The sequence below is a fragment of the Prevotella dentalis DSM 3688 genome (assembly GCF_000242335.1).
In the GTDB taxonomy this organism is placed as follows: domain Bacteria; phylum Bacteroidota; class Bacteroidia; order Bacteroidales; family Bacteroidaceae; genus Prevotella; species Prevotella seregens.
The window spans coordinates 1-57,671 of record NC_019968.1 but is presented as its reverse complement, the minus strand read 5'-3'; the positions used below and the strand labels follow the sequence as shown (position 1 = coordinate 57,671).

Below are 57,671 nucleotides of genomic sequence, written 5' to 3'. Positions count from 1 at the left end.
AGACCTTTGAGATTCGATCAGGCGACGGGTCGGCCGACGTGTACCAGTATCTGGCCGCACTCTGCACGGCCTGCCGCCACGGATTCGAGATGGACAACGCCCTCGAGGTGGCCGAGCGAACCTTTGCCGACGGCGACATCCACGACAGCAGCCGTGCCGAACACGCCACCAATATGGCGCAATTGCCCGACAGTTGCGCCGAATCGGCCGACTGTTTAGCCCGTCAACGCAGCGTCTTTGAGGCGGAAAACATCTTCGATTGCGGCATGATCGACGGTATCATTGCCCAGCTGCGCAGCTACAACGACCGCACGCTGCGGCGCGACATCGAGGGCGACGTGCTCAAAGTGGCCCAACTCGTAAAATGCTATTACAACTGCGGGTGAACCGACACCGCCCCTACATTCGACACAAAGCCGCCGGCACGCCCACCCAGCATGCCGGCGGCTTTGTGTTAGCGTCTTTTAAAAAAAGGCATCGGAGCGGAACGTTTTCGATATTATTGCTTATCTTTGTGACATTAAACGAAAGAGACGTATGAAGAAAACCGTGTTCCTCCTTGCCTTGTTGCTGGTTTCGGCAGCCATCAATGCAGACAGTTTTACCTCGTTTTGGAAAAAAGTGGCAGATGCCCGGCAGCGGGATTTGCCCAAGACCGAAATGCAATGGCTTGCCAAAATCATTGACAAGGCCGAACGGGAACAGGCCTACGGCCAGCTGCTGAAAGCACAATTCATGCTGGCCGCCGCGCAGACACAGATTTCGCCCGACTCGATCGAGCCCGCGATTGCCCGGCTGGAGCGGAAACAGCAGCAGGTGAAAGACCCTGTGGCCCAGGCCATCTATGCTTCGGCGCTGGGCAGCCTGTACCGGCAAAAGGACGGCGCTGGGGACACAGCCAAGAGCAAGGCATGGTATGCCCGCTCCATGGCCTCGCCCCAACTGCTGGCGCAACACAAAAGCGCGGAATACGAACCGGCCCTCATCCAGGGAATGGACAGTAAGATGTTCTACGACGACCTGCTCCACGTCATCGGCTTTGAGGCCGAGGCGTATGGGACGCTGCACGACTACTATCGGAGCGTGGGCAACCGGGCGGCAGCCTGCATCTGCGCCTACTACCAGCTGGAGCAGGAGCGCGAGCAGGATACCCAGCTGGCCCGCAAGTCGAAATACCTGCAGCGCGTGGACTCGCTCATCGGCGAGTATGCCGACTTGCGCGAGGCCGGCGAACTGGCCATCGAGCACTACAACATTATTTCTCAAGCCACCGACGCCACCGCAGAGGACCGCGTGAACTACATCAACTACGCCTTGAGCCGATGGGGAGCATGGCCGCGGACCAACATTTTGCGCAACGCACTGAGCGACCTGCAACAGCCGATGTTCAACATCAACATCGGCGACTACATGATGTTGCCCAACGTGGAACGGAAAGTGCTCGTTAATTCCATCCGCAACATCAACGAACTCAACGTCAACATTTTCAGGCTGAACGTACACGGCAACACACAACTTGACCCGTCGGTCAAGGAAGACTATGCCAAATTGCAGAAGCTGCTCTTCCCCGGTGTGCTGCAAACCATTACCCGACGCTACATCGGCCAGCCGGCATGGAAAGAGAACACCGACTCGCTGGTGCTGGAAGGACTGCCCGTGGGCGTGTACCTCATGGAGGCCACGACCGACAACGGCAGCATTGAGCCCCAGCGGGCCCTGCTGCGTGTGAGCGACCTATACGTGATGCAGGAAACCCTGCCCGAAAAGCACGTGCGGTATGTGGTGGTGAACGCCACCACGGGCAAGCCTGTGCCGGGAGCTCACATCCGACTGACCACGGAGAGCCGCTACGACAACGAGAAAGCGCAGACCGTCACGCTCGTGACCGACAAGAACGGCGAGGCCGACCATGCCTATGACAAGAACAGTCCCGACCTGGTGTATCCCTATACCGACAACGACAAGGCTTGCGGCGAGTTCAGCCAGGACAACTATTACCGCCACTGGGACTACAAGAGCAGCGGACTAAGCATTCGGCTCTATACCGACCGTGCCCTCTACCGCCCCGGCCAGAGCGTACACGCGGCAGCCATCGTCTATCGGAAAGACGACACACTGCTGAAGGCAGAGGCCATGGAGGGCAAGCAGCTGACCTTCACCCTCTACGATGCCAACCACAAAAGTGTAGCTACCAAAACTGTCCGGACTGATGCCTACGGCACGGCATCGACCGACTTCTCCCTGCCCCAGTCCGGGCTGACCGGACGCTTCTCTGTCCGCGCCGAGACAGAAAACGTCAGGAGCTGGAATACCGGGTTCCAGGTGGAGCAGTACAAGCGTCCCACGTTCCAAGTGGAGTTCGACAAGTACCAGCAAACCTACCAGCCGGGCGACACCGTACGCGTGCGTGGCGTGGCCAAGACCTATGCCGGTGTGCCCGTGCAGCAGGCCAAGGTGCGCTACACGGTGGGCCGCCGCAGCCGATTCCTGTGGTGGAGGGGCGGCGGCAATGACACGCCGCAGTTATATACCGACTCTACCATGACAGCCGACGACGGCTCATTCATGGTGAAGATGCCGATGCTGTTCCCCGACAAGGCCGACACAAGCCATCCCGTCTACTATCAGGTGACGGCCAGCGCCCAGGTAACCGACCGCACGGGCGAGAGCCACGAGGCAGACTTCTCGCTGCCGCTGAGCAACCGCACCACCATGCTCGCCTGCGACCTGCCCGGCAAGGCGATACGCGACAGTCTGAAAACGCTCACCTTTACACGCCGGAACATCGCCGGCGAAACCATCAGCGGCACCGTGCGCTACCATTTCGGCAACGAGGATTGGAAGACCGCGCCGGCCAATCAGCCCATAGCTCTGGACGGGGCCCTGGCATCCGGCCGCCATCTGCTCACCGCCATCTGCGAGGGCGACACCGTCAGCCAGAGCATCATTGTCTTCTCCATGGCCGACAAAAAGCCCGTCGTCCAGACCCACGACTGGTACTACGTGTCGGCCAACCGCTTCCCCAATGACGGCAAGCCCGTCTATCTGCAGGTGGGATCGTCGGATGAAGACACACATATTTATTATACGGTGTTCGCCGGCAAAAAGATATTGGCCAAGGGGTCCAAGGTGCTCAGCAACGAGATTCACACCCAGAAGCTGACCTACAAGCCCGAATACGGCGACGGGCTCACCGTGAGCATGGCCTGGGTAAGGTGCGGCAAGCTCTACCACCACCAGACCACCATCAGCCGTCCCCTGCCCGACCAAAAGCTGAAACTGGCATGGAAGACTTTCCGCAACAAGCTCACCCCCGGCCAGAAAGAGGAGTGGACGCTGCAGATTCTCACGCCCGACGACAAGCCCGCCCAGGCACAACTGATGGCCACACTCTACGACAAGAGTCTGGATGCCATCAGCAAGCATGGCTGGAATTTCAGTCTGGACTATGCGCTTGCCAACGTATCGTCGCCTTGGCGGGGGGGCAGCAACTCGGCTATCGGCCTGTATGGGTTCCAAGACCACAAGTCGCTGGCCGAGCGTGAACTGGAACTTAGCCACTTTGACGACGAGATGTTCTACTTCGTCCACCCCGCCGCCATCAGTTATCTGGGGGCAGTGCCAATGATGGAGGAGAGCTCGAACTTGAGGATTCGCGGTACACGAGCCTTGAGTGAAAGCAAGGTCAATATGGCTGTCGGAGCGCTCGACGCGAAAGGTTCCGCAAGAAGTCGAAAGGTGGAGAACAAGGTGTTTGACAGTGTGGAACAGTTGCCTGCCGCCATGGCACGTGACGCGCGACCCACGAGGGACAAGGGCGACGCGCAACTGCGGGAGAACCTCAACGAGACGGCATTCTTCTACCCTGCACTGACGACCGACGGGCAAGGCCAGGTGGCCATCAGGTTCACCCTGCCCGAGAGTGTCACCACCTGGCGTTTCATGGGATTGGCCCACGACCGCACCATTCACTATGGCCAGATAGAAGCCGAAGCCGTAGCCCAGAAGACGGTGATGGTACAGCCCAACCTGCCACGCTTCATCCGCATGGGCGACAAGACACAGCTCTGTACCCGGCTTTCCAACACATCGGACAAGCGTGTAAGCGGAACGGTGCGGCTGCAATTCCTGAATCCCGAGAACGAGAACGTCATCTGCGAATGGAGCAAGCCTTTCTCCCTGGAGGCAGACAAGACCGGCAGCATTGGCTTTGACGTCAACGCTTCGCAGCTCTCCTCCTTGTCCAAGGGCAGCAACCTGTTCATCGTGCGCATCATGGCCGACGGCAAGGGATTCGGCGATGGCGAGCAGCACTACCTGCCTCTGCTACCCAATCAGGAGTATGTCACCACCACGGTGCCCTTCACCCAGAACGGGGCGGGCACCAAGCACATCGACCTTGCCCGGCTCTTCCCCGCAGGAAACAAGGATGGCAAACTGACCGTGGAATACACCAACAATCCGGCATGGCTGGCCATCCAAGCCCTGCCCACGGTCGCCACCCCCTACGACCGCAACGCTATCTCGCTGGCCTCGGCCATCTATGCCAACAGCATTGCCCGCCACATCATGAGCCACATGCCCGGCATGGCCAATACCATCCGGCTGTGGCAACAGGAAACGGGCGGCGAAACCTCGCTGATGAGCAGCCTGCAAAAGAATGAAGAGCTGAAGAATCTCGTCCTCTCCGAGACGCCTTGGGTGGGTGAAGCCGAGCGGGAAACCGACCAAAAGCAGCAACTTGCCACCTATCTCGACGAGTCTGCCATCGGCTACAGACTGTCCACTTTCACCAACAAACTCCAGAGCCTGCAGAATCCTGACGGCTCGTTCAGCTGGTGGCCGGGCATGCGCGGCAGCACCTACATGACCATGGCCGTAGTCAAGATACTGGCTCGTCTGAACAGCATGACAGCCCTGCAGAGCGACGCATACGCCATGATGGACAAGGCTTTCGGATTCCTCGACCGGCGCATGGCCGAGGAAGTGGCCGACCTGAAAAAGCAGGAGAAGAAAGGCACCAAGCATCTTGCTCCCAGCGAGACGGCATGCAACTATCTATATGCCAAAGCACTGACGGGACGCAAGGAGACTCACGACGACGCCTATCTGATTGGATTGTTGGAAAAGATGCCCGCCGACCTGACCATTTACGGCAAGGCCGGCACCGCCGTCATCCTTGCTCAATACGGACGAATGCAGAAAGCCCGTGAGGCTTTGCAGAGCATCAACGAATACTCCGTCTATAAGGAGGAGATGGGGCGCTACTTCGACACGCGAAAAGCCCGCTACAGCTGGTGCGACTATCGCATTCCCACGCAGGTGGCCGCCATCGAGGCCATGAAACGACTGAACACCGACCAAAAGACCATCGGGGAAATGCAACGCTGGCTGTTGCAGGAGAAGCGCACCACGAGTTGGAACACGCCGCTGAACGCCACCGATGCCGTATATGCCTTCCTCACGGACAACGACGGCAAGATGGAGTTGGGCAAACTGGCCGGCGGCGAGCCCGCCGTCCTCAAGCTCGACGGCAGGGCCATGCAGTTACCCAAGGCAACGGCCGGCCTGGGCTATGTCAAAACGACCGTGCAGCCCGTCAAAGCCACCACGTTCAGTGCCGAGAAGACCACAGAGGGAACCTCTTGGGGAGCCTTGTACGCCCAGTTCTGGCAGAAGTCCACCGACGTACAGAAAGCGTCGGCCGGGCTTGCCATCAAGCGGGAAATCCTACAGGCCGACGGCAAGAGCAAGGCCAACTCGTTCAAAGTAGGCGACAAAGTAAGGGTGCGCATCACCATCACGGCCGACCGCGACTACGACTTCGTACAGGTGCAGGACAAGCGAGCCGCCTGCCTGGAGCCCGTGGAGCAGATTAGTGGTTACCGAGGAGGTTACTACTGTGCACCGCAGGACAATGTGACCAACTACTATTTCGACCGGCTGGCCAAGGGACGGCATGTTGTCGAAACCGAATATTACATAGACCGCGAGGGCGACTTCACCAGCGGCATCTGCACGGCCCAGTGCGCCTACAGCCCTGAATATTCTGCCCGCGAAGCCGCTCAACGATTCTCCGTCAAATAGCAATGAAGAGAAAACAGATACTTACCGCCCTTCTGGCTTTGGCCATCATGCAGGGCCATGCCCAAAAGATAACCACCGAGAACACGGTCATCGACTGTGGACAGGTAGTGTTCCGTCAACCCATCACTGCCCAGTTCGAGATGAAGAACAGCGGCAACAAGCCTCTCCTCATCACGGATGTGCGCACCAGCTGCGGCTGCACCACCGTCTCCTATCCCCGCGAAGCCATCCCCGGTGGGCAGACTTTCACCGTGAATGCCGTGTACGATGCCCGACAGATGGGACACTTCGACAAGCAGATTGGGCTGTACAGCAATGCCGGCGGCCAGCCCATGGTGCTCTCTGTCAGGGGTGTCGTGGTGGCCAATATCAAAGACTTTGACGGACAATACCCCTATACGCTGGGGACGCTGATGGTAGATACCACTGACATTGAGTTCGACGACGTGAACCGTGGCGACCGCCCTTATCACAAGATTCATATTAAAAATGTGGGCCGGGAGACGGCGCAACCCGTCATCATGCACCTGCCCGGCTACCTCAAGGCCAGCGTGTCGCCCACGCGCATTGCCCCCGGACACAGCGGCGTGGCCACCATCATGCTCGATTCCCGCCGTCTGCGCGATCTCGGCCTCACCCAGACCTCTGTCTACTTAGGGGCCTTTCTGGGCGACAAGGTGACTCCCGACAAAGAGATAACCGTCTCCACCGTGCTGTTGCCGGGCTTTGAAAGCATGAACGAACAGCAGCGGGCCCAAGCTCCCAAGATGCGCCTATCGGCAGGAAGTCTGGATTTGGGCGAGTTCAAAGGAAAGGCTCGAAAGCGGGGAACCCTCGAAATCACCAACGAAGGACAGTCCACGCTCATCATCCGTTCACTGCAAATGTCTGCGGCCGGGCTTCGCGTCTCACTCAACAAGACCCAGATTGAACCGGGCGCATCGGCCCGCCTCAAGGTCGTCGCTACGGCCAAAGACTTGAAAACGGCCCGCTCCAAGCCCCGCATACTGATGATTACGAACGACCCGGAGAATACAAAGGTAGTGATTAACATCAATGTTTCAGGAAAGAGCTGACCCCATCACAGCTCTTTCCATAAGAATATGAACGTACAAATAGAGATAGACGGAGGCAGTGGCTTTTGCTTCGGCGTGACCACTGCCATCAAGAAGGCAGAAGAAGAACTGGCTGCCGGCAAGAAGCTGTATTGTCTGGGTGACATCGTGCACAACGGCATGGAGGTGGACCGGCTCCATTCCAACGGGCTCATCACCATCAACCACGACCAGCTGCGTGAGTTGCACGATGTGAAAGTATTGCTGCGCGCCCACGGCGAACCGCCCGAAACCTACGAACTGGCACGACGCAACAACATAGAAATTATTGATGCCACCTGCCCCGTTGTGCTGGCCCTGCAAAGCCGCATCAAGAAACAGTTCACCAACAATCCCCAAGCCCAAATCGTCATCTTCGGCAAAAACGGGCACGCAGAGGTGCTGGGGCTGGTCGGGCAGACACAATCCAAAGCCATCGTCGTGGAACGGGTCGAGGACGTGAAACGGCTCGACTTCGGCCGTGACATCTACCTATACTCGCAGACCACCAAGAGTCTCGACGAGTTTCACCGCATCATCGACTACATTCAGCAGCACATCTCCCCCAAAGCTAAGTTCAGGAGCTTCGACACCATCTGCCGGCAGGTGGCCAACCGCATGCCCAACATTGCCGAGTTTGCCACCAAGCACGACCTCATCCTCTTCGTGAGCGGACGAAAGAGCAGCAATGGCAAGGTACTCTTCAAGGAGTGTCTGAGTGTCAATCCCAACAGTTACCAGATAGAAAGTGCCGACGAGATCAACTTCGACTGGCTGCAAAACGTGCATACCATTGGCATCTGCGGAGCCACAAGCACGCCAAAATGGCTGATGGAAGAATGTCGCGACGCCATATTGCAGCACAAGTAGAAACTACTTGGTTCTTAAGGACATATCCTCTACTCTACCCTTTCCGGACTGTTTTCCTTGACGAAGCATCTCTGCCACATTGTCACCCGTGGAGGGTTAGGCACAACCTTTGACCAACAGACAGCAGAAATATCAAAACATCAACGAAAGGAGTTTATCATGACATTCGACAAATTCACCATCAAAGCCCAGGAGGCGGTGCAGGAAGCAGTGAACTCTGCCCAGCAGGCTCACCAGCAGGCCATCGAGCCGGTGCACCTCCTGCAGGGCATTTTGCAGAAAGGCCGCGACGTCGCCAACTTCGTTTTCCAGAAGCTGGGAGTCAACGGCACACAGATAGAAAACCTCGTGCAGCAGGAGCTCCTGCATCTGCCACGGGTAGAAGGCGGACAGCCTTACTTCTCCAACGAGACCAATCAAGTGCTGCAGCGTGCACAGGACAATGCACAGCAAATGGGCGACGAGTTCGTGTCCATTGAGCCTATTCTGCTCGCCCTGCTGCAAGTGGGCTCCACAGCCAGCCGCATTCTCAAAGACGCCGGCTGCAACGAGCACGACGCACAGCAAGCCGTCCAAGAACTGCGCCAAGGGCAGAAAGTGCAGAGCCAGAGCGGCGACGAGAATTTCCAGGCCCTCTCCAAGTATGCCAAAAACCTTGTGGAGGATGCCCGCAGGGGCAAACTCGACCCGGTGATTGGCCGCGACGAGGAGATTCGCCGTGTGCTGCAAATCCTTTCGCGGCGTACCAAGAACAACCCTATCCTGATAGGTGAGCCCGGCACGGGCAAGACGGCCATCGTCGAAGGGCTTGCAGAACGCATCGTGCGCGGCGACGTGCCCGAGAACCTGAAGAACAAACAGCTCTTTTCGCTCGACATGGGTGCACTGGTGGCCGGTGCCAAATACAAGGGCGAGTTCGAGGAACGGCTCAAAAGTGTCATCAAAGAGGTGACGCATGCCGAGGGCAACATCATTCTCTTCATCGACGAAATCCATACGCTGGTGGGTGCCGGCGGAGGCGAGGGAGCCATGGACGCAGCCAACATCCTGAAGCCTGCACTGGCCCGCGGCGAGCTGAGGGCCATCGGCGCCACCACGCTCAACGAGTATCAGAAATACTTTGAGAAAGACAAGGCCTTAGAGCGACGCTTCCAGACCGTCATGGTGGACGAGCCCGACGAGCTGGATGCCATCTCCATCCTGCGTGGACTGAAAGAGCGTTACGAGAACCACCACAAGGTGCGCATCCAGGATGACGCCTGTATCGCCGCCGTGAAGCTTTCCGAGCGTTACATCTCCGACCGGTTCCTGCCCGACAAAGCCATCGACCTGATGGATGAGGCCGCTGCCAAGCTACGCATGGAACGAGACTCGGTGCCCGAAGAGCTCGACGAGATTACCCGTAGGCTGAAACAGTTGGAGATTGAGCGCGAGGCCATCAAGCGCGAAAACGACGAGGCCAAGATACAGCAGCTCGACAAGGACATTGCCGAACTGAAAGAGCAAGAGTGGCAGTTCCGTGCCAAATGGGAGGCTGAGAAAGGACTGGTAAACAAGATTCAGCAAAACAAACAAGAGATAGAATCGCTCAAGTTTGAGGCTGAGCGGGCCGAGCGGGAAGGCAACTACGGACGTGTGGCCGAGATACGCTACGGCAAACTCAAACAGCTACAGGACGACATCGACCATATCCAACAGCAGCTCAAAGCCACCCAAGGCGGCGAGGGCATGGTGCGCGAAGAGGTGACTGCCGACGACATTGCCGAGGTGGTGAGCCGCTGGACGGGCATCCCCGTGACCCGCATGATGCAGAGCGAACGCGAAAAACTGCTCCATCTGGAGGAAGAACTGCACCGCCGGGTCATCGGACAGGACGAGGCCATTCAAGCCGTGGCCGATGCCGTGCGCCGCAGCCGCGCCGGACTGCAGGATCCCAAGAAGCCCATCGCCTCGTTCATCTTCCTCGGTACCACCGGCACGGGCAAGACCGAGCTGGCCAAGACACTGGCCGACTATCTGTTCAACGACGAGAACATGATGACCCGTATCGACATGAGTGAGTACCAGGAGAAGTTCAGTGTCTCGCGGCTCATCGGTGCGCCCCCGGGCTATGTGGGCTACGACGAGGGTGGACAGCTCACCGAGGCGGTGCGCCGCAAGCCCTACAGCGTGGTGCTTTTCGACGAGATAGAGAAGGCACACCCCGACGTGTTCAACATTCTGCTGCAGGTGCTCGACGACGGCCGGCTCACCGACAACAAGGGACGCACGGTGAATTTCAAGAACACCATCATCATCATGACCTCCAATCTGGGCAGCCAGTACATCCAGGAGCGCTTTGCCGAGCTCACCGATGCCAACCGCAATACGGTCATCGCCGACACGCGCCAAAAGGTGATGGAGATGCTCAAGAAGACCATCCGTCCGGAGTTTCTCAACCGCATCGACGACATCATCATGTTCCTGCCGCTCACCCGAAAGGAGATTGCCCAGGTGGTGACGCTGCAGATGCAGCACGTGCAGCACATGCTCGAACCGCAAGGCTTCAGCATCGTGTGGACCCCTGCCGCCATCGACTGGCTGGCCGGCGTGGGCTACGACCCCGAGTTTGGTGCCCGTCCCGTGAAGCGTGCCATTCAGGAGTACGTGCTCAACAACCTCTCCAAGCGCATTCTTGCCGAGGAGGTGACACGCGACAAGCCCATCACCGTGGATGCCAACGGCGCGGGGCTGGTGTTCAGGAACTGACAAGCTCTTGCGAGGAGTTAGGGAGTTAAGGAGTTAGGGAGTTAGGGAGTTAGGGAGTTAGGGAGTTAAGACATTTGTCTGCTGCGGAAAACAACCAGGCAGCATTCGTCTTAACTCCCTAACTCCCTAACTCCTCTTTTTACTCTTTTGCCTTTCTGCTCTTTTACTTTTTTATTACCTTTGCAGCCAAATCAACAACCAACCAGCAAACCCATGAATGAAAAAGAAAAAGAGGCGGTGCAGCTGCCCGACAACGCATTTCGAGAGTTAAGAGCGGGCGAAACGTATGAGCCCGTCATGAAATCTACGCAACAATATCCCGAAGTCAATGCCTGGTCAGTGACGTGGGGCATCCTCATGGCCATCGTCTTCTCGGCCGCAGCCGCCTATCTGGGGCTGAAGGTGGGACAGGTATTCGAGGCCGCCATCCCCATTGCCATCATTGCCGTAGGCGTGTCCACGGCCACCAAGCGCCGCCATGCACTGGGCGAGAACGTCATCATCCAGAGCATCGGAGCCTGTTCGGGCGTCATCGTGGCCGGTGCCATCTTCACCCTGCCCGCCCTCTACATCATCCAGGCCAAGTATCCCGACGTGACGGTGAGCTTCATCCAGGTGTTCCTCTCCTCGCTTCTGGGCGGCGTGCTGGGCATCCTGTTCCTCATTCCTTTTCGCAAGTTCTTCGTCAAAGACCAGCATGGCAAGTATCCCTTCCCCGAAGCCACGGCCACCACGCAGGTGCTCGTCTCGGGCGAGAAAGGCGGCTCACAGGCCAAGCCCCTGCTCATGGCCGGTATCATCGGCGGTCTGTACGACTTCTGTGTGGCCACTTTCGGCACCTGGGCCGAGGCATTCTCCACGCGTGCCATCCCTCTCGGTGCCGCCGTGGCCGACAAAGCCAAGCTGGTGTTCAGCATCAACACCTCGGCCGCCGTGCTCGGCCTTGGGTTCATCATCGGCCTGAAGTATGCCGCCATCATCTGTGCTGGGTCGGCCTTGGTGTGGTTTGTCATCGTGCCGCTGCTTCCTTTGCTGGGCGATGCCACGCTGCAGGCCCTCAACCCCACTTTTGATCTCGCAGCCGCGGGCAGTGTGGCAGACATGGCACCCGAATCCATCTTCAAGACCTTTGCCCGCCACATCGGCATCGGCGGCATTGCCATGGCCGGCCTCATCGGCATCGTGAAGCAGTGGGGCATCATCCGCGGCGCCATCGGCCTGGCTGGACGCGAACTGCGCGGGGCGACCGACACTGATGGTGCAGTGGTTCGCACGCAACGCGACATTCCCATGAAAATCATCGCCGTGGGCGTCATCATGGCCATTGCCGCCACATTTGTCTTCTTCTATGCCGGCGTGGTGCAGTTCAATCTGCTGCATGCCGTGGTGGGCATTCTCGTCATTGGCATCATCGCCTTCCTTTTCACCACCGTGGCGGCCAACGCCATCGCCATCGTAGGAACCAACCCTGTGTCGGGCATGACGCTCATGACGCTCATCCTGGCCAGCGTCATCATGGTGGCCGTAGGGCTGCGCGGGTCGGCCGGCATGGTGGCCGCCTTGGTCATGGGTGGCGTGGTGTGCACGGCCCTCTCCACGGCCGGCGGTTTCATCACCGACCTGAAGATTGGCTATTGGCTCGGCACCACGCCGGCCAAGCAGGAGACTTGGAAGTTTCTCGGCATCCTCGTCAGCGCAGCCACCGTGGGTGGCGTGATGATTATTCTGAACAAGACCTACGGCTTTGTGGGCGACCACGCCCTCGTGGCACCCCAAGCCAACGCCATGGCCGCCGTCATCGAGCCGCTCATGTCGGGTGCCGGCGCCCCCTGGTGGCTCTACGGCTGCGGCGCGTTGCTGGCCTTGACGATCAACTTTCTGGGCATCCCGGCCCTGGCTTTTGCCTTAGGCATGTTCATCCCCATGGAGCTCAACGCCCCGCTGCTCGTGGGCGGAGCCGTCAACTGGTGGGTCACCACACGCTCACGCGACGCGCAGGTGAACAGCGCACGCGGCGAGAAAGGCACGCTCCTGGCCAGCGGCTTCATCGCCGGCGGCGCACTGATGGGCGTGGTGAGCGCCCTGCTCAAGTTTGGCGGTATGGACTGCAGTCTGCCCGCAAGTTGGACCGAAAGCAGCTGGGCCAGACTCTGTTCGCTGGCCGTCTACCTCGTGCTCATTCTCTATTTCGTGCGTGCCACGAGGAGCACGACCAAGGATCGCGCCTGAAAAATTCGGGAAACAACCATTTCCTGCGGGAAATGTTCTCATGCCATTGTCTTGAGCACATTTCCCGTGGGAAATCTTCACTTCCCGTCGTCTCGGACAAATTTCCCGCGGGAAATCTTCATTTCCCATCGTCTTGAACAAATTTCCTGCGGGAAATCTTCGCTTTCCGTCGTCTTGAACGAATTTCTCACGGGAAATGTTTACTTCCCAAACAAAACTCGTGAAAATATAGAAGCTGACGGCTACAACCGTCCATACTATTCCGTATTGCCCCGAAAACCTTTTAAATGACTTCGTCTTAGGGTTTGGTTTTAAAGACAACGATAACAACGGGAAACAACTTTTGCGCGTTGTTTCAGGTTGTTTTTAGTTGTCTTTAAACACGAACTGGAGGGAATATAAAAGACAACGATAACAACGGGAAACAACTTTTGCGCGTTGTTTCAGGTTGTTTTTAGTTGTCTTTAAACACGAACTGAAAGGAATATAAAAGACAACGATAACAACGGGAAACAACTTTAGTTCGTTGTTTCAGATTGTTATTAGTTGTCTTTTTCACCAATGCAGGCCCTTGGTGCTTTACCTTAACTGACGGAAAGGACGACCCTTGATGGTCAGAATCTGTCGTGTAGCCTTGTCGTACAGGTACCGCTCCACGTAGGCTTGCTCGGGAGAGAAGTTGACAAGTATGCCGCACGGCTTGCCCAAGAGCCGCATATAGTTGAACAACTGCGCCCGATGGGCATTCGTCAGTTCGTTCACGGCCTTGCACTCCACGATGATTAGGCTCTTGCAAAGAAAGTCTATGCGGTATTCGGCTTTCAGAGGCCGACCGTGATAGAGAGGGTGAAATCCCAATTCGCGCACGTAAGGGATGCCCGCTTCATCCAGTTGCATCATCAGCCCCTCCTGATAACAATACTCGTTCAAGCCGGGGCCGAGTTCATGGTGCACGTCGAAGATGGCACGCATCACATCGTAAATACAAGCCGTGTAGAAAGTTATATCCATCACTCCGGGCAATTTTCACAAGACGTTTGACAGGGACTATTCCTTGAACATTCCGCGCACCGACCCCATGAAACGGGAGAGACGCTGGGGCTTCAGGTCGCGCCCCACCTGCCGCTGGCGGCTGTAGGCGATGAAAAGGCGGCGGCGCGCACGCGACATGGCCACGTAGAGCTTGCGGGCATCCTCGGCCAGCTGAGCAGGGTTGCCCTCGCTGTAATAGTTGGGAATGCGGCCATCCACCACGTCGAACACGATTACATTGTCAAATTCCAGCCCCTTGGCCTTGTGAATGGTGGTGACGAAAAGGTGGTCGGCAATGGTTGTGGAGCCACAGAGGTCGGCCTCCTTGAAGGTGTTCATTTCCATGATGTGGCGGTCGAGCTGCTCTTTCAGGGAGGGTTCGCGCGAAGCGTCGATGATGTCGTCGGCCAGAAACCGCAGGATATAGTCCAGCTTTTTCACCTCGGGGCACCATCCCTGCCGACGCAGAGCGTCGTAAAACCGCTGCAGCTCGGCCACCACGGCGGGTGCCGCGGCATCCCTGCCGGCGGCCGTGTTGTCGCCGCCCGGCATGTCCTGCCCCTCACTTGCAGCATCGTCCGGCCGCCGGTAGAGCCTACTCCGGGCATCCTTGAACAGCCCGCCATAGTTTCGGCGCAGCAGCCGGATGCGCTCCTGCACGCCCGGCCGGGCCAGATACTCCTGCTGACTGTCCACCATTTCCTGCGCCCGCCGGCGGCAATAGCCCAGCAGCGACACCGTGGCGTGCACGTCGGCATCGGCCAGATGCGAGTTCTCGCCCTCCAGTTGCAGTTCGCGCAGCAGCATCTTCAGCTTGAAAGCCTTGAGGTCGGGACGCAGCAGACGGATGAGCCGCAGCGAGTCCAAGCACACGGGATGCTCACGCTGCCAGTCGGCCGCGGGCAGATAGCGGCGCAGGTTGTAGTCCATAATGCGGTAGTCGTACTCGGCATTATGGCCCACCAGCACGTCGTTTCCCACAAAGTCGAGAAACCGCTGCAGGGCTTCGGCATGCCCGCAGAGCGTCTGGTGCCGCCGCTCCTCGATGATGGGGTTCACGATGTCGCCCAGCATCCGCGGTATGTCGCGGCCGGTCTCGATGTGCACCGAGAAGCGGGCCACGGTCTTTCCCTGCCTGATGCGCTCGGCGGCAATCTGCACAATGTCGTCCTCGAACACGTTGAGCCCCGTGGTCTCGGTGTCGAACACCACGAGGTCGCCCCCGTCGTAGAGGCGCACAAACTCCTGCACGCAGGTCGTGCCTTCGTAGTCCAGCAGGTCGGTGGGCGAAATGGCCCGAGCCTCGAGCTGGTGCACAAACTGGCGTGCCGAAGCATTCGTCTGGCACACCATCATTCCTTTCATCAGCCGCGACCAGGCCAGGAAGTTGCGGTCGTTGGCCAGCACGCTGAGGTGGGCCAGCAACAGCTTCACCTCGGGCGTGGCAAAGAGGTCGGTTCCCGACACCTTAAAGTGGCTCATGCCCTCCTGCTCCAGTCGCTGGCTCACGGTGTCGGCATCGTTGTTCGAGGACACAATGACAGCCGTGGTCTCCTCGTCGTGCCCCGCTGCCAGCGTACGGGCCAGGCGTGCCACGTCGTCGTATTCGGTCTCCAGCGTGTCACTGCCCACCAGCTGCAGCTCATGGCTCGCGGCCGCACCGCCGCCTTGCGGACGGGGCAGCAGGTCGGGGTCGGAGCCCAGCTCATTCGTGGCATAGGCATTGAGCAGGTCTACGAGGTATTTGGGCGACCGATGGTTCACGCCAAGATGGTGGATGTGGCCCGTGCAACGCGTCTTGAGCAGCTCCAGCGTCTGCAGCTTGGCCCCCATGAACGAGAAGATGGCCTGCTGCTCGTCGCCCAAATACATCACCGTGGGCCCGTCGCCAGTCTGCGTGCCGTCCGTCAGCTCGTCGACAATGGCCAGTTGCAGCAGGTTCAGGTCCTGCACCTCGTCCACCTGCACCCACGGATAGCGGCGGTATGCCCCGCCCGCGCGCAGGGCGGCATAGGTGTAGAGCAGCAGGTCCTCAAAGTCAATCAGGTTGTTCTGCCGCTTGTAGGCCGTGTAGGCATGGGCGTAGCGCATCTTCAGCAACGTCTGCCGGGCCGTGGGGCGCAGGGCTCCGTCGAAAGCGTCGGCCTCCACCAAGTCGCGGTAGAAGTCGTTGTGCTCGTAGATGTCGGCCATGGCTTCGGCCGTGAACGGCCGGTCCTGCAGCCGACAGATGGTGCGCATCACGGCAATGTCGTCGCGTGTGGCACACTCCGGGTGCAGGCGCAGCGGCTTGGGAATGCCCAGTTCCAGCTCGATCATGAGGTGGGCAAAGAACATCACCTGACTGTAATAACGCCGCCGCCGGCCGTCGGTGAGCACGCGTTCCTCCATTTCGTTCATGTACATGGCGATGATGCTCACCGTGGTGTCGTCGTCGATGACGGCGCTTTCGGCCGGCACCAGCCCGTTCTCGAAGAGGAAACGCGAGCAGTAACGGTGCACGTTGCCCACGAAGATGTCGGCTGCCGCCTCGCCGTCCACGTGGTCGCAAATGCGATCGCGCATGCCCCGGGCGGCGCGGTTGGTAAACGTCAGGCAGAGCATGTCGCCGTAGGCCACGCCGCCGGCGTGCGCCCGTCGGATGCGTTCGGCCAGTATCTGCGTCTTGCCACAGCCCGGCGGGGCCAGCACCAGATGGCGGCCTGTCTGCGTGTCGATGATGCGTTGCTGGGTGTCGTCGGGCGTCCACCCGGCTGCGGCAGGGTCTTGCATGGCTGGAAAAGGCTTTGTTTTTGAAAGATACGGCGGCGCGCTCACTCCATGAGCACCACCCCGCCCATGGGCTGCAGCGTCACTTTGGCCTTGCCGTCCTTGCCCACCTTGAGTTGCCGCAGCTCGGGTTCAGGCCACAGCCGGCCTTTCTTCAGCGGCTTGTCGATGTAGCACGCCACCGTTCGGCCAGCCAGCATGGGCAGGTCGAGGGTAAGCGTGCGCGGCGCGGAGGTGCCGTTGAGGCCGCCCACATACCATTTTCCTCCCGACCGGCGGGCCACAACGGCATACTTCGTGGGGTAGCCGTCGACAAAACGCGTTTCTTCCCAGGTGGTGGGAATGCGGCGCAGGTAGTCCTTCACCGGTGCTGGCAGCGTGTCTGCAACGCCCGGCGTCACCTCCACGCAGTTGACACTGCACTGGTTGGTAATGGCCGTCGCCATTTCAAACACGTCGCTTGTGAAGCGCGGATGGCGGCTGCGGTTGTCCTTGCTCATCATGCGGTTCATGATAATGCCGCCCCAATCGAAGCTGCCCACGGCGTTGCGGGCAAAGGGGTGCATCGTCATGTCGTAGCCCTCGCGCCGTGCCGCCTCCTCGGTGAAGAACACATTCTCGGAAGCCAGGGCCGCCTCGGAGCCCACGAAGTTGGGATACATGCGCTCCCAACCGCGTGGAAGCGTGCAGCCGTGGAAGATAACCTGCAGGCCGTAGTCGTTGGCATCGCTCAGAATGTCCTCGTAGAGTTGCATGGTCTGCTGCTTGTCGCCGGCGAAGAAGTCCACCTTGATGCCTTTCACGCCAATCTTTTGCAGCCACGTCATCTCGCGCTTGCGGTCCACGGCGCGGTTCATGATACCGCGCGGGCCCTGAGGCGCGTCGTTCTCGAAGCCGTTAGAGTTGTACCACAGCATCAGGTCCACGCCCTTGGAGCGGGCATAACGCACAAGTTCCTCGATGCGGTCGCGGCCAATCTGCGTGTCCCACCAGTTGTCCACCAGCACATACTCGTAGCCCATGTCGGCCGCCGTGTCGACAAAGCGCACCTGGTCTTCGTAGTTGATGCTCTGGTCCTGCCAGATGAGCCAGCTCCAGGTGTAGCGGCCGGGACGGTAGTCGGCCCGGGCCTCATACTGGGGCTGCACCACGTCGTAGGGGATGGTGGTCTCCACGATGGGGGCCAGCGTCGTGCCCACGGTGAGCGTGCGCCACGGCGTGCTGCCGGGCAGAGCGATGGCGGCCCAGGGCGTTCCGTTGCCGTTCATCTCGCCCTCCTGCGGGTAGGCCACGGTGTAGCCGCTGCCGGGAACGTACTCGCCCAGCCGGCTGCCCACGTACTCGCCCGTCACGCCGGTCTCCGACACGAGCGCCCAGCCGTCGCCACCCACGCGGAAGAGGCAGGGATAGGTGTAGCCCACGCCGTACTGCGACTTGCGGTCCATCGGTGCATCCGACGAGAACACCTCCTCGTAGCTCGGCTTCGTGCGCTCCCAGCCCGTCATGGGCTGTATCTGCGGCGAGAGAAACGTGGTGGTCTGGGCGGGAAAATTGTAGGCGCTGGCCTCACCGTAGACCACGGCACACTTGGGGTTGCCGCGCTTGGGGCGGGGCAGCAGGTAGCGGAAGGCCACGTCGTTGTCCGAGACATAGAATTCCACATCCATCTGCATCCCGTCGCCATTGGCAAAGGAAAAGACGGCCTTGCGCGCCGCCTTGTCCACGGCGGAGCACTTGGTGCGCGTCATGCTGTAGCGTGTCTGCACGCTGCCCTCCACGATTTCGCCCATGGTGAGCCCTTGGGTGAAGTCGGCATAGTTGGTCTTCAGGCCCAGGGCCGACGCGAGCAGCATGGGCCGGCCGCCATAGTCCACACGATAGGTGGGGCGGCCGCCCTCGTCGGCCACGGTCACCACGAGGCGGCCGTCGGGCGAGGTGACGGCCCGTTCGGCTCCCCAAGCCGGCATTGCGGCCAGGAGCACAAGGGATGAAAGCAATGATTTGTACATCTTCTTAATGGGTTACAGGTTTTCTTTCTCTATGTCCTTGAAATAGCGGTAGGTACCCACCTTCAGCTCGTCGCAGGCTGCCTCGTCGGCCACGATGATGCCGTGGCGATGCTGTTGCAGGGCCGAGATGGTCCAAGCCTGGGTCACGGGGCCCTCGACGGCGGCCTGCAGGGCGCGCGCCTTGTGGTGGCCGTTGACCAGAATCATCACTTCACGGGCATCCATCACCGTGCCCACGCCCACGGTGAGCGCGCGCCGGGGCACCTTGTTCACGTCGCCCCCGAAGAATCGGCTGTTGGCAATGATGGTGTCGGTGGTGAGCGTCTTCACGCGGGTGCGGCTGCCCAGCGACGAGAAAGGCTCGTTGAAGGCGATGTGACCGTCGGGCCCAATGCCGCCGATGAAGAGGTCTATGCCCCCTGCCTCGCCCATAAGCCGCTCGTAGCGGGCGCACTCGGCCTCCGGGTCGGGAGCGTTGCCGTTGAGGATGTGGACGTTTTCGGGGGCGATGTCGATGTGGTCGAAGAGGTTGCGTGCCATGAAGCTGTGGTAGCTTTCGGGGTGGCTCTCGGCCAGTCCCACGTACTCGTCCATGTTGAAAGTCACCACGTGGGCGAAGCTCACGCGGCCCTCACGGTGGGCCTTCACCAGGGCGGCATACATGCCCTCGGGCGAGCTGCCCGTGGGCAGACCCAGCACAAAGGGGCGTTCGGCCGTGGGGCGGAAACGGTTGATACTGGTGATCACATGCTCGGCAGCCCACTGCGAGAGGCTGTCATAATTGGATTCGATGATGAGTCTCATGATGTTTTTAGCGTTAATGATGCTTGCAAATTTAGCAAAAAACGGCGAATCTCCCAAGCCGCAGCCCGCCAAATTGGCCCCGCGGCCTGGCGGCCTCCCTGCCGGCACGCCGCCAAGGCCCTGCGACAACGCCGCAAACGCCGCGCGATTGCGCCGCAGCGGCCGCGCGAAAACGGTGTAATCGCGCGACCGTTACACCGTAAAGCTCAAGCCGTTACGACCCCATCGAAAAACGGCTGGCCGGCCCCCGCCCCACTCCGGCCGGCCGGCGGCACCTGCACGGGCCCTTAAACGCGAAAACGCCCGGACGTCACGTCCAGGCGTTTTCTACTTCTTGAATGTTTCAGCAATTTGTTTTTTATGTAGTTATGATTTTAGAAATCTATGGAATGCTGCGTTGTTTTGATGATGCAAAGTTAGGGATTAAATTGATTGAAGTCAAAAACGGGCCTTTCTTTTTCCCGAAAAACTACGCAAACGTTTACGAAAAAGAAACGCCGGATTTGCCCGATGCGTGAAAAAAAGTGGGCGGCCGGAGCCGATTGTCCCATCTTTTCTGTACCTTTGCACCTATATAACCATCTCAGAAATGAAGGAATTTGTAATCTCTGAAGTCAAGGCCGAGACCGCCGTCCTCGTGGGACTCATCACCCCCGGACAGGACGAGGCCAAGACAAAAGAATATCTGGACGAGCTGGAATTCCTGGCCGACACGGCCGGCGCCGTCACCGTGAGGCGGTTCACACAGCGCGTGGGCGGGCCCAGCGCCGTGACCTACGTGGGCAAGGGCAAGCTCGAGGAAATCCGGCAATACATCAAAGACGAGGAGGAGAACGAGCGCGAGGTGGGCATGGTCATCTTCGACGACGAGCTTTCGGCCAAGCAAATGCGCAACATAGAGAACGCCTTGCAGGTGAAAATACTCGACCGCACGTCGCTCATCCTCGACATTTTCGCCATGCGGGCCCAGACGGCCAACGCCAAGACGCAGGTGGAGCTGGCCCAATACCGCTACATGCTGCCCCGCTTGCAGCGGCTCTGGACCCACCTGGAACGCCAGGGCGGCGGCTCGGGATCGGGTGGCGGCAAGGGTTCCGTGGGCCTGCGCGGCCCGGGCGAGACCCAGCTGGAGATGGATCGCCGCATCATCCTCCAGCGCATCACCCTGCTGAAGCAGCGGCTCGTGGAGATAGACCGGCAGAAGACCACCCAACGCAAGAACCGCGGACGGCTCATCCGCGTGGCTCTCGTGGGCTATACCAACGTGGGCAAGTCCACCATCATGAACCTGATGGCCAAGAGCGAGGTGTTTGCCGAGGACAAACTCTTTGCCACGCTCGACACCACGGTGCGCAAGGTGGTGGTGGAGAACCTGCCGTTCCTGCTGGCCGACACCGTGGGCTTCATCCGCAAGCTGCCCACCGACCTGGTCGACTCGTTCAAATCCACGCTCGACGAGGTGCGCGAGGCCGACCTGCTGCTCCACGTGGTCGACATTTCGCACCCCGACTTCGAGGAGCAAATCGAGGTGGTGAACCAGACGCTGAAAGAGCTGGACTGCGCCGAGAAGCCCACCATGATGGTCTTCAACAAGACCGACAAATACCGATGGGTGGACAAGGAGCCCGACGACCTCACGCCCGAGACCCGCGAAAACGTGACGCTCGACGAGCTGCGACGCACGTGGATGGCCCGGCTCGAGGACAACTGCCTCTTTATCTCGGCCAAGCAAAAGGACAACGTGGACGAGTTCCGCAACACGCTCTACCGCCGTGTGCGCGAGCTGCACGTGCAGAAATATCCCTACAACGACTTCCTCTACCCGGTGGAAGATTAGCCTCCCCCTTGCCCCTCCCATGGGATAGGGAGGGCCATGCGGCGGAGCCGCACCGTGCCTGGGAAACCATGAACCACAATTAGCAACCATTTACAACCGTGGCCGGAGACGGCCCCTCCCTCGGAGGGGCTTGCAGAGGCCCCATTCATCATGCAATACCGCAAGCTGACCGACAACGAAATCATGGTCCTCGAAGACCGCAATTGCTGGGCCGAGGACTGGAACAACATCAATGTGGCCGAGGATTTCCTGCCCAACTACATGCACCGAGTGATGCTTTACGGCGAGGTGAACATCGGCGTGTTCGAGCGCAACGTGGAGGTGAGCAAAGACTTCTACAAGCATTCGGGCATCAACAACGCCACGCTGCGCAACGTGACCGTGGGCGACAACTGCCTCATCGAGAACATCGGCAACTACATCAACAACTACACCATCGGCGACGACTGCTACATCTCCAACATTTCGACGCTGGAAACCACCGAGGGCGCCACCTACGGCGAGGGCAACCTCATCTCCGTGCTCAACGAGGTGGGCGACGGCAATCTCATCCTCTTCCGCCATCTGAACAGCCAGTTCGCCGCTTTCATGGTGAAACACTTCCGCGACCGCGACCTCCGCGACCCCATCCGCCGCCTCATCCGCGAGGAGATAGCGGCCTGCACGCCCGAACGGGGCACCATCGGCGACCGAGTGAAGATTGTGAACACCAAGGAAATTACCAACTCGGTCATCTGCGACGACTGCGAAATCAACGGCGCGGCACGCCTCAGCGACACCACCATCCTCTCCTCGCCCAACGCCAACGTGTATGTGGGCACGGGTGTCATCTGCGAAAATTCCATCATCAGCGACGGCTCGAGCATCATCAATTCGGTGAAGATGCAGGACTGCTTCGTGGGCGAGGCCTGCCAAATCAGCAACGGCTTCACGGCCTCGGCCAGCGTGTTCTTTGCCAACAGCTACATGAGCAACGGCGAGGCCTGTGCTGCTTTCTGCGGCCCGTTCACTGCCAGCCACCACAAGAGCTCGCTGCTCATCGGCGGCATGTTCAGCTTCTACAACGCCGGTTCGGCCACCAACTTCTCCAACCACGCCTACAAGATGGGGCCCATGCACTGGGGAATACTGGAGCGCGGCACCAAGACGGCCAGCGGCGCCTATCTGCTCATGCCGGCCAACATCGGCACGTTCAGCGTGTGCTTCGGCAAGCTGATGCACCACCCCGACACGCGCAACCTGCCCTTCTCCTACCTCATTGCCTACGGCGACACGATGTATCTCTCGCCGGGACGCAACATCACCACCGTGGGCCTCTACCGCGACATCCGCAAATGGCCCAAGCGCGACGTGCGCCCGCAGGGCTCGCAGAAGAGCATCGTCAACTTCGACTGGCTCTCTCCGTTCTCCGTGGGCGAGATCATCAAGGGCAAGAAGATACTCGAAGACCTGCGCGATGCCTCGGGCGAGGACGTGTCGAGCTACAATTTCCACGAGTATGTCATCAATGCCTCGTCGCTGAAAAAGGGCATCAAGTACTACGACATCGCCCTGCGCATCTACATGGGGGCCGTGCTCAAACGCGTGCGAAAGCGCGACCCGGAGCTCTGCGCCCCCGAAACGACGGTGGGACTGGGCGACTGGAACGACCTCTCGGGGCTGCTCATGCCCGCCTCGGAGGAGCAGCGGCTCATCGACGACATCAAGAACGGCACGCTCGACAGCATCGACGGCATCACGAGCCGCTTTGAAGACATCAACGCGCACTACCGCGAATACCAGTGGGCATGGACTCACCGGCTCATCCTCGACTACTACGGGCTAGACCGCCTCACCCCCGAAGCCACCCAACGCATCAAGGCCGACTACGTGTCGGCACGCCGCACATGGATAGCCGAGATACGCAAGGACGCTGAGAAAGAGTATCGCATGGGCGACGTGGAGCGGGAGGTGCTCGACAATTTTGTGAACAGCCTCGACCACGAAACCGATTTTGAGGACTAAAACAACCATCACATCATGACACTTAAAACCATTATCGCCGCTGCCGCCCTGCTGCTCGCCACCGCCGCGCAGGGCCAGGGCTTCCATTACGACACCGTGAAGGGCGACCCCATGCAGGCCCGCCTCTACACCCTCGGCAACGGTCTCAGGGTCTATCTCTCCGTGAACAAGGAGAAACCCCGGCTGTAAACCTACATCGCCGTGCGCACCGGCTCGCGCAACGACCCCGCCGAGACCACCGGCCTGGCCCACTATCTGGAGCATTTGATGTTCAAGGGCACCACCCATTTCGGCTCCAGCAACACGGCGGCCGAGGCTCCCCTGCTCGACTCCATCCAGAACCGCTTCGAGGCCTACCGGCTGCTCAAGGAGCCCGCAGCCCGCAAACGGGCCTACCACGAGATAGATTCCATCTCGCAGCTGGCCGCCCAATACAACATCCCCAACGAGTACGACAAGCTCATGGCCGCCATCGGATCGGAGGGCAGCAACGCCTATACGAGCAACGACGTGACCTGCTACGTGGAGGACATTCCCGCCAATGAGATCGAGAACTGGGCGCGCATCCAGAGCGACCGCTTCAAGAACATGGTGGTGCGAGGGTTCCACACGGAGCTGGAGGCCGTCTACGAGGAGTTCAACATCGGACTGAGCAACGACGGGCAAAAGGCCTGGGTGGCCCTCAGCAAGAAGCTGTTCCCCACCCATCCCTACGGCACGCAGACCACGATCGGCACGCAGGAACATCTGAAGAACCCCTCCATCCTCAACATCAAGAACTATTTCAACCGCTATTACGTGCCCAACAACGTGGCCATCTGCATGGCCGGCGACTTCGACCCCGACCGGGTGATGGCCATTATCGACAAGTATTTCGGCGACTGGAAGCAGAGTTCCACCCTCTCGCGCCCGGAGTACGCCCCTATGGCCACGCCCGTTGCGCCCATGGACACCACCGTGGTGGGGCTGGAAGCCGAGAACCTGCTGATAGGCTGGCGGACTGAAGGGGCCGCCAGCGCCCAGGCCGACACGCTGCGTGTCATCGCCGACATGCTGGCCAACGGCAAGGCCGGACTCTTCGACGTGGACCTGAACCTGCCCATGCGGGTGCAGGGAGCGGGTGCCTACTACGAGGGAATGCACGACTACGGGCTGTTCCTGCTCCAGGCCGTGCCCAAGGACGGCCAGAGCCTCGAAGCCGTGAAAGACCTGCTACTGCAGGAGATTGCCAAGCTCAAACAGGGCCGCTTTGCCGACGACCTGCTGCCGGCCGTGGTGAGCAACCTGAAACTCGACTACTACAAGTCGCTGCAAAGCAACAAGTCGCGCGCCTCCAAGTTTGTAGATGCCTTCATCAACGAGCAGCCGTGGGCCGACCAGGTGCATGCCCTCGACCGCATTGCGAAGATGACCAAGCGGCAGATTGTGGACTTCGCCAACCGCTTCCTCACCGACGGCTACGTGGCCGTCTACAAACGTCAGGGCAACGACACCACCATACACAAGATAGAGAAGCCCGCCATTACGCCCATTCCTACGAACAACGACAAGCAGAGCGAGTTCCTCCGCGAAGTGCTGGACAGCAAGGCCGCACCCATCCAACCCCGCTTCGTCGACTTCAAGACGGACCTGGACGTGAGCCATCCCACGCCTCAGTCGCACATGCTCTACAAGCAGAACACCGAAGACGGGCTCTTCCGCCTGGAGTTCGACTACCCCGTGGGCAACGAAAAATCGCAGGCGCTCGGCATGGCACAGACCCTCATCGACTATGCCGGCACGGACAGGCAGAGTGCCAACGACATCAAGCGCGCCTTTTACAAGTTGGCATGCGACTTCAACGTGCATGTGTCGGCCAACCACACCCGTCTCGCGCTCAGCGGGCTCGACGAGAACATGCCGCAAGCCCTCGCGCTCATGGCCGGCCTCATCGAGCATGCCCGGATGGGCAGCCGCGACTACCAGACCGTGGTGGAGCTGATACGGAAGTCGCGCGAGGACAGCAAGGCCAACCAGAGAGCCAACTTCAACGCCCTGCGCAACTACGGCACATACGGTGCTTTCAACCCCACGCGCAACCGCATGAGCGCACAGGCCATGAAGAAAACCACGGGCAACCAGCTGTTGCAAGCGCTGAAAACGCTCTACAGCCTGCCGCAGAAGACCGTCATGTACTACGGCCCCTCCAGCCAGGCCGACGTGCTGGCCCTCGTGCGGAAGCATGCCCCGAGCCGGAAGCCCGCGGGCACGCTGGAGACCGGACGCCAGGAATACCAGGCCCAGCCCACGCCGAAGAACGAGATTTGGCTGGCCCCCTACGACGCCAAGAACATCTACATGATGCAGTATCACAACGAGGACAGAGCGTGGACACCGGCCAACGCTCCCGTCAACGCCCTGTTCAACGAATACTTCGGCGGCGGCATGAACGCCATCGTGTTTCAGGAACTGCGCGAGGCCCGAGGCCTGGCCTACTCGGCAGCAGCCCGCTACAACGAGCCTTGGCGACGGAAAGACAAGGAAGATTTCTACACTTACATCATCACGCAGAACGACAAGATGATGGACTGCATCCACGAGTTCAACCACCTGCTCGACAGCATGCCCGCCCGACAGGCCGGCTTCGACCTGGCCAAGCAGAGCCTGCTCAAGTCGCTGGCCACCGCCCGAACCACCCGTTTCGACGTGCTCGACGCCTACATGACGGCACAGGACCGCGGACTCGACTACGACATCAACCAGACCATCTACGACCGTCTGCCCGCACTGCAGCTCGACGACCTCATGAAGTTTGCCGCCGAGCGCATTGCCGGCAAGCCTTTCCGCTACCTCATTCTGGGCGACGAGCAGAATCTGGACATCAAGAGTCTGGAGAAAATAGCCCCCATACGCCGCCTCACCACCCGGGAAATCTTCGGCTACTAAGCAACAACACCTATTATTATATCAAAAGCATTATCATTATGGCTAACAAAGTAGATTTCAAGTATGCGCCCATGTTCCAGACGGGCAAGGACGAAACGGAGTACCGGCTGCTGAGCAAAGAGGGCGTCAGTACGGCCGAGTTCGAGGGCAAGGAGATACTCAAGGTCTCCAAGGAAGCCCTCACGCTGCTGGCCCAGCAGGCCTTCCACGACTGCGAGTTCATGCTGCGCCGCGCCCACAACGAGCAAGTGGCCGCCATTCTGAAAGACAAGGATGCCTCGGAGAACGACAAATACGTGGCCCTGCAGTTCCTGCGCAATGCCGAGACGGCCGTCAAGGGCGTGCTGCCTTTCTGCCAGGACACGGGCACGGCCATCATCCACGGCGAGAAAGGGCAGCGCGTGTGGACCGACTTCGAGGACGAGGAAGCCCTGAGCCGCGGCGTGTTCAACACTTTCACGGAGGAAAACCTGCGCTATTCGCAGAATGCTCCGCTCAACATGTACGACGAGGTGAACACCCGCTGCAACCTGCCCGCCCAGATAGACATCGAGGCCACGGAGGGCGAGGAGTACCGCTTTGTCATGGTGGCCAAGGGCGGCGGCTCGGCCAACAAGACCTACTTCTACCCCATGACCAAGGCCACCATCCAGAACGAGGGCACGCTGCTGCCGTTCCTCGTGGAAAAGATGAAGAGCCTCGGCACGGCCGCCTGCCCACCCTACCACATCTGCTTTGTCATCGGCGGCACGTCGGCCGAGAAGAATCTGCTCACCGTGAAGCTCGGCAGCATCAAGTATTACGACAACCTGCCCACCACCGGAGACGAGACCGGCCGCGCCTTCCGCGACACAGACCTGGAGCAGAAGCTCCTCGCCGAGGCCCACAAGATTGGGCTGGGCGCCCAGTTCGGCGGCAAGTATCTGGCCCACGACATCCGCGTCATCCGGCTGCCACGCCACGGGGCCAGCTGCCCCATCGGCATGGGCGTGAGCTGCTCGGCCGACCGCAACATCAAAGCCAAGATTAACCGCGACGGCATCTGGATAGAGAAGATGGACACCAACCCCTCGGAACTCATCCCCGAAGAGCTGCGCCGGCCGGGCGAGGGAGCCAAGGGCATAGAGATTGACCTGGACAAGGGCATGGATGCCGTGCGGGCCGAGCTCACGAAGTATCCCGTTTCGACCCGCGTGAGCCTCAAGGGCACCATCATCGTGGCCCGCGACATTGCCCACGCCAAGCTCAAGGCCCGCCTCGACGCCGGCGAAGACCTGCCCCAGTATTTCAAGGACTATCCCGTGCTCTACGCCGGCCCGGCCAAGACCCCGGAGGGCTATCCCTGCGGCTCGATGGGTCCGACCACGGCCAACCGCATGGACCCCTACGTGGACGAGTTCCAGGATCACGGCGGCAGCCTGGTGATGATTGCCAAGGGCAACCGCACGCAGGTGGTGACCGATGCCTGCCAGAAACACGGCGGTTTCTATCTGGGCACCATCGGCGGCGTGGCTGCCGTGCTTTCGCAGTCGAGCATCAAGAGCATCGAGTGCGTGGAATATCCCGAGCTCGGCATGGAAGCCATCTGGAAGATTACGGTGGAAGACTTCCCCGCCTTCATCCTCGTGGACGACAAGGGACACGACTTCTTCAAGGAGCTGAAGCCCTGGACAGGCTGCGGCTGCTAAGACCGGGCGCGCGGTCGCGCCTTTGAACCTTTCGGAACTTCCCGCAAGCCTCCCGGCAATTCATTTGAGGCTTTCGGAAAGTTCCGAAAGCCTCCCAGCGATTCATTTGACGCTTGCGGGAGCCCCGCAAAGCTCCCAGCCATTCCTTTGAGGCTTTCGGGAAGTTCCGAAAGCCTCCCAGCGATTCATTTGACGCTTGCGGGAGCCCCGCAAAGCTCCCAGCCATTCATTTGACGCTTGCGGGAGCCCCGCAAAGCTCCCAGCCATTCCTTGCATGGCATCGACGTAGGAATCGTCCTCCATGCCGGCCCCGCACGCCCGTCAAGGCGTCCCAAACACCCGCACGGAGCAGAAAGTTTAAGAACGTTATTTTCAAGAGGATAATTTCCACGTTCCGATTTTTGTTTGTAACTTTGCGCACCAAGAGCCAATGGCGTAAACACAAAAAACAACCAATAAATTTATGAGTAAGCAAACAGAGAAGATTAAGGAGCTCGTTGCCAAGCGTGAGCAAGCCCGGCTGGGCGGTGGCGAGAAAGCCATCGAGAAGCAGCATGCCCGCGGCAAATACACGGCCCGCGAGCGCATCGAAATGCTTGTAGACAAGGACAGCTTCGAGGAGTACGACATGTTCAAGCTCCACCGCTGCCACAACTTCGGTATGGAGAAGAAGCAGTTCCTCGGCGACGGTGTGGTGGCCGGTTCGGCAACGGTCGACGGCCGCTTGGTCTACGTCTATGCACAGGACTTCACCGTCAACGGCGGTTCGCTCTCGGAGACCATGGCCCAGAAGATATGCAAGGTGATGGACATGGCCGTGCAGAACGGCGCTCCCGTCATCTGCATGAACGACTCGGGCGGCGCCCGCATCCAGGAGGGCATCTCTGCCCTGGCCGGATATGGCGAAATCTTCGAGCGCAACATCCTGGCCTCGGGCGTCATCCCGCAGATCTCGGCCATCATGGGCCCGTGTGCCGGTGGTGCCGTCTACTCCCCCGCCCTCACCGACTTTATCCTCATGACCGAGGGCACGAGCTACATGTTCCTCACCGGCCCGAAAGTGGTGAAGACCGTCACCGGCGAGGAGATCGACTCCGAGCATCTGGGCGGCGCCAGCGTGCACGCCAGCAAGAGCGGCGTGACCAGCTTCACGGCCAAGACCGAGGAGGAGGCCATGGACATGCTGAAAAAGCTGCTGAGCTATATCCCCTCCAACAACAGCGAGGAGGCCCCGCGCGTGGAATGCACCGACCCCATAGACCGCAAGGAGGACTTGCTGAACGACATCCTGCCCGACGACCCCAACAAGGCCTACGACATGTACAAGGTGATTACGGCCGTGACCGACAACGGCGAGTTCTTCGAGGTGCAGCCTAAGTTTGCCAAAAACATCATCACCGGCTTCGCCCGCTTCAACGGCCAGAGCGTGGGCATCGTGGCCAACCAGCCCTCTGCCTATGCCGGCGTGCTCGATACCAATGCCAGCCGCAAGGGCGCCCGCTTCGTGCGCTTCTGCGACGCTTTCAACATTCCCATTGTGAGCCTCGTCGATGTGCCCGGTTTCCTGCCCGGCACCGGCCAGGAATACAACGCCGTGATTCTGCACGGAGCCCAGCTGCTCTACGCCTACGGTGAGGCCACCGTGCCCAAGATCACCATCAACCTGCGCAAGAGCTACGGCGGCAGCCACATCGTGATGGGCTGCAAGCAGCTGCGTGCCGACCTGAACTTTGCATGGCCCACGGCCGAGATTGCTGTGATGGGCGCCTCGGGTGCCGTTGCTGTGCTCTGCGGCAAGGAGGCCAAGCAAGTGAAAGAAGAGGGCGGCGACGTGAAAGCATTCCTCGCCGAGAAAGAGGACGAGTACACAGAGAAGTTTGCCAATCCCTATCAGGCAGCCCAGTTCGGCTACATCGACGATGTGATCGAGCCGCGCAACACCCGCTTCCGCATCTGCCGCGCACTGGCTCAGCTTGCCCACAAGCGCCAAAATCTGCCGGCCAAGAAGCACGGCTGCATGCCGATGTAATCAAAGATGAACAAATATTGGTATTATGGATCAAAACATATATGCAGCCATAGCCCTGGCCCTTTACGAGTATCAGGGCAATAACGTTCACGACAAGGAGCCGGAAATCATCACCATCAAGCCCAAGCAGACGATGTGGGACGCCAAGTTCCTTTCATTCACCGCAAAACCATAAACAAGATGAAAGCATTCAAATATACCATCGACGGGAAAGAATATCAGGTCGAGATAGGCAACATCAACGAGGAGAGCCGCATGGCCAACGTGAAAGTCAACGGCAAGGAGTTCGAGGTGGGGCTTGAGAAGACCGAAGAGCCCGAGAAGAAGAAGCCGGTGCTGGGCAAGCCCGTGGCACAGGAATCCAACGACGAGCCCGCCGCAGCCGCCAATGTCAACACCGCCAACGCCGTGAAAGCCCCACTGCCCGGCACCATCACCGCCATCAACGTCAACGTGGGCGACGAGGTGCAGGCCGGCGATGCCGTGCTCGTGCTCGAGGCCATGAAGATGGCCAACAACATCGAAGCCGAGAAAGCCGGCAAGGTGACAGCCGTCTGCGTCAAGGTGGGACAGAGCGTCATGGAAGACGAACCCCTCTTCGTGGTGGAGTAAATCCGCCATCCCCGGAGTAGTCAAATAGTTTTAAAACGCCCGTTTTTGTGTGAATTCATGCAAAAACGGGCGTTTTTTCAGTGAAAAGTCGTACCTTTGCACCCATAACTTTAACTTAGGATAAGTGCATCATGGTCAAAAAGAAGGTTTTATTCATCAATCAGGAGATTGCTCCCTATGTGCCCGAGACAGAAATGTCCTTGATGGGATGTAACCTGCCCCAAAAGATACAGGACGGCGGATTCGAGATTCGCACTTTCATGCCCAAGTGGGGGGCCATCAACGAACGCCGCGGACAGTTGCACGAAGTCATCCGTCTCTCGGGCATGAACCTGATTATTGACGACACCGACCACCCGCTCATCATCAAGGTGGCAAGCATTCCCGTGTCGCGCCTTCAAGTTTATTTCATCGACAACGAAGACTATTTCCTGCATCGTCAGGCCATGACCGAAGACGAGACCGGTGCTGAATATCCCGACAATGGCGAGCGTGCCATCTTCTTTGCACGCGGCGTGCTCGAAACGGTGAAGAAGCTGCGCTGGACTCCCGACGTGGTGCAGTGCCAGGGATGGATGGCTGCCGTCGTCCCCCTGTACATCAAAACCGCCTACCATGAGGATCCTTCGTTCGCCAATACCAAGGTGGTGACCTCACTTTTCCACCATCAGTTCAAGACCGACCTTGGCGACAACTTCAAGCGTTGCGTGGAGTTTCGCGATGCCAAGGCCGAGTTGCTGAAGCCCTACGCCGAGAAATTCGACTTCATGGAACTGGGCAAGATGGCCATCGACTATAGCGATGCCGTTGTCGAAGCCAGTCAGGATGTGAATGCCGACTTGCTGAAGTATGCCCGCGGCAAAGGTCTGCCCGTACTCGACTACCCCGGCGAAGACTATGCCTCTGCCTACCAAGCACTCTACGAAAAGATTTTAGGCGAGTAGCCGGCGGCTTGGACACCGCACGCCACGCCGTTCCACGCACGAATCACTTCCCTCACCCACGACAAACGACACATGAAATTAAAATACTTTGCAGGATTAGCCCTCGTCGCACTTGCCATGACGGCCTGCGACGATACGACCGAGAGCATCGGTTCCTCACTGGCCAGCGACGGCATATCCATCGAGACCGACACATTCGACGTGGCAACCCGCTCCATCGTAGCCGACTCCGTGCTCTCCCGCAACGCCACAGGCTATCTGGGCAAAGTGAGGGATCCGGAAACCGGAGCCTACATCACCGGCGACTTCATGGCCCAGTTCAACAGCCTGGAAAACTATGAGTTTCCCCCGTTGGATAGTCTTGTCACCTACGATGCGCAGGGCAACCGCGTGTTCGGAAGCAAGGGCACCATCAAGGTCGACTCCTGCGAAATACGCCTTTTCTATTCCAAGTCCTACGGTGACACCACGCAGACCATGAAAATCACGGCCTACGAAATGGACAAGGCCATGAACGAAGACCGCAACTATTACAGCAACTTCGACCCCATGACCAACGGATACGTGCGCAAGGACGGCTTGCACAAGGATAAGGTGTACAATCTTGTGGACTACAACGTGGCCAAGAACAAACGCGACACGGTGGGCTACACCCCCTACATCAACATCAAACTCAACGAAGCCTACACTGACAAGAACGGCCGTCAATACAATAACTATGGCTCCTACGTCATGCAGAGCTATTACGATCACCCGTCCTACTTCAAGAATGCCTATACTTTCCGCAATAACGTGGTGCCGGGATTTTTCTTCAAGCAGCGCAGCGGGTTGGGCAATATGGCCTATATCAACAACTCGCAGCTCAACATCTACTTCAAGTACAAGGGGCAGGTGGCCTACACCGACTCGGTGGGCGGCAAGGCCGTAAAACAATACCGAGACACCATATACGATGGCATCACCGTGTTCTGGGGCACGGAAGAAGTGCTGCAGACCACCACTATCACCAACGACCGGCAGACCATATCCCAGTTGGCGGCCGACAAGAGCTGCACCTACCTGAAGACACCCGCCGGACTCTTCACCGAAATGACGCTCCCCGTGGCCGAGATCATGAAAGGCCATGAGAAAGACACCGTCACCTCTGCCAAGGTGACTCTGCAGCGCATCAACAACACCACGACAAGCAACTATGCTTTCGACGTGCCCCAGACAATACTCATGATTCCCAAGGATTCGCTTTATTCTTTCTTCGAGAACGGCGAACTCTACAACAACAAGAATTCTTACGTGGCCACATGGAGCTACAAGAAGAGCAGAACCGCCCCGTCCTACAACAACAGCTACACGTTCAACAACATCTCCGGCATGATTTCCACCATGTACCACAGCTATCAGAATGGCAGCAAGTCGGCCGACTGGAACAAGGTGGTGCTCGTGCCCGTAACGCTGACCACAACCAAGGCATCGTCCAGTTCAGGCACCACAACGTCCAAGGTCACCAAGGTCACCAACGACATGTCGCTCACCAGCACGCGCCTCGTCAAGGGTTCGGCTGCCAACAGCCCCATCAAGATCAGCGTCATTTACAGCAAGTTCAAGTAAGCCATGGCCGACAACTTTCTGGAACGCCACCGGCAGGATTATGAGGCGCGCAAGGCTGCATGGCTCAAAAACAAGCGGCACGCACCACGTGTGAAGCGCAAGCCCAACAAGCCGGAAAGCCAAGATTAGCTCCCCCACAGGCAACATCGGGAACCCAAACCTCAAACGGAGATTGGGAAGTCATGGCGAAAAAACCACCCTTGTCGCCAAGACACATTATCAAAAGAAAGGACAAAGAGGCAGGACAACGACAAAAACATTGTCGCGGCAAGTTACGAAATTCGTTATCAACACAAATTTTTAAATCGGCTTTTTGATGGAAGGTGGGGTAACGGCTCCATTGAAAGAAATTGCTGGATTCCCTGCTGGCAGTATATTGCACGAAAGAATTCATCACTGAATGATATAAGTTGGTGGTTAAAAATTGGTCTATACAATCCTTTCTTTACTGGAATTTAGCCTACGTGAGACGCGACTCTGCTGCATGCCACGTTGGACACTGTAATAGGGGTTTCAATCCACGCGCCTACGTGAGACACGACTTCATTGCCGACCTTCCATCGAACCTCATTCGTGTTTCAATCCACGCGCCTACGTGAGACGCGACGGCTTACAAAGACTGGAAGGAGGAGAAGCTATGGGTTTCAATCCACGCGCCTACGTGAGACGCGACGCTGGGTGCCGGCGTGGACCACAATGTCATCAAGGTTTCAATCCACGCGCCTACGTGAGACGCGACTCCATGACGGTGTTCACGACCACCATCCTTGAGTTTCAATCCACGCGCCTACGTGAGACGCGACTCAATTCGCCACAGGTGCGCTGGCTCCGGCTACCGTTTCAATCCACGCGCCTACGTGAGACGCGACTCAATTCGCCACAGGTGCGCTGGCTCCGGCTACCGTTTCAATCCACGCGCCTACGTGAGACGCGACACCACATTTTCGTGGACGAGTCGCATCAGTTCAAGTTTCAATCCACGCGCCTACGTGAGACGCGACATCAGGTGTACGAGTACCACCTCTTTATTAGTGTTTCAATCCACGCGCCTACGTGAGACGCGACCTTACGCAGATTTATGACCCGACTTTGTCGCCTGTTTCAATCCACGCGCCTACGTGAGACGCGACTCCAAAGCAAACGCCTGACGCATAGACTGCACGGTTTCAATCCACGCGCCTACGTGAGACGCGACCTCAAGGTGCTGCTGATGTTATGAGTAGCTTCCAGTTTCAATCCACGCGCCTACGTGAGACGCGACTACGCTGCTGCTCTCGCATGTTACGCACGTTCTGGTTTCAATCCACGCGCCTACGTGAGACGCGACTTAACTTGGACATGTTTTTCTTTTAAATACTGTGTTTCAATCCACGCGCCTACGTGAGACGCGACTTGTTCCCAGCAACATAGTCCGCAACGTAGTATGTTTCAATCCACGCGCCTACGTGAGACGCGACCGGATAGACATTTCCACCACCGTAAGATGCGGCAGTTTCAATCCACGCGCCTACGTGAGACGCGACATCCGTTGGGTGTTAGTGCATTGGCGTTAACGGTTTCAATCCACGCGCCTACGTGAGACGCGACCCTGGATGCTGCGCTGCTGCTCCCGCATGTTCCGTTTCAATCCACGCGCCTACGTGAGACGCGACCTCCAATTCCTCGCTGGTGCAGGGGGCCAGCAGCGTTTCAATCCACGCGCCTACGTGAGACGCGACTTTAGCAACTTGTTGTAGATGGCCAGTATTTGTGGTTTCAATCCACGCGCCTACGTGAGACGCGACTGTACCGTTTTGCCGGAGCGTTCCCCACAAAGGTTTCAATCCACGCGCCTACGTGAGACGCGACACTTTTACGGCAGCACAGCCCCATATGTCGAAGCTGTTTCAATCCACGCGCCTACGTGAGACGCGACAAGAGGTTGGACCAGCTTAGCATCAGCGGAAAGTTTCAATCCACGCGCCTACGTGAGACGCGACGCTTAAGTTTCTCTGCGGAGACTACACTTACAAGTTTCAATCCACGCGCCTACGTGAGACGCGACCCAGGCGATTCAAAAGTATTGGCAGTTCCTTGGTTTCAATCCACGCGCCTACGTGAGACGCGACTATTTTTTCACGCTTTCCCTCCTTGGCTTGATTAGTTTCAATCCACGCGCCTACGTGAGACGCGACCTTGCGCATGAGCGATCGTTTTGCAAACGAAAAGTTTCAATCCACGCGCCTACGTGAGACGCGACCATCCAAAATACAAGCACCAATACCAGACGATTGTTTCAATCCACGCGCCTACGTGAGACGCGACAACCGTGCGGACATAATCCCGCACGGCACGATTAGTTTCAATCCACGCGCCTACGTGAGACGCGACTTTAATATCTCCTCCAATTTTTTTACACTTAGGTTTCAATCCACGCGCCTACGTGAGACGCGACTTAAGCTTAGAGCGATAATCAATTTTAAACACAGTTTCAATCCACGCGCCTACGTGAGACGCGACAAAAAATCTTAAACATCGCACGCACACCGCACGGTTTCAATCCACGCGCCTACGTGAGACGCGACCCAAACGTAAAATATCAAGACGATTATGGATTGTTTCAATCCACGCGCCTACGTGAGACGCGACTAAGCTTAGAGCGATAATCAATTTTAAACACAGTTTCAATCCACGCGCCTACGTGAGACGCGACCGCAAAAAGATTTGACAAATCTTTCAAAAAAAGTTTCAATCCACGCGCCTACGTGAGACGCGACGCGTCGTGCTCCCCGTCGGTCAAGTCCTTAACGGTTTCAATCCACGCGCCTACGTGAGACGCGACTGGATAGACATTTCCACCGCCATAAGAGGCAGCAGTTTCAATCCACGCGCCTACGTGAGACGCGACTTAGCATAGGCCTTCGCATCCTCCTTTGAGGGGTTTCAATCCACGCGCCTACGTGAGACGCGACTTGCCATAATTCTTTACATTTTTAATTGCTAAATGTTTCAATCCACGCGCCTACGTGAGACGCGACCGACTGCTCTTTCTGCTGCCTCTTATGGCGGTGGTTTCAATCCACGCGCCTACGTGAGACGCGACGGATCTTGTGACACGTCATTGTACCTCCGAGAGGTTTCAATCCACGCGCCTACGTGAGACGCGACTGTATAAATTCGTAATATTTAGTACTCAGTTACTTATAAAGCACTTTTTGCGAACAGAACTCTTAAAAACATAGAATAGAAAAAGAAACCAGTATGTTTTCCTGTAGCCAAAGGGTTGCGAACATTGCACCATTTCAGGTATAGCATAGGGTTCGCACAAAATTAAGCTATATGATAAGCTCTTCCTCGATGTTTATTCCTCGAATTAATCCCATGGTTTCAACCTTAGCATGATAGTGGTTACCCAAATTATAAATACGGATGCTATCCTTTTGCTTGTTTATAATGTCTGACAGCAATATCTTCAGTTGAGCAAGCTGTGTGACATCTACAACACATTCAAATACAGAATTCTGCACTCGCTGTCCATGATTCATGCAAATCTTTGCAACACCTTGTAATCGCTTACGACCATCCGGCGTTTCCGTGTTTACATCATAAGTAACGAGAATCAACATTATTTTATTGTATTAAAAAGACAGGATATCCATCTAAATCTCCACGAAGGAACCGCGCTAAGAGCATAGCTTGAATATAAGGAAGAAGACCTATAGGAACCTGCTCTTTCAGATAAGGATGTAAGATGGATTCTTTCTTCCGCTTCTGCCAAGCTGATAAAATATTCCGCTTGCAAGAATCTGTCATCAATACATTGTCGGCCCCATTGTCCAGAAAGTCGTTCGAAGTAACTTGGTTGCGATTGATGAGTGATAACACAAGCCGGTCACCGAGATAACCTCGAAATTCCTCCATCAGATCTAGTGCCAAACTGATACGTCCCGGTCGGTCTGTATGGAGGAATCCTACATAAGGGTCAAGGCCCACTGTCTCCAAAGCAGACTACACCTCGTGTGCCAAAAGTGTATAAACAAATGATAACATGGCATTTGTTTTGTCTTTCGGAGGGCGTCTATTCCTACCGTGAAAAGCAAAACTCTCTTTTTGATTAATTATCATATCATCGAATAAAGAGAAATAATTAACGGCAGCATCTCCTTCTATACCACGAAGTATATCCTTATTTGAGGCTCTCAAAGCAAGTCTCTTGTTGAGACTCAGATTGCAAGATACTTCCTCTACTGCTTGTAGGTTTGATATACGATCTGCATAGTCACGCTTGAAGCGTTCAATGATTTTTCGAGAATTAAAAATTTTACCAGCAACTATTGTACTACTGATAGATAGAGAAAAGGCTTCGTCATCTGCCAATCTATATTGCTTGCGACGGAGAAGTACATTACCATTGATGCCTCCCACCACTCGCGCTAAAAATTTTCCGTTGGGTGACAAGAAACATAAACCAACCCCGCGTTCAACGCAAAGATTCATAAGGTAAGGTGAAGCTCCCATACGATTAAAGCATACAATTCCTTCGATATTTAATATCGGGACACGAAGAACCTCATCGTTTCTCAGCTTAGCAATAATGTTTTCACCATCTTTTGTCAGATAGATGTCTGGATTGGTAACATAAAGCGTATTAAGTAGTTTCCTCATCTTCTTCTATTTGTTTAAGATAATTCCTTACGGTAGAAGTTCTCTGCAAAGGTGCTATAAAGCACTTGTCCAAAAGCGAGCACAACTTACATTGCCGACGATATTCTGCCCGAGGAGTTATGCCTAAGGAGAATGTTTCGTGCATCTCACGAGAATAGCTTTCGACCAATTGCCGCAGTGGTATGGATAAACTCACTTTCTCTCGATGCCGTGTCTCACCATAAAAGAAACTTCCCTCTGTAATATGGATACCATACATCTCCTCCAAGCACATTGCTTGCGCACACAACTGCACTTCATCTATCGGCTCTTTCTTTGGCCTGCCATGTTTGTATTCAAGCGGATAGACTTTCCATCTGCCTGAATATTTAGGAACAGTGATGCTATTTTCCTCATCATTAGTAGCACATAGTTCCAACATGTCTGCAACACCAAAGAATCCTAACGAATGAGATTTGAGCGCAACCGACCGTAATTGTACGATACTGCCATTGCGCTCTATTCTAAACGGGTTGTCCACTTTCCGGTGCATCCATGCACCTTCGACTGTCAGTCGGTTTTCTTGCCACTGTTGCTCCACATGGATTAAGGCCCATTGCCGACGACAGAAAGCGAAGTGCTGAATGCCGGAAAGCATCAAAAGGTCATCATCGTCGTACATCAAATCATCTCATCCAATAATTCTATCCCATTGGGAATATTGGCACGATCTATACTCACCTCGTAGTCACTGAATGTGCGGGCGGGCTTACTTTCGTCTTTCTGTCGGACTTTCACTAAATCAAACAGCTGGTAAGACGGTGCATTGCCTAACTCAGAAGAATGCTTAAAAACAATAAGTTTCCGAGGGCACATCTGGCCCCGAGCTGCACTATGATCCATATCGAACATATTCTTCAATGCCTCCCAAAAAAGCTGCAGATCTTCGCATGAGAATCCTGTTTGTCTGGCCAGATTAGCAGAAATGAAACCCTGCGCTTGATAGAGCGCATAAGGAATAGTGTACTTGCGCCCCATCGTTTGTCGTGTTCCCATCTCATTGGCGTCTGTATCCTTTGCATCTGTCACTGCCATACGGGTAATAGTATGCTCTGCCGTAATAATAGGTGAGACGGATCGCGAAAACGTCAGCTGAATCGGACCTCTCACTTGGCCGGCATTCTTTTTACCCGTAGTCATTACAGCCCCAAAGGCGCGTACATCATAGAAACGATTGCACATAGACTTACGTGCCTCTTCCTTCGTCTTGGTATCTTTTGCCGTATTGTTTATTGTATCATTGAGTACACTACCTTCCTTAATAAAGATATCATAGGGAGCCTCAAAGCCTTTAGTTGTTTGCACATAGTTGCGAACCTTACGCTTCAAGCAAACATCTGACACAAGTCCATTTCCCGTTTCGGCATCAATTCGCGGCATATTGCCAGCATCTGGATCACCATTAGGATTGCCATCCACTACATCAAAAAGATAAATAAAATCGTACCTGTTTTTTAATTCTTCCATAATCATATTATTTTAGTTGTTATTATTGTCTTGGAAGTTAGCCACCTCTTTCTTGGTATAGAAAAATTGTCGTTGATGATAATAGCCGATGGCAAACCGACTTTGGTCATCAAGGGAGAAATGGGTATCAAATCCTCGAGCATTTATATCAAGCATTACTTCCCCTTTCATTCGTTCATAATACACCTTTTCTTTCTCGCTTAATTTCACAAGATGATGGTTAGACAGATCTATTAATCGAGGGAACACAACAGACGGAGTTCGTGAAGCTGCCCCATAATAACGATCACGAATAGTTGCATTAAGCTTACCCGTAGCAGATTCTTCTTGAATTCTCTCAAGAATAGCAAAAAGTCGCCCACAGAGATACGCCTGATTCTTGTTTTCTAAGTCTAAAGCCATAGTAATATCCTTTTCTACATTTTGTTTATTGTTTCTATTCTTACGGTTAAGATATGCTTTCAGTAATCCGGCACGTCTACAATTAACTTTCCGGTCTGCCTTAATTCTACCTATACACTGCATTTGAGCCAATGCTGGAAAAGGCAGGTTTTCAATAGCTGCACGTACCATGCCATTGAAAAGTGTACGTGGCAAATTCTTCGTATCATTTTGCAAAGCTATATTAGCCAACAGCTCGTAAAGTGAGTAATATGGCTTGTCCATTTTCCCTCGTGAGATATTCAAATCCTCAAAATATTGTCGAATATTTGCTCCTGCCTCTCTTACTGTTGTCTCTTCCCATAGTTTAACTGCGATGCGAGCCACATTAGGACTTAGCAAGAGGATATAAAAGCGTGTTTCGTCATTATCGTGAATCGTCCCTGACAAAGGAGCTTTCATCAAATGGCTTATCATCTCAACACTTTTATCCGGATTATCCTTGGGTGGAGCAGCAAAAAAGAAAGAAAATTGATTTTCAAATTCATTCTCCCTGCTGGCCCAGAAAACCAAAGTATCTCCACTAAAATAAAAATGATTCTTGCTATCCTTGGCGAGCATGGTATTCAATGCCATTGTATAGGCATTGTTGGCTTGTTGCGAGATTGGCGCATTGAGCCCCTGTTCCTTATGATAGGAGTCATAGCCTGCACCTTTTTGGAATCCCACTAATTTTGCCCCCATAGAACTGGCACCTATCAATGACACACTATTATTAAGGACTGCTATTGGTTTGCGATCGCCATGAACAAGGCAGAGCCTCACAGGTGCATCCTTTCCATCCTCTCCATAGTCGATCGTTGAATCTACACCAACAGGTTCAAGCTGACCTAATATCTTAAATGCAAAATTTGTACCCTCCTTATTTACACTATCTTCAAACAGAGCATCTTTTTTAATAGCATTCAAGTTGTCTTCAAAAACCGTATAAAACTGCCTTACGGCATAGATACCCACATGATTAGGATTAAGCGAAACGAGACGGTCTATTTCCTTTACAAAAGATTCATTTTGTTTCTTGCCAGTCTGCACAGCATTCTCATCAGCCAAAGCCATCTTCTTAGGTAGACCAAGCACATATCCATAGTGATCCCATAGAATATTAGCAGTCTTCCAAGAGTTGGAGCCTGACCGTCCCCGTGCATGACACATACTAAAAGATTTAGCCTCTCGTTGCTTTCCCTCACCCTCATAGGTTTCTTCCAACTTTACAAAATGTCCATCCTCCCGAATAACTATCAAATAAGGAATAGCCCTCCACTCACGTCCGTAAGGCGGCATTTCGTTAAGTGCAGCCTTACGCTGATAATATTCACATAATGCCTGAAGAATCATCTCAATACCTCCTTACTGTTTATAGACGGGACAACAACCACGCCGTGCTCCATTTTAGCTCGAAAGAATAAGGCTTCAGCCGGTTTTTCTCCATAGTGGTCTTTAAAATCCATATCGTAAAGCATAATACCGAAGTCTCGCGTCTCAGGGATACATCCCTCTCCTTTTACGGGATCATTGATTAATTTAAATCCGCAGGAGAATTCTCTACATCCCAGATAGGGTTGATTGAAACATTGTCCTTTACTGGCCCTACGCTCAAACATCGCATTATACTTGCCGGGATTCTCCTCCCCAACTCTGTCTTTATGAGGACGAAACTGTGGTTCCCGCCGTTCAATAGGTATAAACTCCAATTCAGCATAGATTCGGTAGCGTACATCCCGCAACACCAAGCTCGATTTCTGCTGCCTGTTATCTTCTATGACAATGCCATCAGAAGACGGGCTCATTGTTTTTCCCACTTCGTTACGTTTGATACTAAACCACTTGATAGGGTTTAATACCTCTATCCGAGTAATATTCCATCGAATGGCCGGCTTCCAAAAGATAGCATCAAAGATAGCCCTGGCCGCCGATGGTGTAATCACGTCATAGCTTACACGTTCCACCTTCAGCTCTGGGCGGGTAAAGCAGGCATAGTTCCCCCAAACCTCCAAACAGAATTCTTTGTTAAAATATTCCATAACTCTATAATATAATAGTATCGTCCAAATAGGGATTGTCATAAAATAGCCCCGTCTCCTTGCTATAACCTGTTGTGTCAGAAAGGTAATAAATATCATTACCCATTTCCACAGCTCCCAAAGCGACAATTTGCTCCTTTTGCCACAACGGAATGCTGACACTGTAACGTTGCAGCTTCCTGAATAGCCACGATGACGGTCCATCATGTTGCAACTGCTCCATATACCGTTTTCCCTGATTACCATATGGCACAAAAACAGTCATGTTACTTTCCTTGATTAATAGGAAATTACGGGCAGCAGTAGCAAAATTGGGAGTTGGCACATATAATAGCTCTGCAATCTTAGCTTCATCAGTAGTATCCAATTTAGAATAATAATCTCTGAAATAAGCCTCTGTTACACAAGGACTGAGGAAATCATCCATTCCTTGTTGCAGCATATCATCTGCAGCTTCAGCCGCCTTACGCACCTGTCCTCGCAGACGTGCATTCTCAAAATCAAATACCACAACCTGCCCACGCTCCAGCCGTCCCTCACGGTTACAGCGGCCTGCGGCCTGTGCAATGGAGTCGAGGCCAGCCATTGCTCGATAGACCACGGGGAAATCTATGTCTACTCCTGCCTCTATCAGCTGTGTGCTCACAACGATAATGGGCTCACCATGGTCAAGCTTCAGCCTTACCTCGTCAAGTTTATCCATAATATGTTGCTGGCACATCATCTTTGAGAGATGAACGACAGGCACATTACTCTTTACATGCACAGCTTCAAAAAGCATTTTGGCATCTCTCCGTGTATTAACCACACAAAGTACTCGCTCATATTTACAGATTTCCTCTGCCAAGCTATTATAAGTATATTTCTCTTTGACAAAGCTAATATCCACACGGCGCAACTGCTCAAAAAGCCGCATCTTATCTGTGACAATCTCCGTACTTTCCAGTCCTTGAAACTTAGCCATACCTGTCCCTATAATTCCAGACAAAGCGGGTTGTGTTGCAGTTGTCATGAGTATACTCACGCCAAAATAGCGCTGAAGCGATCTCAGCACATCGACAATAGGCTGTAGATTCACAGCCGGCAACATCTGCACCTCATCGAGTATCAGGATAGAATTGACAATATTGTGCAGTTTACGGCACCGTGAACGCTTATTGGCATAAAGCGACTCAAAGAGCTGTACATTTGTTGTCACAATGATAGGTGCATCCCAGTTCTCTGTGGCCAACTTCCATTTGACATTCTTCTCTTCATCCACGTCAACACTACTGTGATGCTCTATCACATTATCCTCCCCAAAGATGCTTTTCAAAATATTTGCAGTCTGGATAACGATGCTGGTATAAGGGATAGCAATGACGATACGCTGACATTTGTTTGCCTTTGCGTGCTCCATAGCCCACACCATCGAAGACAAAGTCTTACCCCCTCCCGTCGGCACCGTCAGTGTATAGATACCCCGAGAACCTTTACCACTTTCTCGACATAGTGATTGAATGTTGTTTCTAATCTGGTTGATTGAAGTTGATTCTTTACTTTTGAACTGCTGTAAGAATATATCAAGTCGCAGCTTCAACTCTGCCATTGAAGCAAACTTACCTCGTTGCTCATAGTCTTCTTCTTCCATAAACTTCTCTGTATCAAGACTATCGGCATCTACCAAACAGGAATAAAGCATACGAATCCATAAATGCCAAGCCATGGGATGTAATGCTTCTCGGTCAATATTTGGCTGTTCCAACAGAGGAATTTGGGTTGTCCCGAGCAGTTCCCTAATGCCATCAAGCACATGAACCTCTGTCAAATGGTGTTCCAGGTTGGCTTCTCCAGAACTTCTATAGTCGTGCAATCCCGCATGATGACCACAAATACAGTAAGCAACAGGAAGATACATGCCGCCTTGGAACAATTGCTCCTTGGCATAAACTGCTCCTGCTACGGCGTGAGTAACCTGTCCCGGATCCTTTATCGTTACATCTTGTCCCGAAGCCGCAAGTATATGGTGTTGGAAATCTAAAGCATATTTACCAATGTCGTGCCACCAGCCACACAATTTTCCCCACCCTGCCGCATGAAATTCTGCAGCAAAGCCAGAGGCCAGTGCTGCCACTCCCAGGCAGTGTTCCTCTATGCTCTGGTTAGTCCATTGGCCATCATCATAACGTGTATGTGCTATATCACGTTGCCTTTCGCTCATACTTAGGTTTGATTTGAATAGGTTCTTAGTTGCAAAGTTAAGAAAAAAAGTCAAAGGCCGTACCCTTGAATGGGATTATTTTGCGGGTTATTTGCCTATCCACGGAGAATTAGTTAATTTTGCAAACATGAATATTGAGGAGATCAAGGACAAGCGCATCGCCGTGCTGCTCTCGGGTGGCGTGGACAGTTCCGTGGTAATTTACGAACTGGCCAGCTTGGGACTTCACCCCGACTGCTTCTACATCAAGATTGGTCCCGAGGAACAAGAGGAATGGGACTGCTCGTCAGAGGAGGATCTGGAGATGGCCACGGCCGTGGCTGCCCGGTACGGCTGCAGGCTGCAGGTGGTGGATTGCCATCAAGAATACTGGAACCAAGTGACACGTTACACCATGGAAAAGGTCAAGGCTGGGTTCACGCCCAACCCTGATGTGATGTGCAACCGCCTCATCAAGTTTGGTGCTTTCGACGAGAAGATGGGGCATGCCTACGACCTTATCGCCACGGGACACTATGCGCAGACGGAGTGGATAGACGACCGCAAGTGGCTCACCACAAGTCCGGACCCGGTGAAAGACCAGACGGACTTCCTGGCACAGATCTATCAATGGCAACTCAAGAAAGCCATCTTTCCCATCGGACACTTTGAAAAGAACGAGGTGCGCGAGATTGCCGAACGCGAGCATCTCATCAATGCCCGCCGCAAAGACTCGCAGGGCATCTGCTTCCTGGGCAACATAGACTATAACGAATACGTGCGCCGCTACCTTGGCGAGCTGCCGGGCGACATCGTAGAACAGGAAACGGGAAAGAAGATTGGCGAGCATCGGGGTCTCTGGTTCCACACCATCGGGCAGCGCAAGGGACTCGGACTGGGCGGCGGGCCTTGGTTTGTCATTCGGAAAGACGTAGCCCGCAACACGCTCTACGTGAGTCATGGTTACGACCCGCAGGATGCCTACAAGCAGGATTTCCCCATTCATGGCTTCGACTTTCTCACCGAAGGGGTGAGCGACCTGCCCCGCGAAGTGACGTTCAAGATTCGCCACACACCCGAATACCATCCGGCCCACACGGAACGCATTGGCGAAGGACAATACCTCATACACTCGGCCAAGCCCATCCACGGCGTGGCCCCCGGCCAGTTTTGCGTGGTCTACGATGAGCAGCACCACAAGTGTTACGGCTCCGGCGAGATTTGCGAATAGCCCTGCGGCAGGGCCAACCCGCCCCATTCCCATGGCAATGATAGGTGTTGCCGCCATCGTCATCCGGCAGAAGCGGGGCAATTACTTGCTTCCCGCTTCTTCCTTTTGGGGTTCGGGTGCATTCTTTTGGGAGTCCGGCACGCCCTGTTCCGTCTGCCGCGCTTGCTCCGTCCGTTCCTGTTCAGCCCTCGCCCGTTCGTTTGCGATCCGCTTTTCTTCCAGTGTTTTCTTATAAGCGTTGACGATGGGATCTTCGTCGTAGGTGTCCATCTGCTTGAACGACTTGCGCATTTTGACCAAGTGCTTCTGGTCACGACGGTAGCGTTTGTCGAGCATCTTTGCAAAATCAAACGGAAGATTAAATGCAGCTTTCGAGGCCGCATCCTCCGCCATTCCCTCTCTGATGGCTTTGCCAAAGTCCATGACCGGTCCTTTGGTACCGTCCTTGCCCCATATCGTTACCTCACTGATGCGCTTGTTGTTGGGAATAAGGAAGGTGGAGTCCTTGGCCTCCTTGAGCAACAAGCGCTCGGTCAGGTAGTTGGCCTTGTACACCGACAGCGTATCGAACTGTTCTGGAATATAGCAGATGCCCCGATAATTGGTGGTGTCCCGGTATCCATCCTTGGTCCACACGATTGCATCCCGAATGGGTACGCGCGTCTCTATATCGCACACAACAAACTTACGCAACGGCTTTTGTGGTTCCTGGCCTTTCGCACACAGCGGGGCCAAAAGCAGAAAAAGGAAGAGAATCTTTCTCATAATTTGTGCAAAGATAACCGATTCTGAGACGAGGCTTCGCCGTTGTTAGAACCTTTTATGTTATTTTTCCTTATCAAGCCTTAACATGTCATGGCATTCCGCCAAGTCCCAAACTCATTATACAAAAGTGTTTGTCAGTCTGTCCCAGTCGGCTGCCAGTTGCCTGATATTCAGATAAAGCAGATTGGCACCCTCCGCAAGCAGGGCCTCATCGGGTAATGGCCCGCTGTTGACCGCCACGGTAAAGATGCTTGCCGCCACGCCGGCACGCACGCCAAGCGGCGCATTCTCCACGACGATGGCCTCCCAAGGCTGCAGGTGGCCGGCCTTTTGCAGTCCCATGAGATAAGGGTCGGGGCTGGGCTTGCCCCGTTTCACGTCGTAAGCCGTCACAATGTGACGTTCGTCAAGGTATGTCCCAAAGTCATCGAGCAGCCGATTGATGAGAGGCCGCTGGCCGCTTCCCGTCACCACGTTCACCGTCATGCCGGCCGCTGCAATCCGTCGCATCAGCTCTTGCACGCCCTCAAAAATGGGAGCCACCGGCATTTCGTGGAAGATACGGGTCTTCTCGTCATACATTTTCTGGGCTTCCTCCAGTGTTATGTCCACGCCTTTCTGCTCTTTCACAAAATGACGGATGGTATCAATGCCTCGTGCGCCCTCGGTAGCATAGGCGTCGGCCTTGGTCATCGTGATGCCAAACTTGCGCATCGACTCCACCCACGCCACGGCATGATTGGGCATGCTGTCGTAAAGCACGCCGTCCATATCAAAAAGAACGGCCTTGGGAGCGAAAGTCCCAAAGCCGTGTTCTTCTAAATACTTGCAAATGGCTCCGTTCATGCTTCCTGGGCGAGACGCTCCTGAATGGCCTTGCTCTCGGCCTCGTAACCGGGTTTGTTGAGCAAAGCGAACATGTTCTTCTTGTAAGCCTCCACACCCGGCTGGTTGAAAGGATTCACTTCTTCCAGCAGACCACTGACGCCACAGGCCCTCTCAAAGAAGTAAATCAGCTGGCCGAGGTAGTATTCGTTGAGTTGAGGCATGCTGATGCGGATGTTGGGCACACCGCCGTCCACGTGAGCCAGGCGTGTGCCAAGCTCTGCCATCTTGTTCACTTCGTCCACACGCTTGCCGGCGAGGAAGTTCAAACCGTCGAGATTTTCCTCGTCAGCCGGGAAGTCGAGCTTGCGCTCGGGCGTCTCCACCGAGATAACCGTCTCGAAAATGCTGCGCTCACCATCCTGAATCCACTGCCCCATGGAGTGCAGGTCGGTCGTGAAGTCGCAGGCTGCGGGGAAGATGCCTTTCTTGTCCTTGCCCTCGCTCTCTCCATAGAGCTGCTTCCACCACTCGGCGATGAAGTGCAGCTTCGGCTGGAAATTAGCCACAATCTCTATCTTCTTGCCGGCCTGGGTGTAGAGTCCCTGGCGCACGGCAGCATACTGGGTGGCGGGATTCTCTGCAAAAGGCACGTCGGTACCCGTTGCCTTCTCCATATCCTGCGCTCCCTTGACCAGTGCCTTGATGTCGAAACCGGCCACGGCGATGGGCAGCAGACCCACCGGAGTGAGCACGGAGAAGCGGCCTCCCACGTTGTCGGGAATAATAAAGCTCTTGTAACCCTCCTTGTCGGCACACGTGCGGGCGGCACCTTTTCTGGCATCGGTCACGGCCACGATCACGTCTTTGGCCTCATCCTTGCCACGCTGGGCCTCGCACTGCTTCTTGAGCAGACGGAATGTCAGGGCCGTTTCGGTGGTTGTACCCGATTTGGAAATATTGATGACGCCGAACTTCTTGTTCTTCAGATAGTCGGTAAGCTCAGCCAGATAGTCCTCGCCGATATTGTTTCCGGCAAAGAGTATGTTGGGATTCTTGCGGTCATCGTTCACGAGCCAGGCAAAGCTGTTGCCCAAAGCCTCGATAACGGCACGGGCGCCCAGGTATGAACCGCCTATGCCGGCCACCACCACCACCTCGCACTTGCTACGCAGCGTGTCGGCCACGGCCTGAACCTCGGCAAGAAACTCATCGGAAATCTCGGTCGGCAGATGGAGCCAACCCAGAAAGTCGCTGCCCTCGCACGTGCCGTTTTCCAGTGCCTCCTGGGCTGCCTTTACCCTCGATTCATAGCTCTCCACGGTTCCTGCGGGCAGAAACTGGACAGCCTTGCTTGTGTCTAATGTAATGTTCTTCATCTTTATCTAAATGAATCTGTTAATAACTTTATCTCTATCTGTGGGTTGATGCGCTCGTAAAGAATGTTGTAGACCGCATCGAGGATGGGCATGTTGACGTGCATGTGGCGGTTGATTTCCTTCATGCACTTGGTACCAAAGTAGCCCTCGGCTATCATTTCCATCTCGATTTGCGCCGACTTCACGCTGTATCCCTTGCCTATCATCGTTCCGAAAGTGCGGTTGCGCGAGAAGTTGGAGTAGCCTGTCACGAGCAGGTCGCCCAGATACACGCTGTCGTAGATGTTGCGCTCGATGGGATAGACAGCCGTCAGAAAGCGATTCATTTCCTGCACGGCGTTGCTCATCAACACCGCCTGGAAGTTGTCGCCATACTTCAATCCGTTACAGATGCCGGCAGCAATGGCATATACATTCTTGAGCACCGACGAGTACTCTATGCCCACCACGTCGCTCGATGTCTTGGTCTTGATGAAGTCGGAAGTCAGCACATCGGTAAAGGCGCACGCTTTCTCCAAGTCCTTGCACCCCACCGTGAGATAGCTCAGCCGCTCCAACGCCACCTCCTCGGCATGTGAGGGGCCACCGATGCAGGCCAAATTCTCATAGGGTACGTCGAACACTTGGTGGAAATATTCAGAGCAAACCAAGTTCTCTTCAGGCACGACACCCTTGATGGCTGTCACGACAAACTTCTCACGCAAACCGGTCTTGAGCTTCTTCAGATGGTTCTTCAGGTAAGGCGACGGCGTGACATACACCAACGTATCATAGGCTTGCACGATCCTGTTGATATCCGACGAGAAGAATATCTCGTCCACATCGAAGCGGGCCGACGCCAGATAGGCCGGGTTGTGCCCCAGTCGCCTGAAGTCCTCGATGCGGTCTTCACGACGCATATACCAGCCGATGTGGTGCGTATGCGTCACCACAATCTTGGCAATGGCCGTGGCCCACGAGCCTCCGCCAATGATAGCTACCTTACCTACATTGAACATTGCGCTTACCTTTGCCCAGCCAAGTCAATCCATTGCTGGATTTCCTCCACGGCGGGCTTCTCGTAACCCAGTTTGTATTTCTTGTTGATTTCACCGAGTTTCTGCTGCAGCCCCTGTGCCTTCTCGTCCTTGATGTCGGCAATCAGGTTGAATCCGGCCTTGCGCAGCACGTACACCCAGTCTTCGGCCACGCCCAGTTCGGCCCACTCCTTCACGCTGCTCTGCGGTATTTTTCTCTCGGGCTTGAGCTGCGGGAAGAGCATCACCTCCTGAATGTTGGGCTGTCCGGTCATGAGCATCACCAGGCGGTCGATGCCAATGCCGATGCCGCTGGTGGGGGGCATGCCGTATTGCAGGGCACGCAGGAAGTCCTGATCGATAATCATGGCCTCGTCGTCGCCCTTGGCGGCCAACTTCATCTGGTCAACGAAACGCTGCTCCTGGTCTATCGGGTCGTTCAGCTCAGAGTAGGCATTGGCCAGCTCCTTGCCATTCACCATCAGCTCGAAGCGCTCGGTGAGCCCAGCCTTGGAGCGGTGCATCTTGGTCAGCGGCGACATCTCCACCGGATAGTCAATGATGAAAGTGGGCTGGATGAACGTGCTTTCGCAGAACTCTCCGAATATCTCGTCGATGAGCTTACCCTTGCCGAAAGTCTCGTCCACCGTGTCCATCTTCAGTTCTTCGGTGGCAATCCTGTAGATTTCTTCCTCGGTCTTGCCGGCCAGGTCGAATCCTGTCTTCTCCCGAATGGCTTCCAGAATGGGCAGACGACGGAACGGTGCCTTGAAAGAGATCACGTTGTCGCCGTTCTTTACCTCGGTCGTTCCGTTCACGGCGACGCAGATGGTCTCGAGCAACCGCTCTGTGAAACTCATCATCCAATTGTAGTCCTTGTACTGCACGTAAAGCTCCATGCAGGTGAACTCCGGGTTGTGGAACTTGTCCATACCCTCGTTGCGGAAGTTCTTGCCTATCTCGTACACGCCCTCGAAGCCGCCCACGATGAGTCGTTTGAGGTAGAGTTCGGTGGCAATGCGCATGTACATGTCGATGTTCAGCGCATTAAAGTGGGTGACAAACGGGCGTGCGCTCGCGCCGCCGGGGATGCTCTGCAGCGTGGGAGTCTCCACCTCGGTATAGCCGGCCTCGTCGAAGAAGTTGCGCATGGTGCGCAGCACGACGGCCCGCTTGAGAAAGGTTTCCTTGACACCGTCGTTCACCACCAGGTCCACATATCGCTGGCGGGCCCGCAGTTCTGGGTCGTCGAACTTGTCGTAGGCCACGCCGTCCTTGTATTTCACGATGGGCAGGGGCTTCAGACTCTTGCCCAGCACCGTCAGTTCCTGGGCGTGTACCGACACTTCGCCGGTTTGTGTCATGAACACAAAGCCCCTGATGCCTATGAAATCGCCGATGTCGAGCAGCTTCTTGAACACCTTATTATATATGTCTTTGTCCTCGCCCGGGCAAATATCGTCACGGGTAATATAGACCTGAATGCGGCCTTTGCTATCCTGAAGCTCCACGAAACTGGCCTTGCCCATCACCCGACGGGTCATCATGCGGCCGGCAATCAGCACCTCGCGCTGCTCGCCCTCCTTGAACCCGGCCTTGATGTCGGTGGAGAAAGCATTGGTGGGAAACTCGGCGGCGGGATAAGGCTCTATGCCCATGGCGCGGAGTTCCTGCAGACTTTGGCGACGGCCAATCTCCTGCTCACTTAACTCTAAAATGTTCATGTCTGTTCTATTCGAATATATTCTTTCCGTTGTGCAAAGTTAATAAAAAGAATTTAAAGTTGCTGCGGATTTAATAATTAATAACCACGCAACGCACAATCTCCGTGCAACGGGGTGCAACCCCTCGGGCAAGGAGTCTCCGACGAGGCCTTGCCGCCCGGCAAAAACAGTTGCCCCGTGCATTCCCTCACAGGAAATGCACGGGGCAAACCGATGTTGGCAAGGGTGGTCCCTACTTCAGCCGGACAATGTTCAGCGAGTTGGCCGGCACGTCGAGCGTCACGCCCTCGCTGTCGGCACTAAGCACTTGCTCCACGGGCACCACGCGCATGGGCTCGTCGATGGTGTTCTCGCTGGTGCCTTTCTCGCCGGCTAGCCGGATGACGCGGGCATGCTTCGAGGCGTGGTTGCGCAGGTTGATGCGGGCCGTGGTGGCCTGCCTGTTGGTGTTCACCAGTTTCACGATGTAATCGCCGCTGGCCTCGTCGTAGGTGGCACTGGAGAAGAAGCCGGCAAAATCGTTGGGCTTCAGCTTGGCAGCCAGGATTTGGCGACCGTCAAGTCTGGCCGTAATGCTGTCGCCCTTCACGTGCAGCTCCACGTCGTACCAGCGGCCCGTCTCCACATGGCCGTCTACGGCAGCTATCTGCATCTTGCCGCCGTCCACCACTTGCTCGATGCCGTGCTGTCCGTTGCCCCATCCACCGATGTTGAGCCAGCTGTAGTTGTCTTCATCCACATAGTTGAACACAACGATGAATCCCTCCCGGCCGTCGTCCTTGCGGGCTTTCACGCGATAGGTGTACTCGTCGCTGGTGAAGCGGTTGGGGTTCAGACGGATGGCCCCGTCGGCATACGAGGTCTGGCGCAGCACGCCGTCCTGCTCGGCCCAGCTTCCGCTCACGTCCACCCGGTCCACCTGCTTGCCCGGCACATTGGCCGTCGTGGTGAGGCTGGCGTCGCGGAAACTCGACTGCGTCTGCCAGGTGGCCACGCCCACCTGACAGGTGGCCGGCTTCATCTTCACCTCGTCGGCCTTCGTCTCGTAGGGGTTGTGCTGCACGGTTTTCAGGATGCGCGTGCCCACATTGCGGGCCATCAGCTTCTGCACATAGTACGAGGGCGTGCCGAAACTGCGGCCGGCATCAAACTGAATCATGTCGGGCCGCCAGCGCGTTTCGTTGATGTTGGCAAAGATAGGAGCGTAGCTGGCCATCTTCACCACGTCGGCATTGTTCTCCATGCCCATCATGAACACGGCCTCGCCCAGGGCGGCATTCACGTTGCCCACCTTGCCGAAGCCCTGCGTCACGGCGTATTCGCCCACGTAGATGCCGAGGCCTTGACGGTCGTAGCCGTCGTAGTGGTGGAACTTTTCAGCAAACCACCGCGGTGTGCGGTAGTAATGCTCGTCGAGCAATTCCACCTGCTCCTTGGAGTCCCACGTGGGGGTGTCGGTGCCCCAGGCGGCTACATTGCCGATGAGGTGCATCTTGGGATAGCGCGCCAGCACGGCTTCCTTGAACAGTTGGAAGCGTCGATAGTAGTTGTCGCTCTGCTGGCTGGCGTTGGGTTGGTTGTTTTCATTGCCTATCTCCAGGTACTCAATGTTGAAGGGTTCCGGGTGGCCGTTGCGGGCGCGCATGGCTCCATACTTGGAGGTCACGGGGCCGTTGGCGTATTCCAGGGCGTTGAGCGTCTCGTCGATCCAGGGCTGCAGCGAGTCCACGGGCGTGAAACCGCCGTGCCAGATGCCCACGTTGACCACATAGAGCGGCTTGGCGCCGAGGTCTTCGGCCAGCTGTAAGTACTCGTGAAAACCCAGTCCATCACTGGTGCGGTAGCCCCAGTTCACGTTCATGTGGCCCACGCGCTCCTCCACCGGGCCGATGGTACGGTCCCAGCGGAAAGCATTGTCGGGGCTGTCCTGCCCCTCCACGAAACAGCCGCCGGGGAAGCGAAAGAACTTGGGCTGCAGGTCGACCAGCATCGTGGCCAGGTCGGGGCGCATGCCATTAGCCCGGTTATTGAACGTGGGCGGGAAGAGCGACACCATGTCGAAGTCCATCACGCCCTTGCCCGTGGCCGCAAACCAGAGGTAGGCCTTGGCGTGGTTCACGCTGCTTGTCATCGTGGCCTCGTAGCGGGTCCACTTGCCCGAGAACTGCTTGCCCTCGAACTCGGCCTCGGCAAACTGCCGCTTGCCGCAGCCGCAGCCCAGATAGGCCTTGAGCTTGCCCTTGAGGCGGCCCTTGGCCCAGAAGCTCAGCTTGTAGGTGCGGCCCTGCACGGAGGGGATGCCCCAGTAGCCCTCGTTGTAGAATCCGTCGCCGTCGCCGCCGAACGTCACCTGCAGGGCATGGCCCTGCACGCGGTTGAGCAGCCCCTTGGAGGTGAGCCTCAGCACGGCGTTGCCCTTGGCCCTCCAGTGTTCGGGCTCGTCGGCATTGTCCTCGAACGAGCGGTTGCACACCAGTTCGGCATAGAGACCGCCGTCGGCGGCATGGTTGATGTCTTCGTAGAAAATGCCGTAGAGCATGGGCGAAACCTGCGGTCCCGGCCGGGCGGCGTCGAGTTCCACCGTCACCTGGGCCGAAACGCCCACCGCACCGGCCAGGAAGGCCGAGAGAAGGAATGGTTTGATGTGCATGTTGATTGGGTTTTGGTATGGTTGAAAAACGGGTTAGATTGTTTGGCAAAAATACACTTTATTCTCCGTTTTCACGGCAATATTACAAAGATTAACAGAAAATTGTGTATCTTTGCACCGTTTTATGAACACAAAACCTTTCAACCAGCGCACTGCGCTTGTCTTCAAACACTTCAACCGCAAGGGCTACAGCCTCTTTGCCGCCTTGGGCAAAGAGGTGCTCATCAGCGTGCTGAGTGTCGCGACCCTGACCCATGCCAAGGCCGACGGCATTGCCACACGCCCCTTGATGGAGCCCGACTCGGTGAGTTTTGGAGAGCAACGCATCGACGAAGTCCAAGTCATGGGCTCGCGCGCACCGCTGACTGCCTTGCAGTCGGCCAAGATCGTTGAGGTGATTTCGCGCGATGACATCAACCGTGCCGAGGCGCAAACCATCAACGACATCCTGAAACTATCCACCGGCGTAGACGTCCGTCAGCGCGGTGGATTTGGTGTACAGACGGACATCTCCATCAACGGCGGCACATTCGACCAGCTGACGATACTGCTCAACGGCGTTCCGTTGTCCAGTCCGCAGACGGGACACAACGCAGCCGACTTCCCCGTCTCGCTCTCAGACATAGAGCGCATCGAGGTGCTCGAGGGGGGCGCGGCACGCGTCTTCGGCTCGTCGGCTTTCAGCGGCGCCATCAACATCGTGACGCGGCCCGCCCGCACCACGCGTCTGCGGGTGGCGGCCGAGGGCGGTTCGTTCGGCACAGTGGGCGGCGAGGCCTTGCTGGGCTGGGCTCCCAAGGCCAACCTCACGGCCCCGCTGGCCACCCATCACCAGCTCTCGGGGGGCTACGTGCGGAGCGACGGCGGCACGGCCAACTCGGCCTTCACCAAGCGGCGCGCCTTCTACCAGGGCGACGTGGAGGGCCGATGGGCCGACATGAGCTGGCAGGCGGGCCTCTCCTCGCAGGACTATGGGGCCAACACGTTCTACTCGGCCAGGTTTCCCAACCAGTATGAGGAGACGCGACGGCTCATGGCCTCGGTGGGCGCCGTGGTGCGGCCGTTGGCCGACAGCGAGAGCCGCTGGGGCCGGTCGCTGCGGCTGCAGCCCATGGTCTACGGGCACCGCGACTACGACCACTACCAGCTCACCCGCGGACAGCAGGGCGCCAAGGCCGGCGAAAACTATCACCGCACGGACGTCTACGGGGCCTCCCTCAACCTCACGGCCGACTGGCTGCTGGGCAAGACGGCCGTGGGAGCCGACCTGCGCAAGGAGCACATCCGCTCCACGGCCTACGGCGAGCTGCTGGACGAGGCCCGATGGAAACCCATCCACGGCTCCGACCGCCGGTACACCCGCGAGGGCAACCGCACCAACACGAGCCTCTTTCTGGAGCACAACGTCATCGTGGGCGGCCTCACGCTCTCGGCCGGACTCATGGCCAACCGTAACACAGGGCTCGACCGGCGCTTCCGCCTCTACCCGGGCATCGACGTGAGCTACCGCCCCGGCGACGCCTGGAAGCTGTATGCCGGCTGGAACAAGGCCTTGCGCGTGCCCACGTTCACCGATCTCTACACCGACAACCCAGCCCAACAGGGCGACCCCACGCTCAAACCCGAGCGCAACTCCACGTTCAAGCTGGGCGCGCGCTACCGCACAACAGGGCTGGAGACCACGGCCAGCGCTTTCTACAGCAAGGGCAACGACCTGATAGACTGGGTGTATGAGACTGCCGCTTCGACCAAATACAAGGCCATGAACATTGGCAAGCTCGACAATATGGGCCTCGGTCTCGACGCCACGCTCGACCTCTCGACCCTGTTCCATCTGGGCAAGGTTCAAGGTTCAACCCCCAAGGCTCAAAGCTCAAAGCCCAAAGTCGAAAGCCCGCCCGTGCTGCTGAAGCTGGGCTATGCCTACATCCATCAGCACCACGAGACCACGCGCAGCATCCACCGCTCGCTCTACGCGCTGGAATACCTGCGCCACAAGGTCGTGGCCGAACTCTCCCACCCCGTCGTTTCGCGGCTTTCGGCCTCGTGGGCCCTGCGCTGGCAGCAGCGCATGAACGGCTACCACCCCTATGCCAAGCTCGACGGAAAGCTCGCGTGGACCGAGCGCACGTGGCAGCTTTACGTCAAGGCCGACAACCTGACTTGCCACCGCTACTACGACCTCGGCACCGTGAGGCAGCCGGGGCTGTGGGTCATGGCGGGCGCCAGCCTCACCCTCTGAATGCGGCAGCGGCCGGCCGTCGGCCAGCCATTGCGCCGTCAACGCGTCGCCGTCACGGCGTAATCGCCGCGCCGTTACGCCGCAATCGCAACACGATTACACCGCCATCGCGACACGGCTGCACCGTCATTGCGGCACGGCAAAACAGCCATGGCGATTCACCTTGCAGGGCCACACCCCGTGTACGGCCGCCAAAACCCAGCCCTTGGCCAACGGCCAGGGGCTTTTTCATGGAAAAAACGTGAATGGACGGCTCGTGCAACAAAAAAGCTCAAGGGGCTACCCCTTGAGCTTGAAAGAATTCTCGATGCTCATCATTTCCTCGCTGAATGCCCCGTCCACCTGCATGCGCTTCTCCACCTGCGCGCAACTGTGAATCACGGTAGAGTGGTCTCGGTTGCCCACGAGCTTGCCAATGCGGCTGGCCGGCATCTTGGTGTACTTCTGTGCAAGGTACATCGATACCTGGCGGGCCGTCACAAAGTCGCGCTTGCGGCTCTTGGAGTTGACCTGGGCCACGGTGACGTTGTAGTGGGTGCACACCTTGTCCATAATGTCGTCGACGGTGAGCGGCGTGTCGTCCACCTTGACGGCGCGCTTGATGATACGCTCGGCCAGCCGCATGTCAACGTTGCAGTCGTAGACGATGGAATAGGCCATGAGCGAGTTGATGACGCCCTGCAGGTCGCGAACGCTGCCGCTGGCCGTCTCGGCAATGTACTGTACGACGTCGCGCGGAATCTTGAGGCCGTCGCGATGAATCTTGTTTTCGAGGATGTCGATGCAGAGCTGCGTGTTGGGCTTCTCGAGCTCGGCGATGAGGCCGCAGGAGAAACGGGTGAGCAAACGGTCGGGCATGCCCTTGAGATCAACGGGCGGACGGTCGGAGGCAAGGATGATGCGCTTGCCGTTGCGGAAGAGATGGTTGAAGATGTGGAAGAACGTTTCCTGCGTCTTCACGGCCGTAGCCCACTCCTGGATGTCGTCCACGATGAGCATATCGATGGTTTGATAGAAGCCGATGAAGTCGTTGATCTTGTTCTGCATCTGGGCATTGGTGTACTGAACCTGAAACAGACGCGCGCTGACATAGAGCACGCGCTTCTGCGGATAGAGCTGGCGGGCGTGCACGCCAATGGCATTAATGAGGTGGGTTTTGCCGCAGCCCGACGGCCCGTAGATGAACATCGGGTTGAATTGCATGGTGTTGGGGTGCTCGGCAATGGACATGCCCACCGAGCGTGGCAGCTTGTTGCTGTCGCCCTCGATATAGTTGTTGAAGGTGAGGTGCGGGTTGAGCTGGGAGTCAATCTGCTGCGGACGCGCGGCGTCGAGCACCGTGGGGCTTTGGTTGGCCCGGCTGCGGGGGGCGGGTTGCTCCACGGCATCGGCCATGTCGGAGGCAATGTCCTGCGAGAGGTTGTGCTCCTTGTCGGTCACTACATGGTAGGTCAGGTGGATGCCGGCCCCGAAACACTTCTCCAATACCGTGCCCAACAGCCCGATAAACTTCTCTTCAAGATAGTTGTAGACATAGGGGCTGGGCAAGCAAATGTGCACCGTCTTGTCGGCTTCGTCGAAGCACTGGAAGACGATGGGCTTGAACCAAGTATTGTATATCTGCTCGGAGACATTCTCTCGAATCAGTGCGAGAGACCTGCCCCAGCGGGCATCCGCGTTCACTTTCATGTGCAAAAGGAGGTTTAGGACCTGCTCCACCGAGTGCCGGCGGCTCTTAGTCTTATTGCGATTGCAAATTTAG

General features: G+C 56.4%; 35 protein-coding genes, 2 pseudogenes and 1 CRISPR repeat array (1 of these 38 running past the window's edge). Of the genes and pseudogenes, 19 read left to right on the top strand and 18 right to left on the bottom strand.

The window, feature by feature from the left end:
* The 6 genes from PREDE_RS07620 to PREDE_RS07595 all read left to right on the top strand — a co-directional run.
* On the top strand, nucleotides 1–386 hold the final stretch of the coding sequence (locus PREDE_RS07620; RefSeq protein WP_015310332.1) for a glutamine synthetase family protein. It extends 1,126 nt beyond the left edge of the window; the window shows 386 of its 1,512 coding nt (coding positions 1,127–1,512); its start codon lies beyond the left edge, outside the window; the stop codon is at nucleotides 384–386.
* Between the two features lie 151 nt (nucleotides 387–537).
* The gene (locus tag PREDE_RS07615) at nucleotides 538–6,087 is read left to right on the top strand and encodes an alpha-2-macroglobulin family protein (protein ID WP_005846175.1); all 5,550 of its coding nucleotides are present in this window, start codon (nucleotides 538–540) and stop codon (nucleotides 6,085–6,087) included.
* Nucleotides 6,088–6,089: 2 nt separating this feature from the next.
* The gene (locus tag PREDE_RS07610; RefSeq protein ID WP_005846174.1) at nucleotides 6,090–7,163 is read left to right on the top strand and encodes a DUF1573 domain-containing protein; all 1,074 of its coding nucleotides are present in this window, start codon (nucleotides 6,090–6,092) and stop codon (nucleotides 7,161–7,163) included.
* Nucleotides 7,164–7,190: 27 nt separating this feature from the next.
* On the top strand, nucleotides 7,191–8,051 hold the full coding sequence (locus PREDE_RS07605; RefSeq protein ID WP_005846172.1) for a 4-hydroxy-3-methylbut-2-enyl diphosphate reductase: 861 nt from the start codon (nucleotides 7,191–7,193) through the stop codon (nucleotides 8,049–8,051).
* Between the two features lie 159 nt (nucleotides 8,052–8,210).
* Complete coding sequence (clpB, locus tag PREDE_RS07600; RefSeq protein WP_005846170.1) at nucleotides 8,211–10,799, top strand: ATP-dependent chaperone ClpB; 2,589 nt, start codon at nucleotides 8,211–8,213, stop codon at nucleotides 10,797–10,799.
* Nucleotides 10,800–11,012: 213 nt separating this feature from the next.
* A complete protein-coding gene (locus PREDE_RS07595) occupies nucleotides 11,013–13,028 on the top strand; it encodes an OPT family oligopeptide transporter (protein WP_005846168.1) in 2,016 nt (671 codons plus the stop codon).
* A gap of 579 nt (nucleotides 13,029–13,607) precedes the next feature.
* On the opposite strand, the gene PREDE_RS07590 is transcribed toward PREDE_RS07595, so the two are convergent.
* From PREDE_RS07590 to nagB, 4 genes are read right to left on the bottom strand one after another with little or no spacing between them, the layout of a single operon-like run.
* A complete protein-coding gene (locus tag PREDE_RS07590; RefSeq protein WP_005846162.1) occupies nucleotides 13,608–14,039 on the bottom strand; it encodes a GxxExxY protein in 432 nt (143 codons plus the stop codon).
* A gap of 36 nt (nucleotides 14,040–14,075) precedes the next feature.
* Nucleotides 14,076–16,832, bottom strand: a complete 2,757-nt coding sequence (locus tag PREDE_RS07585) for a 3'-5' exonuclease (protein WP_005846160.1) — start codon at nucleotides 16,830–16,832, stop codon at nucleotides 14,076–14,078.
* Nucleotides 16,833–16,873: 41 nt separating this feature from the next.
* Nucleotides 16,874–18,838 (bottom strand): glycoside hydrolase family 97 protein, encoded by a 1,965-nt coding sequence (locus tag PREDE_RS07580; protein WP_005846159.1) that lies wholly within the window; start codon nucleotides 18,836–18,838, stop codon nucleotides 16,874–16,876.
* Nucleotides 18,839–18,850: 12 nt separating this feature from the next.
* A complete protein-coding gene (gene nagB, locus PREDE_RS07575) occupies nucleotides 18,851–19,642 on the bottom strand; it encodes a glucosamine-6-phosphate deaminase (protein ID WP_015310331.1) in 792 nt (263 codons plus the stop codon).
* A gap of 368 nt (nucleotides 19,643–20,010) precedes the next feature.
* On the opposite strand from nagB, the gene PREDE_RS07570 reads away from it, so the two are divergent.
* The 11 genes and pseudogenes from PREDE_RS07570 (at nucleotide 20,011) to PREDE_RS07520 (ending at nucleotide 33,415) form a co-directional block, all read left to right on the top strand.
* Nucleotides 20,011–20,160 carry a hypothetical protein gene (locus tag PREDE_RS07570; RefSeq protein WP_154648469.1) on the top strand — a complete coding sequence of 50 codons (150 nt, stop codon included), beginning with the start codon at nucleotides 20,011–20,013 and terminating at the stop codon, nucleotides 20,158–20,160.
* A gap of 71 nt (nucleotides 20,161–20,231) precedes the next feature.
* A complete protein-coding gene (hflX, locus tag PREDE_RS07565; RefSeq protein ID WP_005846154.1) occupies nucleotides 20,232–21,479 on the top strand; it encodes a GTPase HflX in 1,248 nt (415 codons plus the stop codon).
* A 150-nt stretch (nucleotides 21,480–21,629) separates the two neighbouring features.
* A complete protein-coding gene (locus PREDE_RS07560) occupies nucleotides 21,630–23,483 on the top strand; it encodes a DUF4954 family protein (protein WP_005846152.1) in 1,854 nt (617 codons plus the stop codon).
* Nucleotides 23,484–23,498: 15 nt separating this feature from the next.
* Nucleotides 23,499–26,408 (top strand): annotated as a pseudogene (locus PREDE_RS07555) (M16 family metallopeptidase).
* Between the two features lie 38 nt (nucleotides 26,409–26,446).
* Nucleotides 26,447–28,096, top strand: a complete 1,650-nt coding sequence (locus tag PREDE_RS07550; RefSeq protein WP_005846147.1) for a fumarate hydratase — start codon at nucleotides 26,447–26,449, stop codon at nucleotides 28,094–28,096.
* Between the two features lie 463 nt (nucleotides 28,097–28,559).
* Nucleotides 28,560–30,125 carry an acyl-CoA carboxylase subunit beta gene (locus PREDE_RS07540; protein ID WP_005846144.1) on the top strand — a complete coding sequence of 522 codons (1,566 nt, stop codon included), beginning with the start codon at nucleotides 28,560–28,562 and terminating at the stop codon, nucleotides 30,123–30,125.
* A gap of 25 nt (nucleotides 30,126–30,150) precedes the next feature.
* Nucleotides 30,151–30,300: a hypothetical protein gene (locus tag PREDE_RS14045; RefSeq protein ID WP_005846142.1), complete on the top strand. Its 150-nt coding sequence runs from the start codon at nucleotides 30,151–30,153 to the stop codon at nucleotides 30,298–30,300.
* Nucleotides 30,301–30,305: 5 nt separating this feature from the next.
* Complete coding sequence (locus PREDE_RS07535; protein ID WP_005846140.1) at nucleotides 30,306–30,737, top strand: biotin/lipoyl-containing protein; 432 nt, start codon at nucleotides 30,306–30,308, stop codon at nucleotides 30,735–30,737.
* Between the two features lie 131 nt (nucleotides 30,738–30,868).
* Nucleotides 30,869–31,681: a glycogen/starch synthase gene (locus PREDE_RS07530; RefSeq protein ID WP_005846139.1), complete on the top strand. Its 813-nt coding sequence runs from the start codon at nucleotides 30,869–30,871 to the stop codon at nucleotides 31,679–31,681.
* A 72-nt stretch (nucleotides 31,682–31,753) separates the two neighbouring features.
* The gene (locus PREDE_RS07525) at nucleotides 31,754–33,286 is read left to right on the top strand and encodes a DUF4270 domain-containing protein (RefSeq protein WP_005846137.1); all 1,533 of its coding nucleotides are present in this window, start codon (nucleotides 31,754–31,756) and stop codon (nucleotides 33,284–33,286) included.
* A gap of 3 nt (nucleotides 33,287–33,289) precedes the next feature.
* Nucleotides 33,290–33,415, top strand: a complete 126-nt coding sequence (locus PREDE_RS07520; RefSeq protein WP_005846135.1) for a hypothetical protein — start codon at nucleotides 33,290–33,292, stop codon at nucleotides 33,413–33,415.
* A gap of 381 nt (nucleotides 33,416–33,796) precedes the next feature.
* A CRISPR array of direct repeats spans nucleotides 33,797–36,433; the repeat unit is 32 nt; unit sequence GTTTCAATCCACGCGCCTACGTGAGACGCGAC.
* A 167-nt stretch (nucleotides 36,434–36,600) separates the two neighbouring features.
* On the opposite strand, the gene cas2 is transcribed toward PREDE_RS07520, so the two are convergent.
* The 7 genes and pseudogenes from cas2 to PREDE_RS07485 form a co-directional block, all read right to left on the bottom strand.
* A complete protein-coding gene (cas2, locus tag PREDE_RS07515) occupies nucleotides 36,601–36,891 on the bottom strand; it encodes a CRISPR-associated endonuclease Cas2 (protein WP_005846129.1) in 291 nt (96 codons plus the stop codon).
* A gap of 4 nt (nucleotides 36,892–36,895) precedes the next feature.
* A pseudogene (gene cas1c, locus PREDE_RS07510) lies at nucleotides 36,896–37,930 on the bottom strand (type I-C CRISPR-associated endonuclease Cas1c).
* Entirely contained in the window at nucleotides 37,914–38,591 is a 678-nt protein-coding gene (gene cas4 / locus PREDE_RS07505) for a CRISPR-associated protein Cas4 (protein ID WP_005846122.1), read from the bottom strand. Before cas4 ends, cas1c begins: the two are co-directional and overlap by 17 nt.
* Nucleotides 38,591–39,436, bottom strand: a complete 846-nt coding sequence (gene cas7c, locus PREDE_RS07500; protein WP_015310330.1) for a type I-C CRISPR-associated protein Cas7/Csd2 — start codon at nucleotides 39,434–39,436, stop codon at nucleotides 38,591–38,593. Before cas7c ends, cas4 begins: the two co-directional genes overlap by 1 nt.
* A gap of 12 nt (nucleotides 39,437–39,448) precedes the next feature.
* A complete protein-coding gene (gene cas8c, locus PREDE_RS07495; RefSeq protein WP_005846119.1) occupies nucleotides 39,449–41,212 on the bottom strand; it encodes a type I-C CRISPR-associated protein Cas8c/Csd1 in 1,764 nt (587 codons plus the stop codon).
* Complete coding sequence (cas5c, locus tag PREDE_RS07490) at nucleotides 41,209–41,898, bottom strand: type I-C CRISPR-associated protein Cas5c (protein ID WP_005846117.1); 690 nt, start codon at nucleotides 41,896–41,898, stop codon at nucleotides 41,209–41,211. The genes cas8c and cas5c overlap by 4 nt, the downstream gene beginning before the upstream one ends.
* 4 nt (nucleotides 41,899–41,902) lie before the next feature.
* Complete coding sequence (locus PREDE_RS07485) at nucleotides 41,903–44,098, bottom strand: CRISPR-associated helicase/endonuclease Cas3 (protein WP_005846115.1); 2,196 nt, start codon at nucleotides 44,096–44,098, stop codon at nucleotides 41,903–41,905.
* A 127-nt stretch (nucleotides 44,099–44,225) separates the two neighbouring features.
* Between PREDE_RS07485 and mnmA the strand changes: the two genes are divergently transcribed.
* Nucleotides 44,226–45,308, top strand: a complete 1,083-nt coding sequence (gene mnmA / locus PREDE_RS07480) for a tRNA 2-thiouridine(34) synthase MnmA (RefSeq protein WP_015310328.1) — start codon at nucleotides 44,226–44,228, stop codon at nucleotides 45,306–45,308.
* 81 nt (nucleotides 45,309–45,389) lie between these two features.
* On the opposite strand, the gene PREDE_RS07475 is transcribed toward mnmA, so the two are convergent.
* From PREDE_RS07475 to PREDE_RS07450, 6 genes are all read right to left on the bottom strand, one after another.
* On the bottom strand, nucleotides 45,390–46,073 hold the full coding sequence (locus PREDE_RS07475) for a hypothetical protein (protein ID WP_005846111.1): 684 nt from the start codon (nucleotides 46,071–46,073) through the stop codon (nucleotides 45,390–45,392).
* A 117-nt stretch (nucleotides 46,074–46,190) separates the two neighbouring features.
* Nucleotides 46,191–46,919, bottom strand: coding sequence for an HAD family hydrolase (locus PREDE_RS07470; RefSeq protein WP_005846109.1), 729 nt, complete (start codon nucleotides 46,917–46,919; stop codon nucleotides 46,191–46,193).
* Complete coding sequence (locus PREDE_RS07465; RefSeq protein ID WP_005846107.1) at nucleotides 46,916–48,277, bottom strand: glucose-6-phosphate isomerase; 1,362 nt, start codon at nucleotides 48,275–48,277, stop codon at nucleotides 46,916–46,918. Before PREDE_RS07465 ends, PREDE_RS07470 begins: the two co-directional genes overlap by 4 nt.
* A 2-nt stretch (nucleotides 48,278–48,279) precedes the next feature.
* The gene (locus PREDE_RS07460) at nucleotides 48,280–49,275 is read right to left on the bottom strand and encodes an NAD(P)H-dependent glycerol-3-phosphate dehydrogenase (RefSeq protein ID WP_005846105.1); all 996 of its coding nucleotides are present in this window, start codon (nucleotides 49,273–49,275) and stop codon (nucleotides 48,280–48,282) included.
* A gap of 5 nt (nucleotides 49,276–49,280) precedes the next feature.
* Nucleotides 49,281–51,017 (bottom strand): lysine--tRNA ligase, encoded by a 1,737-nt coding sequence (gene lysS, locus PREDE_RS07455; protein WP_005846103.1) that lies wholly within the window; start codon nucleotides 51,015–51,017, stop codon nucleotides 49,281–49,283.
* 232 nt (nucleotides 51,018–51,249) lie between these two features.
* Nucleotides 51,250–53,667, bottom strand: a complete 2,418-nt coding sequence (locus PREDE_RS07450; protein WP_005846101.1) for an alpha-L-arabinofuranosidase C-terminal domain-containing protein — start codon at nucleotides 53,665–53,667, stop codon at nucleotides 51,250–51,252.
* Nucleotides 53,668–53,791: 124 nt separating this feature from the next.
* Between PREDE_RS07450 and PREDE_RS07445 the strand changes: the two genes are divergently transcribed.
* On the top strand, nucleotides 53,792–55,909 hold the full coding sequence (locus PREDE_RS07445; RefSeq protein WP_005846099.1) for a TonB-dependent receptor plug domain-containing protein: 2,118 nt from the start codon (nucleotides 53,792–53,794) through the stop codon (nucleotides 55,907–55,909).
* A 279-nt stretch (nucleotides 55,910–56,188) separates the two neighbouring features.
* Here the strand turns inward: PREDE_RS07445 and dnaA are convergent, their stop codons facing one another.
* Nucleotides 56,189–57,598, bottom strand: coding sequence for a chromosomal replication initiator protein DnaA (gene dnaA / locus PREDE_RS07440; protein WP_015310327.1), 1,410 nt, complete (start codon nucleotides 57,596–57,598; stop codon nucleotides 56,189–56,191).
* Nucleotides 57,599–57,671: the final 73 nt, after the last annotated feature.

Bases quoted from the DNA above. Each gene is read 5' to 3' on its own strand.
- PREDE_RS07615 (WP_005846175.1), top strand. From the start codon at position 538: ATGAAGAAAACCGTGTTCCTCCTTGCCTTGTTGCTGGTTTCGGCAGCC.
- PREDE_RS07610 (WP_005846174.1), top strand. From the start codon at position 6,090: ATGAAGAGAAAACAGATACTTACCGCCCTTCTGGCTTTGGCCATCATG.
- PREDE_RS07605 (WP_005846172.1), top strand. From the start codon at position 7,191: ATGAACGTACAAATAGAGATAGACGGAGGCAGTGGCTTTTGCTTCGGC.
- clpB (WP_005846170.1), top strand. From the start codon at position 8,211: ATGACATTCGACAAATTCACCATCAAAGCCCAGGAGGCGGTGCAGGAA.
- PREDE_RS07595 (WP_005846168.1), top strand. From the start codon at position 11,013: ATGAATGAAAAAGAAAAAGAGGCGGTGCAGCTGCCCGACAACGCATTT.
- PREDE_RS07590 (WP_005846162.1), bottom strand. From the start codon at position 14,039: ATGGATATAACTTTCTACACGGCTTGTATTTACGATGTGATGCGTGCC.
- PREDE_RS07585 (WP_005846160.1), bottom strand. From the start codon at position 16,832: ATGCAAGACCCTGCCGCAGCCGGGTGGACGCCCGACGACACCCAGCAA.
- PREDE_RS07580 (WP_005846159.1), bottom strand. From the start codon at position 18,838: ATGTACAAATCATTGCTTTCATCCCTTGTGCTCCTGGCCGCAATGCCG.
- nagB (WP_015310331.1), bottom strand. From the start codon at position 19,642: ATGAGACTCATCATCGAATCCAATTATGACAGCCTCTCGCAGTGGGCT.
- PREDE_RS07570 (WP_154648469.1), top strand. From the start codon at position 20,011: ATGATTTTAGAAATCTATGGAATGCTGCGTTGTTTTGATGATGCAAAG.
- hflX (WP_005846154.1), top strand. From the start codon at position 20,232: ATGAAGGAATTTGTAATCTCTGAAGTCAAGGCCGAGACCGCCGTCCTC.
- PREDE_RS07560 (WP_005846152.1), top strand. From the start codon at position 21,630: ATGCAATACCGCAAGCTGACCGACAACGAAATCATGGTCCTCGAAGAC.
- PREDE_RS07550 (WP_005846147.1), top strand. From the start codon at position 26,447: ATGGCTAACAAAGTAGATTTCAAGTATGCGCCCATGTTCCAGACGGGC.
- PREDE_RS07540 (WP_005846144.1), top strand. From the start codon at position 28,560: ATGAGTAAGCAAACAGAGAAGATTAAGGAGCTCGTTGCCAAGCGTGAG.
- PREDE_RS14045 (WP_005846142.1), top strand. From the start codon at position 30,151: ATGGATCAAAACATATATGCAGCCATAGCCCTGGCCCTTTACGAGTAT.
- PREDE_RS07535 (WP_005846140.1), top strand. From the start codon at position 30,306: ATGAAAGCATTCAAATATACCATCGACGGGAAAGAATATCAGGTCGAG.
- PREDE_RS07530 (WP_005846139.1), top strand. From the start codon at position 30,869: ATGGTCAAAAAGAAGGTTTTATTCATCAATCAGGAGATTGCTCCCTAT.
- PREDE_RS07525 (WP_005846137.1), top strand. From the start codon at position 31,754: ATGAAATTAAAATACTTTGCAGGATTAGCCCTCGTCGCACTTGCCATG.
- PREDE_RS07520 (WP_005846135.1), top strand. From the start codon at position 33,290: ATGGCCGACAACTTTCTGGAACGCCACCGGCAGGATTATGAGGCGCGC.
- cas2 (WP_005846129.1), bottom strand. From the start codon at position 36,891: ATGTTGATTCTCGTTACTTATGATGTAAACACGGAAACGCCGGATGGT.
- cas4 (WP_005846122.1), bottom strand. From the start codon at position 38,591: ATGTACGACGATGATGACCTTTTGATGCTTTCCGGCATTCAGCACTTC.
- cas7c (WP_015310330.1), bottom strand. From the start codon at position 39,436: ATGGAAGAATTAAAAAACAGGTACGATTTTATTTATCTTTTTGATGTA.
- cas8c (WP_005846119.1), bottom strand. From the start codon at position 41,212: ATGATTCTTCAGGCATTATGTGAATATTATCAGCGTAAGGCTGCACTT.
- cas5c (WP_005846117.1), bottom strand. From the start codon at position 41,898: ATGGAATATTTTAACAAAGAATTCTGTTTGGAGGTTTGGGGGAACTAT.
- PREDE_RS07485 (WP_005846115.1), bottom strand. From the start codon at position 44,098: ATGAGCGAAAGGCAACGTGATATAGCACATACACGTTATGATGATGGC.
- mnmA (WP_015310328.1), top strand. From the start codon at position 44,226: ATGAATATTGAGGAGATCAAGGACAAGCGCATCGCCGTGCTGCTCTCG.
- PREDE_RS07475 (WP_005846111.1), bottom strand. From the start codon at position 46,073: ATGAGAAAGATTCTCTTCCTTTTTCTGCTTTTGGCCCCGCTGTGTGCG.
- PREDE_RS07470 (WP_005846109.1), bottom strand. From the start codon at position 46,919: ATGAACGGAGCCATTTGCAAGTATTTAGAAGAACACGGCTTTGGGACT.
- PREDE_RS07465 (WP_005846107.1), bottom strand. From the start codon at position 48,277: ATGAAGAACATTACATTAGACACAAGCAAGGCTGTCCAGTTTCTGCCC.
- PREDE_RS07460 (WP_005846105.1), bottom strand. From the start codon at position 49,275: ATGTTCAATGTAGGTAAGGTAGCTATCATTGGCGGAGGCTCGTGGGCC.
- lysS (WP_005846103.1), bottom strand. From the start codon at position 51,017: ATGAACATTTTAGAGTTAAGTGAGCAGGAGATTGGCCGTCGCCAAAGT.
- PREDE_RS07450 (WP_005846101.1), bottom strand. From the start codon at position 53,667: ATGCACATCAAACCATTCCTTCTCTCGGCCTTCCTGGCCGGTGCGGTG.
- PREDE_RS07445 (WP_005846099.1), top strand. From the start codon at position 53,792: ATGAACACAAAACCTTTCAACCAGCGCACTGCGCTTGTCTTCAAACAC.
- dnaA (WP_015310327.1), bottom strand. From the start codon at position 57,598: ATGAAAGTGAACGCGGATGCCCGCTGGGGCAGGTCTCTCGCACTGATT.